Source organism: Curtobacterium sp. NPDC098951 (assembly GCF_044759965.1).
GTDB lineage: Bacteria > Actinomycetota > Actinomycetes > Actinomycetales > Microbacteriaceae > Curtobacterium.
Genome location: NZ_JBIWAG010000007.1, coordinates 70,490 through 124,936, shown reverse-complemented (window position 1 = coordinate 124,936; position 54,447 = coordinate 70,490). Strand labels below are relative to the sequence as shown.

Annotated in this window: 59 protein-coding genes (1 of these 59 running past the window's edge); 27 read left to right on the top strand and 32 right to left on the bottom strand. The window is 73.4% G+C overall.

Going from position 1 to position 54,447, the window contains the following annotated elements; genetic code table 11:
• The 5 genes in view from ACIQUC_RS16835 to ACIQUC_RS16815 are tightly spaced (at most 57 nt apart) and all read right to left on the bottom strand, a layout consistent with a single transcriptional unit that may run on beyond the window.
• Nucleotides 1–636: the 5' portion of a cysteine desulfurase family protein gene (locus ACIQUC_RS16835; protein ID WP_402269191.1), read on the bottom strand. It extends 504 nt beyond the left edge of the window; only the first 636 of its 1,140 coding nucleotides appear in the window; the start codon lies at nucleotides 634–636; its stop codon lies beyond the left edge, outside the window.
• Between the two features lies 1 nt (nucleotide 637).
• Complete coding sequence (nadC, locus tag ACIQUC_RS16830) at nucleotides 638–1,528, bottom strand: carboxylating nicotinate-nucleotide diphosphorylase (RefSeq protein WP_402269189.1); 891 nt, start codon at nucleotides 1,526–1,528, stop codon at nucleotides 638–640.
• Nucleotides 1,525–3,144: an L-aspartate oxidase gene (gene nadB, locus ACIQUC_RS16825; RefSeq protein ID WP_402269187.1), complete on the bottom strand. Its 1,620-nt coding sequence runs from the start codon at nucleotides 3,142–3,144 to the stop codon at nucleotides 1,525–1,527. The genes nadC and nadB overlap by 4 nt, the downstream gene beginning before the upstream one ends.
• Before the next feature lie 57 nt (nucleotides 3,145–3,201).
• A complete protein-coding gene (nadA, locus tag ACIQUC_RS16820; RefSeq protein ID WP_402269185.1) occupies nucleotides 3,202–4,473 on the bottom strand; it encodes a quinolinate synthase NadA in 1,272 nt (423 codons plus the stop codon).
• Nucleotides 4,474–4,489: 16 nt separating this feature from the next.
• Nucleotides 4,490–5,188: an NrtR DNA-binding winged helix domain-containing protein gene (locus tag ACIQUC_RS16815; RefSeq protein WP_402269183.1), complete on the bottom strand. Its 699-nt coding sequence runs from the start codon at nucleotides 5,186–5,188 to the stop codon at nucleotides 4,490–4,492.
• Between the two features lie 122 nt (nucleotides 5,189–5,310).
• Here ACIQUC_RS16815 and ACIQUC_RS16810 point away from each other — a divergent pair, with 122 nt between their 5' ends.
• The 3 genes from ACIQUC_RS16810 to ACIQUC_RS16800 all read left to right on the top strand — a co-directional run bounded on the left by ACIQUC_RS16810 (nucleotide 5,311) and on the right by ACIQUC_RS16800 (nucleotide 8,525).
• Entirely contained in the window at nucleotides 5,311–5,574 is a 264-nt protein-coding gene (locus tag ACIQUC_RS16810; RefSeq protein WP_083858049.1) for an acylphosphatase, read from the top strand.
• Between the two features lie 181 nt (nucleotides 5,575–5,755).
• Nucleotides 5,756–7,234 (top strand): MDR family MFS transporter, encoded by a 1,479-nt coding sequence (locus tag ACIQUC_RS16805; protein WP_402269181.1) that lies wholly within the window; start codon nucleotides 5,756–5,758, stop codon nucleotides 7,232–7,234.
• Between the two features lie 43 nt (nucleotides 7,235–7,277).
• Nucleotides 7,278–8,525, top strand: coding sequence for a D-arabinono-1,4-lactone oxidase (locus ACIQUC_RS16800; protein WP_402269179.1), 1,248 nt, complete (start codon nucleotides 7,278–7,280; stop codon nucleotides 8,523–8,525).
• 79 nt (nucleotides 8,526–8,604) lie between these two features.
• Here ACIQUC_RS16800 and ACIQUC_RS16795 read toward each other — a convergent pair whose 3' ends face one another.
• Entirely contained in the window at nucleotides 8,605–9,096 is a 492-nt protein-coding gene (locus ACIQUC_RS16795; RefSeq protein ID WP_402269178.1) for a 2'-5' RNA ligase family protein, read from the bottom strand.
• Nucleotides 9,097–9,249: 153 nt separating this feature from the next.
• Between ACIQUC_RS16795 and ACIQUC_RS16790 the strand changes: the two genes are divergently transcribed.
• From ACIQUC_RS16790 to ACIQUC_RS16780, 3 genes are read left to right on the top strand one after another with little or no spacing between them, the layout of a single operon-like run.
• The gene (locus ACIQUC_RS16790; RefSeq protein ID WP_402269176.1) at nucleotides 9,250–10,200 is read left to right on the top strand and encodes a MetQ/NlpA family ABC transporter substrate-binding protein; all 951 of its coding nucleotides are present in this window, start codon (nucleotides 9,250–9,252) and stop codon (nucleotides 10,198–10,200) included.
• Nucleotides 10,200–11,240 carry a methionine ABC transporter ATP-binding protein gene (locus tag ACIQUC_RS16785; RefSeq protein ID WP_402269174.1) on the top strand — a complete coding sequence of 347 codons (1,041 nt, stop codon included), beginning with the start codon at nucleotides 10,200–10,202 and terminating at the stop codon, nucleotides 11,238–11,240. The genes ACIQUC_RS16790 and ACIQUC_RS16785 overlap by 1 nt, the downstream gene beginning before the upstream one ends.
• Nucleotides 11,237–11,908: a methionine ABC transporter permease gene (locus ACIQUC_RS16780; RefSeq protein WP_022908266.1), complete on the top strand. Its 672-nt coding sequence runs from the start codon at nucleotides 11,237–11,239 to the stop codon at nucleotides 11,906–11,908. The genes ACIQUC_RS16785 and ACIQUC_RS16780 overlap by 4 nt, the downstream gene beginning before the upstream one ends.
• Nucleotides 11,909–12,128: 220 nt before the next feature.
• Here the strand turns inward: ACIQUC_RS16780 and ACIQUC_RS16775 are convergent, their stop codons facing one another.
• Together ACIQUC_RS16775 and ACIQUC_RS16770 are read right to left on the bottom strand one after the other, a co-directional pair.
• Nucleotides 12,129–12,905, bottom strand: coding sequence for an endonuclease/exonuclease/phosphatase family protein (locus tag ACIQUC_RS16775; protein WP_022908267.1), 777 nt, complete (start codon nucleotides 12,903–12,905; stop codon nucleotides 12,129–12,131).
• A gap of 222 nt (nucleotides 12,906–13,127) precedes the next feature.
• Nucleotides 13,128–14,534: an MFS transporter gene (locus tag ACIQUC_RS16770; protein WP_022908268.1), complete on the bottom strand. Its 1,407-nt coding sequence runs from the start codon at nucleotides 14,532–14,534 to the stop codon at nucleotides 13,128–13,130.
• Between the two features lie 156 nt (nucleotides 14,535–14,690).
• Between ACIQUC_RS16770 and ACIQUC_RS16765 the strand changes: the two genes are divergently transcribed.
• From ACIQUC_RS16765 to ACIQUC_RS16745, 5 genes are read left to right on the top strand one after another with little or no spacing between them, the layout of a single operon-like run.
• Nucleotides 14,691–15,896 carry an alanine racemase gene (locus ACIQUC_RS16765; RefSeq protein WP_402269171.1) on the top strand — a complete coding sequence of 402 codons (1,206 nt, stop codon included), beginning with the start codon at nucleotides 14,691–14,693 and terminating at the stop codon, nucleotides 15,894–15,896.
• Complete coding sequence (locus tag ACIQUC_RS16760; RefSeq protein WP_022908270.1) at nucleotides 15,896–16,738, top strand: IclR family transcriptional regulator; 843 nt, start codon at nucleotides 15,896–15,898, stop codon at nucleotides 16,736–16,738. Before ACIQUC_RS16765 ends, ACIQUC_RS16760 begins: the two co-directional genes overlap by 1 nt.
• A complete protein-coding gene (locus ACIQUC_RS16755; RefSeq protein ID WP_402269169.1) occupies nucleotides 16,735–17,712 on the top strand; it encodes a sugar kinase in 978 nt (325 codons plus the stop codon). Before ACIQUC_RS16760 ends, ACIQUC_RS16755 begins: the two co-directional genes overlap by 4 nt.
• 17 nt (nucleotides 17,713–17,729) lie before the next feature.
• The gene (locus ACIQUC_RS16750; RefSeq protein ID WP_402269167.1) at nucleotides 17,730–18,392 is read left to right on the top strand and encodes a bifunctional 4-hydroxy-2-oxoglutarate aldolase/2-dehydro-3-deoxy-phosphogluconate aldolase; all 663 of its coding nucleotides are present in this window, start codon (nucleotides 17,730–17,732) and stop codon (nucleotides 18,390–18,392) included.
• Nucleotides 18,389–19,999: an amidohydrolase family protein gene (locus ACIQUC_RS16745; protein WP_402269165.1), complete on the top strand. Its 1,611-nt coding sequence runs from the start codon at nucleotides 18,389–18,391 to the stop codon at nucleotides 19,997–19,999. Before ACIQUC_RS16750 ends, ACIQUC_RS16745 begins: the two co-directional genes overlap by 4 nt.
• 25 nt (nucleotides 20,000–20,024) lie before the next feature.
• On the opposite strand, the gene ACIQUC_RS16740 is transcribed toward ACIQUC_RS16745, so the two are convergent.
• A complete protein-coding gene (locus ACIQUC_RS16740) occupies nucleotides 20,025–20,414 on the bottom strand; it encodes a RidA family protein (protein ID WP_402269163.1) in 390 nt (129 codons plus the stop codon).
• Nucleotides 20,415–20,663: 249 nt separating this feature from the next.
• On the opposite strand from ACIQUC_RS16740, the gene ACIQUC_RS16735 reads away from it, so the two are divergent.
• Entirely contained in the window at nucleotides 20,664–21,908 is a 1,245-nt protein-coding gene (locus ACIQUC_RS16735) for a hypothetical protein (protein WP_402269161.1), read from the top strand.
• 91 nt (nucleotides 21,909–21,999) lie between these two features.
• On the opposite strand, the gene ACIQUC_RS16730 is transcribed toward ACIQUC_RS16735, so the two are convergent.
• From ACIQUC_RS16730 to ACIQUC_RS16720, 3 genes are all read right to left on the bottom strand, one after another.
• On the bottom strand, nucleotides 22,000–22,491 hold the full coding sequence (locus ACIQUC_RS16730) for a pyridoxamine 5'-phosphate oxidase family protein (protein WP_402269159.1): 492 nt from the start codon (nucleotides 22,489–22,491) through the stop codon (nucleotides 22,000–22,002).
• A 294-nt stretch (nucleotides 22,492–22,785) separates the two neighbouring features.
• Nucleotides 22,786–23,409, bottom strand: a complete 624-nt coding sequence (locus ACIQUC_RS16725) for a hypothetical protein (protein WP_402269157.1) — start codon at nucleotides 23,407–23,409, stop codon at nucleotides 22,786–22,788.
• Nucleotides 23,410–23,547: 138 nt separating this feature from the next.
• A complete protein-coding gene (locus tag ACIQUC_RS16720; RefSeq protein ID WP_402269155.1) occupies nucleotides 23,548–24,657 on the bottom strand; it encodes an LLM class flavin-dependent oxidoreductase in 1,110 nt (369 codons plus the stop codon).
• 149 nt (nucleotides 24,658–24,806) lie between these two features.
• On the opposite strand from ACIQUC_RS16720, the gene ACIQUC_RS16715 reads away from it, so the two are divergent.
• The gene (locus ACIQUC_RS16715; RefSeq protein WP_402269153.1) at nucleotides 24,807–25,715 is read left to right on the top strand and encodes an SDR family oxidoreductase; all 909 of its coding nucleotides are present in this window, start codon (nucleotides 24,807–24,809) and stop codon (nucleotides 25,713–25,715) included.
• A 157-nt stretch (nucleotides 25,716–25,872) separates the two neighbouring features.
• Here ACIQUC_RS16715 and ACIQUC_RS16710 read toward each other — a convergent pair whose 3' ends face one another.
• The 3 genes from ACIQUC_RS16710 to ACIQUC_RS16700 all read right to left on the bottom strand — a co-directional run bounded on the left by ACIQUC_RS16710 (nucleotide 25,873) and on the right by ACIQUC_RS16700 (nucleotide 28,332).
• On the bottom strand, nucleotides 25,873–26,553 hold the full coding sequence (locus ACIQUC_RS16710) for an SGNH/GDSL hydrolase family protein (protein ID WP_402269151.1): 681 nt from the start codon (nucleotides 26,551–26,553) through the stop codon (nucleotides 25,873–25,875).
• A 146-nt stretch (nucleotides 26,554–26,699) separates the two neighbouring features.
• Nucleotides 26,700–27,410: an SGNH/GDSL hydrolase family protein gene (locus ACIQUC_RS16705; RefSeq protein WP_402269149.1), complete on the bottom strand. Its 711-nt coding sequence runs from the start codon at nucleotides 27,408–27,410 to the stop codon at nucleotides 26,700–26,702.
• Between the two features lie 133 nt (nucleotides 27,411–27,543).
• Nucleotides 27,544–28,332 carry an NRDE family protein gene (locus ACIQUC_RS16700; RefSeq protein ID WP_402269147.1) on the bottom strand — a complete coding sequence of 263 codons (789 nt, stop codon included), beginning with the start codon at nucleotides 28,330–28,332 and terminating at the stop codon, nucleotides 27,544–27,546.
• Between the two features lie 65 nt (nucleotides 28,333–28,397).
• Here ACIQUC_RS16700 and ACIQUC_RS16695 point away from each other — a divergent pair, with 65 nt between their 5' ends.
• The 8 genes from ACIQUC_RS16695 to ACIQUC_RS16660 all read left to right on the top strand — a co-directional run bounded on the left by ACIQUC_RS16695 (nucleotide 28,398) and on the right by ACIQUC_RS16660 (nucleotide 35,271).
• Nucleotides 28,398–29,732, top strand: coding sequence for a bifunctional phosphopantothenoylcysteine decarboxylase/phosphopantothenate synthase (locus tag ACIQUC_RS16695; RefSeq protein WP_402269308.1), 1,335 nt, complete (start codon nucleotides 28,398–28,400; stop codon nucleotides 29,730–29,732).
• Between the two features lie 110 nt (nucleotides 29,733–29,842).
• Nucleotides 29,843–30,241 (top strand): hypothetical protein, encoded by a 399-nt coding sequence (locus ACIQUC_RS16690; protein WP_402269145.1) that lies wholly within the window; start codon nucleotides 29,843–29,845, stop codon nucleotides 30,239–30,241.
• Nucleotides 30,238–31,068, top strand: coding sequence for a YqjF family protein (locus tag ACIQUC_RS16685; protein WP_402269143.1), 831 nt, complete (start codon nucleotides 30,238–30,240; stop codon nucleotides 31,066–31,068). The genes ACIQUC_RS16690 and ACIQUC_RS16685 overlap by 4 nt, the downstream gene beginning before the upstream one ends.
• Nucleotides 31,065–31,499 (top strand): DUF1810 domain-containing protein, encoded by a 435-nt coding sequence (locus ACIQUC_RS16680; protein WP_022907141.1) that lies wholly within the window; start codon nucleotides 31,065–31,067, stop codon nucleotides 31,497–31,499. The genes ACIQUC_RS16685 and ACIQUC_RS16680 overlap by 4 nt, the downstream gene beginning before the upstream one ends.
• 112 nt (nucleotides 31,500–31,611) lie before the next feature.
• The gene (locus ACIQUC_RS16675) at nucleotides 31,612–32,262 is read left to right on the top strand and encodes a GntR family transcriptional regulator (protein ID WP_402269141.1); all 651 of its coding nucleotides are present in this window, start codon (nucleotides 31,612–31,614) and stop codon (nucleotides 32,260–32,262) included.
• Between the two features lie 175 nt (nucleotides 32,263–32,437).
• Entirely contained in the window at nucleotides 32,438–32,899 is a 462-nt protein-coding gene (locus ACIQUC_RS16670; RefSeq protein WP_022907139.1) for a MarR family winged helix-turn-helix transcriptional regulator, read from the top strand.
• Between the two features lie 285 nt (nucleotides 32,900–33,184).
• On the top strand, nucleotides 33,185–34,048 hold the full coding sequence (locus ACIQUC_RS16665) for a hypothetical protein (RefSeq protein WP_022907138.1): 864 nt from the start codon (nucleotides 33,185–33,187) through the stop codon (nucleotides 34,046–34,048).
• 74 nt (nucleotides 34,049–34,122) lie between these two features.
• Nucleotides 34,123–35,271, top strand: a complete 1,149-nt coding sequence (locus ACIQUC_RS16660) for a low temperature requirement protein A (RefSeq protein WP_022907137.1) — start codon at nucleotides 34,123–34,125, stop codon at nucleotides 35,269–35,271.
• Nucleotides 35,272–35,374: 103 nt separating this feature from the next.
• Here ACIQUC_RS16660 and ACIQUC_RS16655 read toward each other — a convergent pair whose 3' ends face one another.
• The 4 genes from ACIQUC_RS16655 to ACIQUC_RS16640 are packed head-to-tail and all read right to left on the bottom strand — an operon-like array spanning nucleotide 35,375 to nucleotide 37,043.
• Nucleotides 35,375–35,683: a hypothetical protein gene (locus ACIQUC_RS16655; protein ID WP_022907136.1), complete on the bottom strand. Its 309-nt coding sequence runs from the start codon at nucleotides 35,681–35,683 to the stop codon at nucleotides 35,375–35,377.
• On the bottom strand, nucleotides 35,680–36,312 hold the full coding sequence (locus ACIQUC_RS16650) for a hypothetical protein (protein ID WP_402269138.1): 633 nt from the start codon (nucleotides 36,310–36,312) through the stop codon (nucleotides 35,680–35,682). Before ACIQUC_RS16650 ends, ACIQUC_RS16655 begins: the two co-directional genes overlap by 4 nt.
• Nucleotides 36,309–36,863 carry an RNA polymerase sigma factor gene (locus ACIQUC_RS16645; protein ID WP_402269136.1) on the bottom strand — a complete coding sequence of 185 codons (555 nt, stop codon included), beginning with the start codon at nucleotides 36,861–36,863 and terminating at the stop codon, nucleotides 36,309–36,311. The genes ACIQUC_RS16650 and ACIQUC_RS16645 overlap by 4 nt, the downstream gene beginning before the upstream one ends.
• Nucleotides 36,864–36,872: 9 nt before the next feature.
• Nucleotides 36,873–37,043, bottom strand: coding sequence for a hypothetical protein (locus tag ACIQUC_RS16640; RefSeq protein WP_187290500.1), 171 nt, complete (start codon nucleotides 37,041–37,043; stop codon nucleotides 36,873–36,875).
• Nucleotides 37,044–37,141: 98 nt separating this feature from the next.
• On the opposite strand from ACIQUC_RS16640, the gene ACIQUC_RS16635 reads away from it, so the two are divergent.
• Nucleotides 37,142–37,807: an MOSC domain-containing protein gene (locus ACIQUC_RS16635; protein ID WP_031262315.1), complete on the top strand. Its 666-nt coding sequence runs from the start codon at nucleotides 37,142–37,144 to the stop codon at nucleotides 37,805–37,807.
• Between the two features lie 15 nt (nucleotides 37,808–37,822).
• Here the strand turns inward: ACIQUC_RS16635 and ACIQUC_RS16630 are convergent, their stop codons facing one another.
• Complete coding sequence (locus ACIQUC_RS16630; RefSeq protein WP_402269133.1) at nucleotides 37,823–38,206, bottom strand: MmcQ/YjbR family DNA-binding protein; 384 nt, start codon at nucleotides 38,204–38,206, stop codon at nucleotides 37,823–37,825.
• Nucleotides 38,207–38,343: 137 nt separating this feature from the next.
• Between ACIQUC_RS16630 and ACIQUC_RS16625 the strand changes: the two genes are divergently transcribed.
• Nucleotides 38,344–38,643 (top strand): excalibur calcium-binding domain-containing protein, encoded by a 300-nt coding sequence (locus ACIQUC_RS16625; RefSeq protein WP_022907130.1) that lies wholly within the window; start codon nucleotides 38,344–38,346, stop codon nucleotides 38,641–38,643.
• Between the two features lie 176 nt (nucleotides 38,644–38,819).
• Here the strand turns inward: ACIQUC_RS16625 and epsC are convergent, their stop codons facing one another.
• The 3 genes from epsC to ACIQUC_RS16610 form a co-directional block, all read right to left on the bottom strand.
• The gene (epsC, locus tag ACIQUC_RS16620; RefSeq protein ID WP_261974923.1) at nucleotides 38,820–39,404 is read right to left on the bottom strand and encodes a serine O-acetyltransferase EpsC; all 585 of its coding nucleotides are present in this window, start codon (nucleotides 39,402–39,404) and stop codon (nucleotides 38,820–38,822) included.
• On the bottom strand, nucleotides 39,401–40,339 hold the full coding sequence (cysK, locus tag ACIQUC_RS16615) for a cysteine synthase A (RefSeq protein WP_022907128.1): 939 nt from the start codon (nucleotides 40,337–40,339) through the stop codon (nucleotides 39,401–39,403). Before cysK ends, epsC begins: the two co-directional genes overlap by 4 nt.
• Before the next feature lie 273 nt (nucleotides 40,340–40,612).
• Nucleotides 40,613–41,650, bottom strand: a complete 1,038-nt coding sequence (locus ACIQUC_RS16610; protein ID WP_402269130.1) for a dipeptidase — start codon at nucleotides 41,648–41,650, stop codon at nucleotides 40,613–40,615.
• A 44-nt stretch (nucleotides 41,651–41,694) separates the two neighbouring features.
• Between ACIQUC_RS16610 and ACIQUC_RS16605 the strand changes: the two genes are divergently transcribed.
• Complete coding sequence (locus tag ACIQUC_RS16605; protein WP_402269128.1) at nucleotides 41,695–42,270, top strand: GNAT family N-acetyltransferase; 576 nt, start codon at nucleotides 41,695–41,697, stop codon at nucleotides 42,268–42,270.
• Entirely contained in the window at nucleotides 42,267–42,737 is a 471-nt protein-coding gene (locus ACIQUC_RS16600) for an SRPBCC family protein (RefSeq protein ID WP_022907125.1), read from the top strand. Before ACIQUC_RS16605 ends, ACIQUC_RS16600 begins: the two co-directional genes overlap by 4 nt.
• A 22-nt stretch (nucleotides 42,738–42,759) precedes the next feature.
• Here the strand turns inward: ACIQUC_RS16600 and ACIQUC_RS16595 are convergent, their stop codons facing one another.
• Nucleotides 42,760–43,479, bottom strand: coding sequence for a VIT1/CCC1 transporter family protein (locus ACIQUC_RS16595; RefSeq protein WP_022907124.1), 720 nt, complete (start codon nucleotides 43,477–43,479; stop codon nucleotides 42,760–42,762).
• Between the two features lie 178 nt (nucleotides 43,480–43,657).
• Here ACIQUC_RS16595 and ACIQUC_RS16590 point away from each other — a divergent pair, with 178 nt between their 5' ends.
• A complete protein-coding gene (locus ACIQUC_RS16590; RefSeq protein ID WP_022907123.1) occupies nucleotides 43,658–44,221 on the top strand; it encodes a VOC family protein in 564 nt (187 codons plus the stop codon).
• Here the strand turns inward: ACIQUC_RS16590 and ACIQUC_RS16585 are convergent.
• From ACIQUC_RS16585 to ACIQUC_RS16550, 8 genes are all read right to left on the bottom strand, one after another.
• Nucleotides 44,112–44,822 carry a GNAT family N-acetyltransferase gene (locus ACIQUC_RS16585; RefSeq protein WP_402269125.1) on the bottom strand — a complete coding sequence of 237 codons (711 nt, stop codon included), beginning with the start codon at nucleotides 44,820–44,822 and terminating at the stop codon, nucleotides 44,112–44,114. The genes ACIQUC_RS16590 and ACIQUC_RS16585 overlap by 110 nt on opposite strands.
• A gap of 4 nt (nucleotides 44,823–44,826) precedes the next feature.
• Nucleotides 44,827–46,230 (bottom strand): LLM class flavin-dependent oxidoreductase, encoded by a 1,404-nt coding sequence (locus ACIQUC_RS16580; RefSeq protein ID WP_402269123.1) that lies wholly within the window; start codon nucleotides 46,228–46,230, stop codon nucleotides 44,827–44,829.
• 125 nt (nucleotides 46,231–46,355) lie between these two features.
• On the bottom strand, nucleotides 46,356–46,805 hold the full coding sequence (sufU, locus tag ACIQUC_RS16575) for a Fe-S cluster assembly sulfur transfer protein SufU (RefSeq protein WP_402269121.1): 450 nt from the start codon (nucleotides 46,803–46,805) through the stop codon (nucleotides 46,356–46,358).
• Complete coding sequence (locus tag ACIQUC_RS16570; protein ID WP_402269306.1) at nucleotides 46,802–48,094, bottom strand: SufS family cysteine desulfurase; 1,293 nt, start codon at nucleotides 48,092–48,094, stop codon at nucleotides 46,802–46,804. The genes sufU and ACIQUC_RS16570 overlap by 4 nt, the downstream gene beginning before the upstream one ends.
• A gap of 167 nt (nucleotides 48,095–48,261) precedes the next feature.
• Nucleotides 48,262–48,474: an antitoxin gene (locus tag ACIQUC_RS16565; RefSeq protein ID WP_402269119.1), complete on the bottom strand. Its 213-nt coding sequence runs from the start codon at nucleotides 48,472–48,474 to the stop codon at nucleotides 48,262–48,264.
• A 97-nt stretch (nucleotides 48,475–48,571) separates the two neighbouring features.
• Nucleotides 48,572–49,864: a chloride channel protein gene (locus ACIQUC_RS16560; protein WP_402269117.1), complete on the bottom strand. Its 1,293-nt coding sequence runs from the start codon at nucleotides 49,862–49,864 to the stop codon at nucleotides 48,572–48,574.
• 78 nt (nucleotides 49,865–49,942) lie between these two features.
• Entirely contained in the window at nucleotides 49,943–52,165 is a 2,223-nt protein-coding gene (locus ACIQUC_RS16555; protein WP_402269115.1) for an alpha-galactosidase, read from the bottom strand.
• Nucleotides 52,166–52,294: 129 nt separating this feature from the next.
• On the bottom strand, nucleotides 52,295–53,278 hold the full coding sequence (locus ACIQUC_RS16550) for a magnesium and cobalt transport protein CorA (RefSeq protein ID WP_402269113.1): 984 nt from the start codon (nucleotides 53,276–53,278) through the stop codon (nucleotides 52,295–52,297).
• A gap of 189 nt (nucleotides 53,279–53,467) precedes the next feature.
• Between ACIQUC_RS16550 and ACIQUC_RS16545 the strand changes: the two genes are divergently transcribed.
• Nucleotides 53,468–54,271 carry a tryptophan-rich sensory protein gene (locus ACIQUC_RS16545; RefSeq protein WP_022905669.1) on the top strand — a complete coding sequence of 268 codons (804 nt, stop codon included), beginning with the start codon at nucleotides 53,468–53,470 and terminating at the stop codon, nucleotides 54,269–54,271.
• Nucleotides 54,272–54,447 lie beyond the last annotated feature (176 nt).

Below are 54,447 nucleotides of genomic sequence, written 5' to 3'. Positions count from 1 at the left end.
GACGGCGAGCACCCCGGTGCCCTTCGGCGCGCCGAGCTTGTGGCCCGAGACGGACACCGCGTCGACGCCGAGCACGTCGAGTCCGACGGGCAGCCACGGCGCCGACTGGACCGCGTCGGTGTGGAACCGCGCCCCGACGCCGTGCGCGACCTCGGCGAGCGCCGGCACGTCCTGCACGGTACCGATCTCGTTGTCGGCGTGCGCGATCGAGACGAGGGTGGTGTCCGGACGGAGCCCCGCCCGGAGGACGTCCGGCGTGACGACGCCCTCGCGGTCCACGGGCAGGACGGTGACGTCGAACCCGTGGAAGCGCTCGAGGTACCGGCAGCTCTCGAGCACCGCCTCGTGCTCGATCGCACTGGTGACGACGTGGCGTCCGCGCGGGTCGGCGAGCGCGATGCCCTTCACCGCGGTGTTCGCGCCCTCGGTGCCCCCGGTGGTGAACACGACGTCGGCCGGGCGGCACCCGAGGACCGCGGCGACCGTCGCCCGGGCGTCGGCGAGGCCACGTGCGGCGGCGTCGCCCACCGCGTGCGTGGACGACGGGTTGCCGAACGTCCCGGTCAGGTACGGCCACATCGCCTCGAGCACCTCGCGGCGGACCGGCGTCGTGGCCGCTCGGTCCAGGTAGAACACCTCAGACGCCGGCGGTCGCGGCGACGGACACGTCGATGTCGAGGCCGAGGTCGAGCGCGCGTGCCGAGTGGGTGAGCGCGCCCACCGAGATGACGTCGACCCCGGTGGCGGCGATGGCGGCGACCGTGTCGAGGGAGACCCCGCCGGAGGCCTCGACGAGGGCGCGCCCGGCGACGACGGCGATCCCGTCCCGGAGCTGGTCGGTCGTGAAGTTGTCGAGCATGATCGTGTCGACGCCGGCCGCGACGACGGGTTCGATCTGGTCGATCCGGTCCACCTCGACCTCGAGGTGGACGGTGTGGCCGAGCCGTTCGCGCGCCGTGGCGATCGCGTCCTGGATGCCGATGCCGCCGGCGAGCAGCACCGCGAGGTGGTTGTCCTTCGCGAGCACCGCGTCGGACAGCGACGTCCGGTGGTTGTGGCCGCCGCCGCACCGTACGGCGTAGCGCTCGAGCGCCCGCAGGCCCGGCGTGGTCTTCCGGGTGTCCACGATCCGGGCGCGAGTGCCGGCGACGGCCGCCACGAAGGTCGCCGTCGCGGTCGCGATGCCGGACATCCGCTGCGCGAGGTTCAGCGCGACGCGCTCGGCCCGGAGGACCGACCGCGCGGGCCCGGTCACCGTCGCGAGGACGTCCCCGGCGGCGAAGCGGCTGCCGTCCGGCGCGTGCAGCACCGCGTCGATCGTGGGGTCGACGGCGTGCATCACCTGGACGAACACGTCACCGCCGCTCAGGACGCCGGGCTCCCGCGCGGCGAGGGTCGCCGTCGCGGTGGCGTCCGCTGGGATGAGCGTCTCGCTCGTGACGTCGCCCCAGGGGGCGTCCTCCTCGAGCGCGGTGTCGATGACGCGCCGGAGGGCGTGCGGCGGGATCGTGCCGGGGTCGACGGTCATGCGGGTACCTCCTGCGGGACGGCTGCGTGCTGGGCGACCCACGCGCGGGACGCGGGGGCTGCGGGGTCGGTGTCGGGGTGGTCGGTGCGGGCGTGGGCGCCGCGGGACTCGGTCCGGGCCTCGGCGGCGACGGTGGTGATGCGGGCGAGGTCGAGGAGCGCCCGGTCCTCGAGGTCACGGACGCCGGTCGGTGCCGGGGCGACGAGGGCGGCCAGGTCCGCTCGCGCGCTCGCGAGACCGGTCGCGTCGCGGAGGAGCCCCACCCGGTCCGTCATGACGGACTGCACCGCCTGCCGGAGGGAGGTGCCGTCGGTCGGACGAGCCGCGCCTCCTGGCCGGGCCGGACGGGAGGCGCGGCTCGCCTCGACCGCACCGGTCACGCTGGTGACGGGGAGCGTCGCGTCGCCGCGGAGGCGGAGTCGGTCTGGTCGCGGGACGGCGAGCGCGTCCGCTGCGCGGACCGCGAAGACGAGGCCCTCGAGCAGGGAGTTCGAGGCGAGACGGTTCGCGCCGTGGACACCCGTGCAGGCGACCTCGCCGATCGCGAACAGGCCCGGCAGGCTCGTCCGTCCCTCGGCGTCGGTGACGATCCCGCCCATCGCGTAGTGGGCGGCGGGGGCGACCGGGACGCCCTCGCGGGTCCAGTCGAACCCGGCCGACCGGGTGGCGCGGGTGAGCCCGGGGAAGCGTCGGACGAGGAACGCGGGGTCGAGGCCGGTCGCGTCGAGGAGCACGGGCTCGCTGCCCTGCTCCCGGAGGGCGGCCGCGATGCCCCGGGCGACGACGTCGCGGGGGGCGAGCTCGGCGTCGGGATGGACGTCCGCCATGAAGCGGCGCCCGCGGGCATCGCGGAGCACGGCCCCCTCGCCGCGGACCGCCTCGGACACGAGCCCGCCGCCCGCGACCGCGAGCCGGGTCGGGTGGAACTGCACGAACTCCAGGTCGGCCAGGACCGCACCGGCACGCCAGGCGGCCGCCTGTCCGTCGCCCGTCGCGACGAGCGGGTTCGTCGTCTCGCGGTAGAGGTGCCCGGCGCCGCCGGAGGCGAGCACGACGGCGTCGGCGTCGATCCGCCGCGGTTCGCCGAGCAGGTCGAGGACGTCGACCCCGACGACCGCGCCGTCGCGGACGACGAGGTCGGCGAGGCAGGTCCGTTCGAGGATCGTGACGTGTCGGCGGTGCAGGGCGCCGACGAGGGTCGCCTCGATGGCCGCGCCGGTCGCGTCGCCGTCGGCGTGCACGACGCGCCACCGACCGTGCGCGGCCTCGCGCCCGCGGGCGAGGTCGTCGCCGTACTTGTCGAGGCTCGCCGGGTCAGCGGTGCGGTCGAACGGCACCCCGAGGGCGAGCAGATCCCGCACCCGCGCGGGACCGTCCGTGCAGAGCACCTCGACCGCTCGGACGTCGGCGCTGCCCGCGGCGGCCACGTGCGTGTCGGCGATGTGGAGCGCGGCGGAGTCGTCGGCGCCGAGCGCCACCGCGACACCGCCCTGGGCGTACGCCGTCGCCCCGTCGGCGAGCGTCCCCTTCGTCACCAGGGTGACGTCGTGGCGGGCGCTCGCACGGATCGCTGCGGTGAGTCCGGCGATGCCGGAGCCGACGATGACGACGTGCACGGGTGCTTCCTCGCTTCTCCAGGCTCGGGGTTCAGGCTCGGGGTTCAGGCTCGGGGTTCAGGCTCGCGGCTTCGCGGCGAGCATGCGCTCGAGGGCGACCTTGGCGTCGGCCTGGACGTCAGCCGGCACGACGATCTCGTTGAGGACCTCGCCGTCGACGAGCGCCTCGAGCACCCACGCCAGGTAGCCCGGGTGGATCCGGTACATCGTCGAGCAGGGGCAGACGACCGGGTCGAGGCAGAAGATCGTGTGCTGCGGGTACTCGGCGGCGAGCCGGTTCACCATGTTGATCTCGGTGCCGATCGCGAAGGTGGTCGGCTCGGTGGCGGCGGCGACGGTCTTCCGGATGAGGTCGGTGCTGCCGGCGTGGTCGGCGGCGTCGACGACGGTCATCGGGCACTCGGGGTGCACGATCACCTGGACGCCCGGGTGCTCGCGGCGCGCCTGGTCGATCTGGTCGACGGTGAAGCGGCGGTGCACCGAGCAGAAGCCGTGCCACAGCACGACCCTGGCGTCCTGCAGGGTCTGGGCGTCGTTACCACCGAGGGGCTTCCGGGGGTTCCACATCGGCATCAGGTCGGTGCTGATGCCCATCGCCTTGGCGGTGTTCCGGCCGAGGTGCTGGTCGGGGAAGAACAGGACGCGCTGCCCGCGCTCGAACGCCCATTCGAGCACGGTGGCCGCGTTCGATGAGGTGCACACGATCCCGCCGTGCCGCCCGCAGAACGCCTTGAGGTCCGCGGCGGAGTTCATGTACGTGACGGGGATGACCGGCACCCGGCCGTCGGCATCGGGCTCGGTGCCGTAGACCTGCTCGAGTTCCGCCCAGGCCGCCTCGACGCTGTCGATGTCGGCCATGTCCGCCATCGAGCATCCCGCGGCGAGGTTCGGCAGGATCACGCGCTGGTCGTCGCGGGCGAGGATGTCCGCCGTCTCGGCCATGAAGTGCACGCCGCAGAACACGATGGCCTCGGCGTCGGGCTTCGTCAGCGCGGCGTTCGCGAGCTGGAACGAGTCACCGAGGAAGTCCGCGTGCCGCACGACCTCGTCGCGCTGGTAGAAGTGCCCGAGCACCACGACCCGGTCGCCGAGGGTCGCCTTCGCGCGCTCGATGCGCTCGTGCAGCTCGTCGACCGGCGCGTTCCGGTACTCGTCCGGGATGACGCCCTGCCGGGGCGCGGAGGTCGGGATGACGTCGGACATCGACGACCCGGGTCCGTACCCGGGTCGGGCGTCGAAGTCCCACGTCGGCATCGCGAGGTCGGGCGTGCAGGTGCTGCCGGCGGCCTGACCGTTGGAGATCAGTTCGATGGTGGTGGCGATGGACACGGGCGTTCCTTCGGTTCTACGGCTTCTTGCCCTGCTGCAGCGGGCCGTTGTCCGCGTAGGCCAGGTCGGGGTTCGAGCGGTACAGCCGAGCCGGACGGTGCCGACCCCCGCTCGTGGTCTCGTCCGTCGGCAGGATCGCGTCGGTCTTCTCGACCTGACGACGGAAGTTCGCGGGGTCGAGCGCACGCCCGAGCACCGCCTCGTACACCCCGCGGAGCTCGGCGAGGGTGAACCGGTCCCCCAGGAACGCCTGCGCGATCCGGGAGTACGACATCTTGTTGCGGAGGCGCCAGAGCGCGTACTCGGCGATGCGGTCGTGGTCGAACGCGAGCGGCGGGTGCTCGTCGGCGAGGAACCACCGCACGTTCCAGTCGTCCGGCACCGTGCTCGCCTCGTCCGGGTGGACGAGGGCCCAGTAGACGATCGACACGACGCGGCTCGGTGAGCGGTCGACGTCGCCGAAGGCGTAGAGCTGCTCGAGGTAGCGCGGCTGGACGTTCGTGGTCTCGCGGAGGCGGGCGGCGGCGGAGTCCTCGAGCCCCTCGTCCGGCCGGACCCACCCGCCGGGGAGCGCCCATGATCCCTCGTACGGCTCGGCCACCCGGCGCACGAGCGGCATCCAGAGCGCCGGGGCCCCGGTGTCCGGGTGCGGGCGCAGCGCGACGATCACGGTCGAGACCGCGACGCGGATGGGGAGCTCGGCAGATAGTGTCATGATGACTCGAAGTGTTCGGGTTGCGATGACACTATCACCGGGTTTCACGAGACGGAAACAGCCACGAAAACTCCTGGTCGGACCGCGCGCCTACATTGAGCCGCATGACTACGGTGACGAGGATGCACGCCGTCGTGTCGGGGACGGTCCAGGGGGTCGGTTTCCGGTACTGGACCGCGCGGAAGGCCGACGGACTCGAACTCGCCGGGTACGCCCGGAACCTGTTCGACGGCACGGTCGAGGTCGAGGCGGAGGGGCCGGCGCCCGCGGTCGACGCGCTGATGACGTTCATCCGGACCGGGCCGCCGTCCGCCGAGGTGACCGACGTGTCCTGCCGCCCGGTGGTGCCGCACGGCGACGTGGAGGGCTTCGCGATCCTGCACTGATCCTCGCGGGACCGCGGCGCGTGGGAGCGGGACCGCGGCGCGTCGGAGCGGGACCGCGGCGCGCGCCCGGCGGCGCGGATGTCGGACGGAAGCGGAATAATCGAATCCACTCAGGCGGTTGCCCTGTCTGCGCTCGTCGCGCCCCCTCGTCCCACCAGTCGTGATCCACCAGGAGCCCCGCATGACCCAGGCCGTCGATTCCGCACCCCGCACCGGGAGCGTCGCGCAGCCCTCCTCCGGCGAGACCCGACTCGTGATCGGGCTGCTGCTGGTCTCGGCGTTCGTCGTGATCCTCAACGAGACGATCATGGGCGTCGCCCTGCCGCGGCTCATGGACGACCTCGACATCAGCGCCGCGACCGGGCAGTGGCTCACCACCGGGTTCCTGCTCACGATGGCGGTCGTCATCCCGATCACCGGGTTCCTGCTGCAGCGCTTCAACACCCGGCCGGTGTTCGTCTGGGCGATGAGCCTGTTCTCCGCCGGCACCCTGATCGCGCTGCTCGCGCCGGGCTTCTCGATGCTGCTCCTCGGCCGCATCGTGCAGGCCAGCGGCACCGCGATCATGATGCCGCTGCTCATGACGACGGTGCTCACGCTCATCGAGCCCGCGCACCGCGGCCGCGTGATGGGCAACATCTCGATCGTCATCTCCGTCGCCCCGGCGATCGGCCCGACGATCTCGGGCCTCATCCTCAACGCCTTCTCGTGGCGGTGGCTCTTCGGCTTCGTGCTGCCGATCGCGCTCGCCGCGCTGGTGCTCGGCATGGTCAAGGTCCGCAACGTCTCGACGCCCCGGAAGGCGCCGCTCGACGTGCTCTCGGTCGTGCTGTCCGCCTTCGCGTTCGGCGGGATCGTCTACGGCCTGTCGAGCATCGGCGAGGCCGGCTCGACCGGTCCGCTCGTGCCGGTCGCGTCGCTCGTGGTCGGTGCCGTCGCCCTCGCCCTGTTCGTCGTCCGGCAGACCCGCCTGCAGCGCGCCGACCGGGCACTGCTCGACCTCCGCACGTTCCGGACGAAGGGCTTCACGATCCCGATCGTCGCGATGGGCCTCAGCTTCATGGCGATGTTCGGCACCCTGATCCTGCTGCCGATCTACCTCGAGCGGGTCCTCGGGCTCGACGTGCTGAACGTCGGCCTGCTCCTGCTGCCCGGCGGGCTCATCATGGGGCTGCTGTCCCCGGTCGTCGGGCGCATCTACGACCGCCGCGGCCCGCGGGTGCTCCTCATCCCGGGCGCGATCATCGTCAGCGCCGTCCTCTGGGGGCTCTCGACGGTGGGCGTGGACACCAGCGTGTGGTTCGTCCTCGGCGCCCACGTCGTCCTGAGCATCGGGCTCGCGCTCACCTTCACGCCGCTGTTCACCGCAGCGCTCGGCGGCCTGCCCCCGAAGCTCTACTCGCACGGCAGCGCGGTCCTCGGCACGGCGCAACAGCTCGCCGGAGCGGCCGGGACGGCCCTGTTCGTCACCCTGCTCACCATCGGCGCCTCGGGTGCCGCGGCGGGCAGCGGCGCCGCCGGCCTCGCCGAGGCGACGGCGTCCGGCGTCCGGACGGCGTTCCTCGTCGGCGCGGTGATCTCGCTGTTCGGGATCGCGATGTGCTCCCTCGTGCGGCGACCGGCCACCCCGGACGGCGCCCCGGCACCGTCGATGCACTGACGGTTCCCGCCTCCGCCAGGCGGCGCGTGGCATCGTGGGCGACATGCGGTCGACGACGAGCGAGCTGAACTGGTCCGGCACGGTCACCTACACGGCCGAACGGGTCCTCCGTCCGTCGTCGATCGACGAGGCCGCCGAGATCGTCGCCCGCTCTCCCCGGGTGCACGGTCTCGGCACCCGGCACTCGTTCAACGACGCGCCGGACGCGCCCGGTGTGCTGCTCGACCTCACCGGCATCCCGGTCGACCTCGAGGTCGACGCGGGGCGGCGGACGGTCACGATGGGTGCCGGGACGCGCTACGGCGTCGTCGCGCCCGAGATCGACCGCGCCGGGTTCGCCCTGCACAACACGGGGTCGCTCCCCCACATCTCGATCGCCGGCGCGATCGCGACCGGCACCCACGGGTCCGGCACCGCCCTCGGCTCGCTCAGCACCGCGGTCCGGTCGTTCGAGGTGCTCGGACCCGACGGCGCGGCACGGACGATCGACCGCGACGACCCGACGTTCGACGGCGCCGTGCTCCACCTCGGCCTGCTCGGTGTCCTCACCCGCGTCACCCTCGACGTCCAGCCGACGTACCGGATGCGCCAGGACACCTACGGCCCGATCCCCTGGGACACCTTCACGGCCCACGTCGCCGAGGTCCACGCCGCCGCGACCTCGGTCTGCTCGTACACGGTGTTCGGCGACGCGGTGACCGAGGTGCTGCTGAAGTCCCGCGTCCCCGACGGCGAGGACGACGTGGCCGTCCCGGACGACCTGTTCGGCGTGCCCCGGCTGCCCGGTTCGCCCGGCGACGGACACCACACCGCCCGGGACGGCTCGGTCGGGCCGTGGTGGGACCGGCTGCCGCACTTCCCGATCGACTCCGTGCCGAGCCACGGCTCCGAGGTGCAGAGCGAGCACTTCGTCCCGCTCCGGTACGCCGGCGCCGCACTCGACGCCGTCCGGACCATGGCCGACCGCATCCAGCCGCACCTGCACGTGTGCGAGATCCGCACGATGGCGGCGGACCCGTTCTGGCTCAGCCCGACCCAGGGCGAGGATGTGCTCTGCATCGCGTTCACCTGGCAGAAGCACCCCGCCGAGGTCGCCCGGCTGCTGCCCGACCTCGAGGCGCTGCTCGCACCGTTCGACGGCCGCCCGCACTGGGGGAAGATGAGCTCGCTCGACGGCGCCGCGATCGCGCCGCTGTACCCGCGCCTGCCGGACTTCCGCGACCTCGTCCGGGCCGCGGACCCCGACCGGACGTTCGCATCCGCGTTCGGCGAGCGGATCCTGGGGACCTGACCCGCGCCTCCAGGCCGTCCGCCGTCCGCGGTCCGCCCTCCGCCGTCCGCCGTCCGCCGTCCGCGGGTGGGTCGCCACCTCACCCGATCGGCGTGACGGTCCTGGACGCGCCGTCCCAGTGCCGGACCCCACCGATCACCAGCTCCTCCGGCAGCGGCGCGTCGCGGAGGGCGGCGACCGCGGCCGCGACGTCGCCGTCCCGGACGCGCCGCGCGAACGTCAGGTGCGGCGACCAGGCGCCGGGTGCGGTGGTGCCCGTGGCGCCGGGAGCGGCCCGGTGGACGGCCTCGTGGAAGGCGGCGAGCGCACCATCGACGACGACCGCCCGCGCGAGCACGCTCCGGCCCGTGCCTGCGGGGAAGAGCAGGACCCCACCGAGGCGGAGCCGCGACGGCACCGGCACGTCGAACGCGTCGGGGACCGCCAGTTCGTCGCCGGCGGCCAGCGTCACGTGCGGGCTGTTCGTGTCCGAGCGACCGAGGCTCGGCAGGTCCGCGTCGACGAGCGCCTGCCACGCCGCACGCACGGCGGCGTCCGACGACGGTCCGAGGACGAGTTCGAGGCTGCGCACCCTCCGAGTGAACCAGCGAGCCGTGTGACACGGATGTAACACGGCGGAACGCAACTCGCACCCGCTGGACCGGCCCGTCACACTCGACTGCACGCCGCGGACCACCGCGGCGTCCCCACAGCACTGCCAGCACCGCCCACGAGGAGCCCCGCCATGTCCGCAGCACCCGCACTCCCCGAGAAGCCGAAGGGCAAGCGCCCGATCGGCTGGATCGTCGCCGCCGCGGTGGTCGTCGTCGCGATCGTCGTCGCCCTCATCGTCGGGGCCGTCCGCTCCGGTGGCTCCGACAGCGGCGCCGCGGCCGGTGGATCGCCGAAGACCGTCACGATCGGCGTCGCGGACAAGTCGCTCTCGTACTGGGACACCTACACGAAGCTCGCGAAGTCGAAGCTCAACGTGACGGTCAAGCTGACGAACTTCTCGGACTACTCGCTGCCGAACCCGGCGCTCAAGGACGAGCAGCTGGACATCAACCAGTTCCAGCACATCCAGTACCTCGCCGACTACAACGTCACCTCGGACGACGACCTGCAGCCGATCGGCTCGACGGCCGTCTACCCGCTGCCGCTCTACGCGACGAAGTACGACGACGTCGCCGCGCTGCCGTCGGACGCCAAGGTCGCGATCCCGGACGACGCGATCAACCAGGCGCGGGCGCTCCTCATCCTGCAGTCCGCGAAGCTCGTCACCCTGAAGGACGGCGGCTCGCCCTTCTCGACCACCACCGACATCGAGTCGTCGAAGGTCGACGTCCAGCCGCTGAACGCCTCGCAGACCGCGAACGCCCTGCAGCAGGGCTCGGTCGCGGCCGCCGTGGTGAACAACAACTACGCCACCGCCGCCGGCCTGCCGATCTCCGACGCGATCTACCAGGACGACCCGTCGAGCGCGAGTGCGGCGCCGTACGTCAACGTCTTCGCGGTGCGGAACGCCGACAAGGACAACCAGACCTACCTCGATCTCGCGAAGCTCTTCCAGGACGAGTCGGTGCAGAAGGTCTTCAAGAAGGACCTGCCCGAGGCCGTCAGCCGCGACGAGAGCGCCGCGAGCCTGCAGGCCGAGCTCGCGAAGGTCGAGCAGGACGCGAAGGCGGCCAAGCAGTAGTGCCGGTCCTCGTCGAACTCCGCGGCGTCTCGAAGCACTACCGCCGCGCCGACACCGGCGAGACCGTGGTGGCCGTCGAGGACGTCTCCCTGGACGTGCACCAGGGAGAGGTCCTCGGCGTCATCGGGTACTCCGGTGCCGGCAAGTCCACCCTGGTCCGGCTGGTGAACGCGCTCGAACTGCCGTCGTCGGGCTCCGTCACGGTCGCCGGGCAGGAGCTCACCGCCCTGCCGGAGCGTGACCGCCGACAGGCCCGCCGGAAGATCGGCATGATCTTCCAGCAGTTCAACCTGTTCCGGTCCCGCACCATCGCCGGCAACGTCGCCTACCCGCTCAAGGTCGCGGGTGTCGCGAAGGAGGAGCGGAACCGCCGGGTCGCCGAGCTCCTCGACTTCGTCGGGCTCCTCGACCGCGCGTACGCCTACCCCGAGCAGCTCTCCGGCGGACAGAAGCAGCGCGTCGGGATCGCCCGGGCGCTCGCGGCCTCCCCCGATCTGCTGCTCGCCGACGAGGCGACCAGCGCGCTCGACCCCGAGACCACGTCCGAGGTGCTCGGGCTGCTCCGCCGGGTGAACCGGGAGCTCGGCGTCACCATCATCGTCATCACGCACGAGATGGACGCCGTCCGACAGATCGCCGACCGGGTCGCCGTCATGGAGCAGGGTCGCGTCGTCGAGGTCGGTGACGTGTACGACGTGTTCGCGGACCCGCAGACCGGAGCGGCCCAGCGGTTCGTCCGCACCGCCCTGCACGACCGGCCCTCCGCCGAGACGATCACGCGGCTGCGCGAGCGTCACCCCGGTCGGCTCGTCACGGTGCAGATCACCGACGAGGCCGGGCTGCAGAACCGCATCGACCAGGTCTTCCGGTCCGCCGGTGTGACCGCCGAGCTCGTCTACGGCGGGGTCGGAGAGATCCGGGAGCGCCGGATCGGGTCGCTGACCTACGAGTTGAGCGCGGCCGGTCCTGGTGCGGTCGACGAGGCCGTCGCAGCCCTGCGCTCCGCGGGCATCACCACCGACGAGGAGGGCGCAGCGTGAACAACTCCTTCCAGAGCGTGATCGACACGTTCGACGTCTTCGTCGCGTCGATCCGCGACACGATCGTGATGTCCCTGGTGTCGCTCGTCATCGCGGGCGTCATTGGCCTCGCGCTCGGGCTCGCCCTGTACGCCACCCGCCCGGGCAACCTGCTCGGCAGCCGGACGGCGTACACGATCCTCAACGTGGTCGTGAACCTCGTCCGTCCGATCCCGTTCGTCATCTTCCTCGCCGCGATCGCCCCGCTGTCACGCGTCGTCGTGCAGACCACGATCGGCGTCCCCGCGGTGACGTTCGCGATCTCGCTCGCGGCGTCGTTCGCGGTGTCCCGGATCGTCGAGCAGAACCTGCTCGCGGTCGACCCCGGCGTCGTCGAGGCGGCGCGGGCCTCCGGCGCGCACCCGCTGTCGATCCTGCTGACGGTGCTCATCCCCGAGGGGCTCGGCCCGCTCATCCTCGGCTACACGTTCATCTACATCGGCATCGTCGACATGACGGCGCAGGGTGCGTTGATCGGCGGGGGTGGTCTCGGCGAGTACGCGATCACGTACGGGTCGCAGCGGTACGACTGGTGGATCGTGTACGTGTCGGTGGCGGCGATCGTCGTCATCGTCCAGCTCGGCCAGTTCATCGGCAACCGGCTGGCGCGGGCGACGCTGCGCCGCTGACGCGCGCAGGGCGCCCGGAAGGCGACCGCCTGGAGGCGCGGTGCCGGTCCACGAGACCGGCACCGCGCCTCCTGTGCGTGCGTGCGTCGTGGACGCCGGCCGAGGTCGCACGTTCTGCCCCCTCCGCGTCGCGCGCGCGGCAGTCCGTGCGACGTCGGCACTCCACGCACGGCGTGGTGTGCGACCTCGGCAACCCGCGCGCGGCGCGGCGCCCGCTGGGTCAGGCGGCCGGGGACTCCACGGTCGCGACGGTGCCGGTCGCGCCCGGGTGCTCGTAGTGCGCACGCACGAGGATCGGCCGGTGGTCGGAGATGCCCGCGGGCAGGGTCTCGACGCCGGCGATGTGCAGCCCGACGCTCGTGGCGAAGTCGAAGTGTCCCGTGAACTTGCGGTAGCGCAGGTACGTCGGCTGGTCCGAGAGGGACAGCGCGAAGCCGTGCTGCTCGATCTTCCGGCGCAGGTTCGTCTGGAACCACGGGTAGTTGAAGTCGCCGACCATGATCGCCGGAGCGTCGTCCGACAGGTCGCGGACGAACTGGTGCGCGGCCTCGATCTGCTTGCGGCGCAGGGAGTTCGTCGCCGTCAGGGGCGAGGCGTGGAAGGACGCGACGATGACCTCGGCGTCGACCTCCTTGTCGCGCAGGTGCATCGCGATGAGCCGCTCGTGCGCGGGCGCGAGGACCCGGTCGTGCAGCGACTTCTGCAGGGAGTGGATGCTGAAGTCCTCGACCTCGAACCGGTCGTCGCGCTTGTAGATCGCGAGGCCGAGCCGGTTCGCCTTGGTCGACGCGGCGAGGGAGAGCCCGGCGATCGACGGGGCGAGGTCGTTGCTGTCGCACTCCTGCACGCAGATGACGTCGGCCTGGGACGCCTCGGCCAGGGAGGCGAGTTCGCCGTTGGCGGTGTGCTCGCGGAGGTTGTAGCTGACGACGCGCAACCCGGTCGGTTCCACTGCCGTCTCGGCGGTGATCGTTCCCTGCTGCTCTGGCGCGGCCATGCTGCCTTCCTGTTCCGGGCGGTTCGGGGCGCCCTGCCGCGGCAACCGTACTCGGCCATCGCGGACTGTTGCTGAGACTGTAGCGCGGCCCCGGTTTCGTGCGTGTGACCGCGGGGAAAACGGACGATGCGTCGTCGGCTCGTCGGCTCGTCGGCTCGTCGGCTCGTCGGCTCGTCGGCTCCTCGGCTCGTCGGTCGACGCCGGATGCGCGGGTCCCGGCCGTCAGACCCGCACCCGGCGAGCGGGTCGGACGGTCTCGCCGGCCGTCCGGCTCATCACCACGCCCTCGAGGCAGGCCACGGCGAGCAGCGCGGCGATGACCCAGAACGCGGCGTCGTAAGGCCCGGACCCGCCGAGGCCCGACGCGGCCCGGATGACCACGGCACCGACGGCGACCCCGAACCCGGCGGCGGTCTGCTGCAGCGTCGACGAGAGCGTGTTCGCCGGGGTCATGTCCGCCTGCTCGACGTCGGCGAACGCGATGGTGTTGTAGGCCGTGAAGCCGACCGACCGCGCCGCGCCGCTCACGACGAGCAGCGCCGCGAGGAGCCAGAACGGGGTGTCCTCGGTCATGAACACCATCGCGACGACGCTCAGCGCCGCCACCGCGCTCGACACGACGATGACCGGCCGGTACCCGAACCAGCGGAGGAACGGCGTCGTCATGGGCTTGATGCCGAGGTTCCCGACGAAGACCCAGAGCACGGCGGACCCGGCGAGCACGGCGCTCCACCCCCAGGCGTCCTGGAACAGCAGCGGGAGCACGAACGGCACGGCGGAGACGGCCAGGCGGAACAGGCTGCCACCGGCGTGCGACACCCGGAAGGTCTCGAGCCGGAACGAGTCGAGTCCCATGATCGGGTGCGGCGCCCGGCGGAAGTGCCGGACCGCCAGCCAGCAGCACGCCGCCCCGACGACGCCCGACACGACGACCGCGAGCACCGGCACGCGGTCGAGCGCGAGCAGGGACGCCATCACGACGAGCGAGCCGAGCCCGAAGCAGGCGAGCAACGACCCGAGCCAGTCGAACGGGACGCGCTCGGACGCCCGCTCCTGCGGGACGAGCACGAGTGCGGCGACGAACGCGACGACCCCGAGCGGGATGTTGATGAGGAAGATCCAGTGCCACGTCAGGGTGTCGACGAGCACCCCGCCCACGAACGGCGCGATGATCGGCGCGGCGAGGGCGGGCCAGGTCAGGATCGCGATGGCCGTCACGAGCTGTTCGCGGCCGGCGCTCCGCAGGACGACGAGCCGTCCGACGGGGACCATGAGCGCACCGCCGAGGCCCTGCACGATGCGCCAGATCGTCAGGTCGACGAGTCCGGTGGAGAGGGCGCACAGGCCCGAGGCCACGGTGAACAGGACGATCGCCCCGGCGAACACCGTCCGCGAGCCGATCCGGTCGGTCAACCAGCCGCTCACCGGGATGAACACCGCGAGGGTGACGAGGTACGCCGTGATCGCGACGCCGACGGCGGCGGAGTCGACACCGAGGTCCCGTCCCATCGCCGGCGCGGCGGTCGCGAGGATCGTGCCGTCCAGGAGCTCCATGAAGAAGGTCCCGGCGACGAGCACGGCCACGGCCGTGCTCCCCCGTCGTCGTGTCGTCATCGTCGTCGTCGTCATGGCACGTCAAAGGCTATGCCCGATCGGTTTCCCCGACGTGCTCGGACGGCCCTGACGGACAGGCGTTCTGCAACGCAGAATGAGCAGGACGAGCGCGTTGCCACCCACACCCGGCACACGGGAGCGTGGAGGCACCGCAGACGCACAGGAGGATCGATGACGACCACACCCGGCACCGTCACCACGAAGGGCGCTCCCGACCCGGCCGCCCCGACGGACCGGCACGTCCTCGACCACGCGCACCTGCCGGTGATGACGCTCCGCGAGTCGGCCCTGGCGAACAACACCCGGGTGATGCAGGCGTACGTCGAGCGCCACGGCCTGTCCTTCGCGCCGCACATGAAGACGCACATGGCACCGGCCCTCGCCGCCCGCCAGGTCGCCGCCGGCGCCTGGGGTGTCACGGTCGCGTCGGTCCAGCAGGCGATGGTCGCGTGGGAGCACGGGTTCCACCGGATCCTCGTCGCGAACGAGGTCCTCGACCCCGCCGGACTCGCCTGGCTCGCCTCCCGCCGCGCCGAGGACCCCGCCGCCGACGTCCTCTGCTGGGTCGACTCCCCCGCCGGCGTCGACGCCGGTCGCGCCGCGCAGGACGCGGTCGACGGCGAGCTGCACGTCGTGGTCGAGGTCGGGTTCCCCGGGGGTCGTACCGGGGTCCGCACCGCAGGACAGGCACGCGACCTCGCGCAGCACGTGCACGAGGTCGGACTGACGCTGCGCGGGGTCGCCGGGTACGAGGGCGGCCTGCCGGACGAGCACGCCGCCCACGCCTACGTCGACGGCGTGCTCGAGGTCGCTGCGGCCGTTCGCCCGCTGGTCGACGCTCCGCGTGCGCTGCTCAGCATGGGCGGCAGCGCCTGGTTCGACGGCGTGGTGGACGCGGTCGCGGACCGCCCGGACGACCTGGACGTCGTGCTCCGCTCCGGTGCGTCGCTGACCCACGACGACGGCTTCTACGCCGAACGCACACCGTTCCACCGGCACCCGGACGAGGGCTCGCTGCTCCCGGCGATCGAGGTGTGGGGCCGGGTGACGTCGTGCCCCGAACCCGGGCTCGCGCTGGTCGCGGTCGGCAAGCGGGACATCTCCTTCGACGAGGGGCTGCCGGTGGTCCGGTCCGTCCGTCCAGGAGGCGCGGCTGGCGTCCGTCCCGTCACCCCGGCCCCCGGGGCGGTCACCGTCACCCGCCTCGACGACCAGCACTGCTACCTCGCGCTGGCGGACGGGGCACCCGGGCTGACGCCCGGCGACGTCGTCGTGTTCGGCGTCTCCCACCCGTGCACCGTGTTCGACAAGTGGCGCCGGGTGGTCGTCATCGACGACGACGAGACCGTGCTCGAGACGATCGAGACGTGGTTCTGATGCGCGCCACGACCCCGGTCGCGCCGCTCGGCGACGACGCGCCGGCCCGCAACGCCGCCCTGTCCCTCCGCCGTGGTCTCCGGCTGCTCGACTGCATCGCCGACCGCACCCGGAACGGCGAGCCCTCGGTGTCACTGACGGTGCTCGCCGCCGAACTCGGCACCTCGAAGTCGACCGTGCTGCGGCTGACCGCGCCGATGCTCGAGAACGACCTGCTGCGCCGCACCCCGGACGCCGGCTTCACGCTGGGACTCGGCGCGCTGCTGCTCGGGCAGAGCTACCTCGAGGGCATCGACCTCCGCGCCGCCGCGGCACCGTTCCTCCGGCGCACCGCCGAGCGCACGGGGCTCACCTGCCACCTCGTCGTGCCGGACGGCACCGACATCGTCTACGTCGACAAGGTCGAGACCCGGGGCACGGTCCGGATGGGGTCGCGCATCGGCAACCGGCTGCCGATGCGGAACACGGCCTCCGGCAAGGCGATCGTGGCGTTCGGCGAGCCGGAGCTGCTCGAACGGGTGCTCGCGGAACCGGCCACCGCGATGACCGAGCACTCGATCGTCGACGACGACCGCTGGCGGGCCGAGATCGACCGGACGCACGGCCGCGGCTACGGCATCGACGACCGCGAGAACGAGCCCGACATCCGCTGCGTCGCCGCGCCGGTGCTCGACCACGCGAACCAGGTCGTCGGCGCGATGAGCATCTCGGGGCTCGCGTCCCGGTTCCCCGCCGCCGCGGTCCGCGAACTGGGCGACGGTGTCGTCCGGACCGCACGCGAGATCTCGGTCGCACTCGGCTCCTCCTCGGCGCAGCTCGCCCTGGCGAAGGGGACACGGTGACCGGCCGCGTGGTGACCTTCGGGGAGACGATGCTGCTCCTGACCGGCCCGGGCACCGGTGCGGTCCCCGACCTCGACCACATGCGGGTCGACACCGGCGGCGCCGAGAGCAACGTCGCGATCGGCCTCGTGCGCGCCGGCGTCCCGACGACGTGGATCGGCCGCGTCGGCACCGACCCCGCCGGGGACCGCGTCGCCCGGGACGTCCGGAGCGAGGGCGTCGACGTCGTGGCCGTGCCGGACCCGGACCGGTCGACGGGGATCATGATGAAGGAGCGTCTGACCGACGGGCGGACGCGGGTGACCTACCACCGCCGGGGTTCGGCGGGATCGGCACTGCGGGCGACCGACCTGCCCGAGAGCGTCGTGGAACGTGCGGCGCTCGTGCACGTCACGGGCATCACCCTCGCGCTCTCGGACGACGCCCGGTCCACCGTCGAGGCCGCACTCGACCGCGCCGACGCCGCCGGGGTGCCGGTGTCGTTCGACGTGAACCACCGGCCGAAGCTCATCGACCCCGTGACCGCCCGTGCCCGCTACCGAGCGGTCGCCGAGCGGTCCGCGATCGTGTTCGCCGGGGACGACGAAGCCCGGCTCGTGCTCGGGCTCGCCGACGACGAGGGTGACGACGAGACGCTCGCACACGAACTCGCCGCCCTCGGCCGGGGCCGCGCGGTCGTGAAGCTCGGCTCGCGCGGAGCGGTGGCCTCCGTCGACGGCGTGTTCCTCAGGCGCCCGGCGACCCCGGTGCGCGTGGTCGACCCGGTCGGCGCCGGGGACGCCTTCGTCGCGGGGTGGCTCGCCGCGACCCTCGGTGGCGCCACGTCGACCGAGGCGCTCGACCGAGCCGCCGACGCCGGAGCGCTCGCCTGCACGATCGAGAGCGACTGGCGTCGCCCGGACCCGGCAGCACTGCACGACCCGACCACCCCCACGGACGTCGACCACGCCGTCCACGACCGCGTCGACCGCTGAGGCGAGGAACGAAGACCATGACGAACACCACCAGCACCGACCCGGCGACCGAGCCCCGCGTCCGGCACCGCCACGCCGCCGGGCCCGCGATCGCGATCCTCCGGGGTGGCACCGGCGACCACGTCGAGGACGTCATCGCGACCCTCGTCGACGCCGGCGTGCGGGCGATCGAGCTCACCACGAACACGCCCCGTTGGCGCGAGGGCATCGCCTGGGCGGCCGACCGCTACGGCACGGCGGCGTCGATCGGCGTCGGGACCGTGCTCGAACCGAGCCAGCTCGATGAGGCCGCTGCGGCGGGTGCCGTCTTCGCGGTGAGCCCACACCTCGACGCCGACATCGGGGAGCGGGCACACGAGCGCGGGCTGGGTTGGTACCCGGGGGCCGCGACCCCGACCGAGATCGTCCGCGCCTGGCGACTCGGAGCGCGCGCGGTCAAGGTGTTCCCGGCCGCGCCGCTCGGCGGGCCCGCCTTCCTCAAGCAGGTGCTCGCGCCGCTCGACTTCGTCGACGTCATCCCGACGGGCGGCATCGGCGTCGACGACGCGTCCGACTACCTCGCGGCCGGTGCGGTCGCCGTCGGCCTCGGGTCCCCGCTCGTCGGGGACGCCCTGACGACCGGCGACCTCGACGGCCTCCGCACCCGCGCCGAGCAGCTCGTCGCGGGACTCAGCCGGTGACGGCCGCGGTCCTGCTCACCGGCGGCGCCGTCGTCGACACCGACGGGTCGGCGCGTCGGACGGACGTCCTCGTCCGTGACGGGGTGGTCACGGAGCGGGGGGACGCCGGCCGGATCACCGCCGACGCCGACGCCACCGTGGTCGACTGCACCGGCCGCCTCGTCCTGCCCGGTCTCGTCGACGCGCACTCGCACGCGGGGTCCCTCGTGTTCGACGAGACCGTCCAGCTCGCGCTCCTCCGACAGGGCGTCACCACCATCATCACGGGGCAGGACGGCGTCGGACCGGCACCGGGCGACGGCTCGTACGCCGCGCGGTACTTCGCGGCCATCGACGGCTCCCACCCGACGTACCGCGGCGACGGCCTCGCGGGACTCCTGGCGACCTACGACGGCACGACCGCGCTGAACGTGGCGACCCTGGTTCCCGCCGGCACCGTCCGGCACGAGGTCATGGGTGACGACCCCGCCCCGGCGGACCCCGAGCAGCTCGATGCGATGCGCGCCCTCGTCCGGCAGGGCATGGCGGACGGTGCGGTGGGGCTCGCGACCGGACTCGACTACGTCCCCGGACTGCACGCGGACACCGAGGAGATCGCCGCCCTCGCCGCCGAGTCGGCCGCCGCCGACGGTGTCTACGTCACGCACATGCGCGGCGGCTACGAGGCGAACGCCGGCGCCGGCATCCAGGAGATCGTCCGGATCGTGCGCGCCGGCGGTGGGCCGGCCCATGTCTCCCACCTGCACGCCCCCGTCGACCTCGCCCTGGCCGAGCTCGCCCGGGCCGAGGCCGCCGGCGCGCCGCTGTCGTTCGACGCGTACCCGTACTCGCGCGGCTGCACCATCCTGTCGATGCTGCTCCTCCCGGCGGGCCTCGCGCGGCCGGGCACCGACGACCTCGCCAGGGCCCTCACGGCGGACGACGGTCGTGCCGAGGTCCGGGCCGCCGTCCTCGATCGGGTCCTCGGGCGCGCGGACCTCGGACCGGGGTGGGCCGAGCAGATCACGCTGTCGCACGTCCCCGCGCCTGAGTTCCACGCGCTGCAGGGTCGCACGCTCGCCGACGCCGCCGCGGCCACCGGAACGGACCCCGTGGACCTGGCGCTCGACGTGCTGGTCGACTCCGACCTGCAGGTCACCGTCGTGATGCGCGTCCCGCACCCGCGGACACCCGAGCAGCTGGCGGAGCTGTTCCGGTCCGGCGGGCACACCGGGGGGTCCGACGGCATCTTCGTGGGGACGCACCCACACCCCCGGGCGTACGGCACGTTCGCCCGGTACCTCGGCGACTACGCCCGACCCGGACTGCTGTCGTGGTGGGACGTCCAGCAGCACCTGTCGACCGTTCCCGCCGAGCGGTTCGGCCTCGGGCTGCGCGGGGCCGTCGCGCCCGGGTGGATCGCCGACCTGGTCGTCGTCGATCCCGAGCGGGTCCGTGCACGGTCCTCGTACGCCGAGCCGATGCTGCTCGCCGAGGGCATCGACGACGTCCTCGTCGCCGGGGTCCCCGTGCTGACCGCCGGTGCCCTGACGCACGCGACCCCCGGTGCAGGCATCCGTCGGACGACGTGGAGTCGTCCGGCGACTGCGAGCGCCGGGGGTCGATGAGGCTTCGCTCAGCGAGCCGGGCGGGTCACTCCGCCGAGGGCAGCACCGCCACCACGTCGATCTCGACGAGGATGTTCGCCAGGTGCGACTGCACCGTGGTGCGGACCGGGTACGGCTGCGAGAAGTGCTTCGCGTACTCCTCGTTGAAGGCGGCGAAGTCGCGGTCGGAGTGCTCGAGGTGCACGGTCGACTTCACGACGTCGTCGAGCGTGGCACCGTGCTCGGCCAGGACGGCGGCGACGTTCGCGAGCACCTGGGCGGTCTGGCCGGCCACGTCGTCGGCGATCGCGCCGGTCGCCGGGTCCTGCGGGCCGAAGCCGGCGGTGTAGATGAAGCCGTTCGCGATGATGCCCTGGCTGTAGGGGCCGGCGGGCTTCGGCGCGGCGTCGGTCACGATGGCGGTCTTGTTCGGCACGGTGCTCCTCGGTGTCGATCGGGATCGTTCGGACGTCGCCCCGACGGACCGGCCGCGCCGTCGCGGCCGGAGGACGACGCGACCAGGCTAGGCGAGCGCCCCGCGCCGCACCCGACCCACCACCGGACGCGTTCCGTTCTGCACAACGCGAGTCGCGCCTCCCGGGCACGCCGTGAGGAACACCCAAGCATCGTCCGTCTACGCTCGTACCGTGCCCTCTGCCCTGCCCGAACGCCGCGGAGCGCCGCGGTGAGTCGACTGGACGGGACCCTGACGGAGTCGATCGCGAGCGGACGCCGCCGGGTCATCGACCTCGCGACCGCGCTGCCGGCGTGGGCCGCGGTGCTCCTGGTCTGGACCGGAGGCCGCATCGTCTCGACGTTCTGGCTGGCCCTCGCCTACCCGCTCATCGGTCGCGCGCTGCCCGAGAACGCGATCTGGGGCAACGGCCACGGCTTCCTCAACTTCCTGACCGCCTGGGACGGGCAGTACTACGAGCAGATCTCGGTGCACGGGTACCCGACGAGCCTGCCGCTCGACGCCGCCGGCAACGTCGCACAGAACGCGTGGGCCTTCCTGCCGGCGTTCCCCTTCACGATCCGGATGCTGACCGCGTCGACGGGGGTGCCGTTCGACGTCGGCGCCCCCGTGATCGCGCTGCTCGCCGGGCTCCTCGCCACGTACCTGCTGCACCGTCTCGTCCGCGACCGCGCGGGGTCGTCCGCCGCGATGTGGGCGGTGTTCTTCTTCACGTGCGGGCCGCTGTCGTTCCTGCTGCAGGTCGGCTACGCCGAGAGCATGTTCCTGGCGCTCGTCTTCGGGGCGCTGATCGCCCTGGAGCGTCGGCGGTACGGGCTGCTCACGGTCCTCGGCGTCGTCGCGTCGTTCACCCGGCCCGGGGCCCTCGCGATCCCGCTCGTCCTCGGGGTCGTCGCGCTGGTGCGGTGGATCCGTGCCCGGCGGACCGAGGGGGTCCGCTCGCTCGACGTCTTCCCCGTGGCGGAGCGGGTCCGGGTCGTCGCCGCCGGCCTCGTGATGGCGCTGGCCGGGTTCGCGTGGCCGGTCATCGCCGCGCACGTGACCGGGTCGCCGAACGCCTACCTCGAGACCGAGATGTCCTGGTGGGTGAACTTCATCGGCCGGGTGGACTTCCTGCCGCTCACGCCGTGGTTCCTCATCGCCGGCCGGTGGCTGGGCGTCGGCGGCATCCTCATCGTGGTGTTCCTGCTCGTGTCCTACCCGGTCTGGCTGCTCCGTCGGTCGACCCGTCGCCTCGGGTTCACGACCGTGGTGTTCTCGGCCGCGTACGCGCTCTACATCTTCGCGGTGTCGCTCCCGATGGCGTCGACCCCCCGGCTGCTCATGCCGCTCGCGCCGTTGTTCGGATCGCCGGAGCTCGTGGCGAAGCCGTGGATGCGGTGGACCCTCGTGGTGTGCGCGGTGCTCGGGCAGCCGGTGCTCGTCGCCGTCCTCTGGCTGCTCGGCCCGCCCTGACGCGGCACACCCGGCGCCCGCGGTGTGCGGGGCCGGGTGCGTGCGGTCGGACGGGTCCGGCTGGCCGGGATCCGGTGCGTCGGTCGCCCGACTAGAGCTCGACCGTCCCGTGGTCGCCGGTGTCCGGCTGGCTCTGCTTGCCGATCGCGGCCTTGAGCGTCTGCACGAGGCTGCCGACCGGGCCGGTGTCCTGCGTCCAGTACTCGACCGAGTCGCCCTCGACGGTGAGGAGCCGGATAGAGGGGTCCTGACGGCCCTCCGGGAACCAGGCCTCGGCGAACGGGGACCACAGCTCGTCGATGACGGTGTCGTCCTGGGTGACCCTGGCCGTGCCGGCGATGGACAGGTACCCGCCCTGCGACTCGATCGCCACGTTGACGTGCGGGTTGCGGGCGATGTCCTCGACCTTCTCGCTCCCGTCCTGCACGAGGAACCGGAGGGTGCCGTGGAACGCCTTGTCCTGCACGGCGAGGGGCCGGGCGTGCAGTCCGCCGTCCTCGCTCACGGTCGTCAGCAGTGCCGTTCGGGCTCCGTGGACGATGTCCGAGATGGCTGCGCGCTGGTCTGCCTCTGTGTCGGTCATGGTGCTCCTCTCGCGTCGTGCGCCCCGTTGTGCTCGACGTTCGGCCGGCCCTCGGGCGCTGTCCGTTCCGGCCAGTCTGCTCTGCGACGCTGAGCGCGTCCGGCGGACAGGGCTGCGGAGCCGTGCGGGCGCTGTCGCGTGCGGGAGTGTGCGACAACACCGATGTCGTACGACCTCGACGATGTCGCCGCCGCGCGCGTGCAACTGTTGCTCCCGCAAGGAGCGACTTCGCGGACGTCGTACGACGGCGACGATGTCGTTCCGGGTCGCCCCGCCCGCCCGGAGGCCCCGGCGTCAGACGCGCTCGCGGATCGTGGTCTCGACGTCGACGACCTGCGGGATGCGCGGCATCGACGCGAACCCGAACGCCACCGGCGGGTCGAGCGGCGCGAGCTCCCCGAGGGGCTCCCCCGCCCAGGTCCCCCGCACGCCCGTGACGTCGTGCGCCCCGGTCACGCCGTAGTACTCGCGCCGCCCGTTGCCCGCCGAGCCCGCGGTGCCCGATCCGGGCGCGACGAGCCGCGCGACCGGGTCGATCGCGGCGAGCCACCGGGGGTCACGGGCGACCGGCTTCGGGACGATGCGCAGGATGCGCCCGAGCGGCGAGATGCCACCGACGTCGATCGAGGCCTCGAGGGCACCGGCGGCGAGCTCGAGGCCCCTCGCGGTCCGACGTGCCGAGACGTCGACGACCGAGACGGTGTCGAAGCGGTAGGTGCCGGAGACGTAGGCGGCCACGATCTCGTCGGGCGCGAGCAGCACCGACGAGCCGTCGGGGAGCTCGAGGAAGACGTCCGTGAAGGCACCGAACGGCGAGCGTTCCCACATGCCGACCACGATGCGGACCCCGGAGGTCGTCCCGACGCCCATGATCCGACCACGGAACCGACGTTCGAGGGCAGCGGGGCGTGACGTCATGCCCTGGACCGTACCCGGCGACCCCGTGAGGGGCGCGGATGCGGCGAGCCGCGCCTCCCGGCCACCGCAGACGCAGCCGAGCGCACCACCGGAGCACGGCCGGCTGCACCGCCGACCCGGGGCCGGCGACGCCGCGCGCTATGCGACCGGAACCGGCTCCGCGAGCAGCTCCCGCACCCGCGGCGCGACCTTCGTGCCGTACAGCTCGATCGACCGCATCATGTCGTCGTGCGGCAGGCGACCCGTCGCGTACCGCATGTCGAACCGCGAGACGCCGAGGATCCGCATGTTCCGCGCGATCTTCCGGGCGACCGTCTCCGGCGACCCGACGTAGAGCGAGCCCCCGGCCGAGAGCCCGGCCCGGTAGCCGGCGACGTCGAGGGGCGGCCAGCCGCGCTCCCGGCCGAGCTGGTCGGTGACGGCCTTGTGGTAGGGCCAGTAGCGCTCGGCGGCCTCCTCGTCGGTGGCGGCGATGAACCCGGGCGAGTGCATGGCGATCGGCTGCTGCGGCAGGTCGAGCTGCGCGAGCGCCTGGCGGTAGAGGCGCGAGAACGGGGCGAACTGCGCGGGCTGCCCACCGATGATCGCGAGGAACAGCGGCAGGCCGTACGACGCCGCACGGATGACGGACTGCGGGGAGCCGCCCACGCCGACCCAGGTCGGGATGGGGCCGTGCTCGAGCTTCGGGAAGACGTCCTGGTCGGTGAGCGATGCGCGCTTCGTGCCGGACCACGTGACCTTGTCGCCGCCGCGCAGGGCGGCCCAGAGCTGGAGCTTCTCCTCGAAGAGGACCTCGTAGTCACGCAGCTCGTAGCCGAACAGCGGGAAGGACTCGGTGAAGGAGCCGCGGCCGAGGATGACCTCGGCACGGCCGTCCGAGATCGCGTCGACGGTGGCGAAGCGCTCGTAGACCCGGACCGGGTCGTCGCTCGACAGCACTGTCACGGCCGAGCCGAGCCGGATCGTGCGGGTCGACGCGGCGATCGCGGCGAGGACGACCTCGGGCGCGCTCACGATGAAGTCGGCGCGGTGGTGCTCGCCCACGCCGATGAAGTCGATGCCGACCTGGTCGGCGAGGACAGCCTGCGCGACGACGTCGCGGATGCTCTGCGCGTCGGACTTGACGCTGCCGTCGGGGAGTTCGGTGACGTCGCCGAACGTGTCGAGGCCGAGCTGCACGGGGCCGATCCGCTCGGGTGCGGGCGGCGGCACGTCCGAGGGACGGTCGGTGCCGAATGCGTTGCTCATGCTGTCCTCCTGATCACGACCGACCGTGGGCGGCCGGCGATGGACCGCGACCGACCGGTGGTGACCGGCTGGTCGGCATTTCCATGCGTTTGTATGAATCTACCACGCGCGCACCGGATCCGCACCTCCCGGCGAGTACGGTCGCGGGCATGCCCCAGATCCCCGACCAGACCGGCCGCCGCATCGTCGTCACCGGCGCGAACAGCGGAACCGGCAACGAGACCGCCACGCGCCTCGCCGCAGCCGGGGCCTCGGTCGTCCTGGCCGTCCGCTCGACGGAGAAGGGTGACCGTGCCGCGGCCGACATCCGCGCCGCACACCCCGGCGCCGACGTCGAGGTGCGCGAGCTCGACCTCGCCGACCTCGCGAGCGTCCGACGCTTCGCCGCGGGCATCGTGGCGGACGAGCGGGCCCTCGACGTCCTCGTGAACAACGCCGGCGTGATGGCCCCGCCGAAGCGGTTCGAGACGGTGGACGGCTTCGAGCTGCAGTTCGGCACGAACTTCCTCGGCCCGTTCGCCCTGACGAACCTGCTGCTGCCCTCGATGCTCCGGTCCCCCGACGCCCGTGTCGCGACGATGTCGAGCCTCGCCGCGATCCCCGGCCGGATCCGGTTCGACGACCTGCAGTGGGAGCGCGGGTACAACGGCTGGCGTGCCTACTCGCAGTCGAAGCTCGCCGACCTGCTGCTGGCGCTGCACCTGCACCGGATCTCGGTCGAGCTGGACTGGCCGCTCGTGAGCACCGCCGCGCACCCCGGGTACACCCGGACGAACCTGCAGTCGGCCGGTCGTTCCCTCGGCCGCTCGAAGCCCGTCCGTTCCAGCGACCGCGCGCTGCCCTTCACGCAGGGCGTCGAGCAGGGCTCCGAACCGCTGCTGTACGCCGCGGTCGGGCCGAACGCGGTCGGCGGCGCCTACTACGGACCGTCCGGTCCCTTCGGCCTGGTCGGCCCGACGACCACCGCGTCGATCCCCGGATCGGCGCGGAGCGCGGACCTCGCCCGGTCACTCTGGGCGGTCGCCGAGGACCTCACCGGCACGACGCCGCCGGTCTGACCGGCTCGACGCCGTCGGTTCGACCGGCTCGACGCCGTCGGTTCGACCGGCTCGACGCCGTCGGTCTGACCGGCGGATCGGGCGGGCATGGCGACACCGCGCACGTCCCGCCCGTCGGGTGGGCCCGGAGGCGCGGCGCACCCCCGCCCGTCGGGCGTCACAACCGCACGTGGTCGCGTCCGAGGGCGGCGGTCACCGCCGCCGCGATCGCGCGCTGGCCGCGTGCGGTCGGGTGCACGTCGTCCGACTGCATCCAGTCGGCGTGCCCCCGGAGCGGCTGGCCGACGTCGACGAAGGTGCCGCCCGTCCGCCGCACCGCGGACCCGAGTGCCGCGGACACCGCCGCGAGCTGTGCCGGTGGCGCCTCGTCCGACCAGATCGCGCTGAGACCGACGATGCGCGCTCGGGGCATCGTCCGGTGCGCGTCCGCGACGAGCTGTGCGGTGGCCCCGTCGAGCACGTCGTCGTCCTGCCCGAGGTCGTTCGAGCTCGCCTGCAGCACGACGGCGACGGGGTCCAGCGCGGCCGCCCGGTCGAGGAGCTCGTCGTACGTCGCGGCGCACTGGTCGTCCCCCTCGACGAGCACTCCGGCGCCGTCGCACCCGAGGTCGGTGAGCCGCAGGTGGTCCCGCGTCGCGATGAGCTCCGGCCACGCCAGGCCCGCCGCCAGCCCGTGCCCGCGGGTGATCGAGTCCCCGATGACCACGACGCGTGACGGGACGCCGGCCGTGCCGGCGAGCGCCACCATCGTCGTGACGTCCGGCGAGCAGGCGGTCAGCACCAGCGCCGCCACGACGGCCGTCCCCGCGGCGAGGACGCGTCGGACGATCGGGGGCACGCTGCGACGGTAGGACCGTCGGCTGTGGCGCACCCGTCACCCGGGTGCGCGTCCGGACAGCTTCCGCCCGACGCCCGACGCCCGACGCCGGACGCCTGACGCCCGACGACCGCGGCCCAGCCCCGGCCCTGCCGGGCCCAGCGGCCTCAGAAGCGCACGTGGTCCCGTGCGAACGCGGCCGTCACCGCCGCGGCGATGGCCTGCTGTCCCCGCGCGGTCGGGTGGACGTCGTCGGACTGCATCCACGTCGGGTGTCCGCGAAGCGGCTCGCCGATGTCGACGTAGGTGCCGCCGTCCCGGTCGAGCGCGTGCCGGAGCGCCCCCGAGATCGACGCGAGCTGGGCGGGCGGGGCGTCCTGGTCCCAGATCGCGCTGAGCCCGATGAGCCGCGCGTGCGGGAGTCGGCGGTGCACGTCCTCGACGACCCGGTCGGTCGCGCTCCGGACCTCGGCGGTGTCGAGCCCGAGGTCGTTCGAGCTGGCCTGCAGGACGACGACCTCGGGCCGGAGGTCGACGGCGCGCTTCACGAGCGTCGCGTACGCGCTCGCGCAGTCGTCGTCGTCCCCGATCGCGGCGACGCCGGCGCCGTCGCAGGACAGGTTCGTGAGCGACCACCCCTGCCGGTCGGCGACGAGTGCCGGCCACGCCTCGGCCGTCGTCAGCCCGTGGCCGCCGGTGATCGAGTCGCCGATGACCACGACGCCGGTCCCCGCCGCGTCGTCCCACGGGGTGCTGGACGCCTCGGACGGTGCGGTTGCGCCGACCGCGCTCGACGGGCTGGCGGCACACGCGCCGAGCGCGAGCACGACGACGGTGGCGGCGAGCACGGCGAGCACGGTCCGGGTTCCGGTGGTCACGAACGGTGACGGTACGCGCACGGACCAAGGCCGGTGGCGCGATCGCGCTGCGGGTGCGCTCAGGCGCGGTGCGCTCCGGAGGGACGAACCGAGCGCTCAGGCGCGGTGCGCTCCGGAGGGACGGGCCGAGCGCTCAGGCGCGGTGGAGCTCGACCGAACCGTCGAGACGCCCCGGCTCGGTGAGCCGGGCGTGCTGCAGCACCGTGTGCGCGGGTCCGACGGCCGCCGCGACGATCGACAGCGTCGCGACGTGTCCGTCGTGCTCGTGCGCGTCCCGGAGGATCGCGTCCGGATCGTCCGCGGGCAGCGCGGCCGACTCGGCGAGCAGGCCGAACCAGCCGCTCCACCCGTCACCGGCATCGACCCCGGCGTCGGCCGTCCGCAGTTCGTCGAAGGGGCCGAGCACCGGCGGTCCGACCGGCGCGTCCACGGCGCGGAAGGCCTCGAGCCAGCGCTCGATGCGCGGCGCCCGGGGGTCGTCCGGCTCGCCGTGGGTGACCATGTGCACGCCGGGGCCGAGCACGGTCGTCCGGACCTCGGTGCCGTCCCACGTCGTGACCTCGGCGCCGTTCGCCGTCGCACGGACGAGGTTGAAGGCCCGGGTCGTCGGCACCGCGCCGTCGTGTCCCGGCAGCACCCCGGCGACGGCGTCGAGCGGGACGACCCCGCGGGTGGTCCAGGTACCGTCGGCGCTCTCGACCGGTTCACCGCGGTTGAGCACCACGGCCAGCCCGGCCGCGTCGGAGGCCGCGAGCCACGCGCCGCCGGCCGAACGGTCGCGGACGCCGCGGATCGACGGGTCGCGGTCGGGCCACCAGGCGGCGGGCGGGTCCCACGGTCGCTCGGGCGACTCGTCGCGCAGGGCGAGCATGGTGACGGGCCACGCGGACCCGGGCTCGACGCGGACGACGACGGTGCACATGGGATCGATCCTCGCACGACGCCCCGGGTAGCGTGACCGGTGTGAACGCAGCAGCAGAGCGCCGTCTGACCGTCGTCGTCGGGATCACCGGGGGCATCGCCGCGTACAAGGCCGTCGGGGTGGTCCGCGACCTGGTCAAGCGGGGCCACGACGTGCACGTCGTCCCGACCGAGGGGGCCCTGCGGTTCGTGGGGCTCCCCACCCTCGAGGCGCTGAGCCGCAACCCGGTGACCACGAGCGTCTTCGACGACGTCGCCGAGGTGCGCCACGTCGCGCTCGGCCGCCGGGCGGACCTCGTGGTGGTCGCCCCGGCCACCGCCGACGCCCTCGCCCGGATGGCCGCGGGGCTCGCCGGGGACCTGCTCGGCACGACGCTGCTCGCGACCGAGGCTCCCGTCGTGGTCGCACCCGCGATGCACCCGCAGATGTGGGAGCACCCGGCGACCCGGGCGAACGTGGCGACACTGCGCGACCGTGGCGTCCACCTCGTCGGCCCGGTCGTCGGGGCGCTGACCGGCGACGACGCGGGGATCGGCCGGATGGCGGAGCCCGAGGACATCGTCACCGAGGCGCTCGCGGTGCTCGACGACCGCGCGGGCACCGACCGAGCGGGCACCGAGCGGGTGGGCACCGACCGCGCAGGCGCCGAGCGGGCGGGCACCGACCGCGCAGGCGCCGAGCGGGCGGGCGCCACCGGGGTCGCCGGGACCGGAGCCCGTGGCGAGCTCGGTGACCTCGCGGGCGTCCGCGTCGTCGTCAGCGCAGGCGGCACCCGCGAGCCGTTCGACCCGGTCCGGTTCGTCGGCAACCGGTCGAGCGGTCGGCAGGGCATCGCGATCGCGGCCGACGCGGCCCGGCGCGGCGCCGAGGTGACGCTGGTGAGCGCGAACGTCGAGGCGTCGCTCACCGCCGGGCTCGACGTGCGGGTCGTCGCCGTCGGGTCCGCGCTGGAACTCGCGGACGCGGTGCACGCGGCAGCCGCGGAGGCCGACGTCGTCGTGATGACGGCGGCGGTCGCCGACTACCGTCCCCGCGAGGTGCGCGCCGAGAAGCTCAAGAAGGAGGCGCAGGGCGAGACCATGACGCTCGAGCTGGTGAAGAACCCCGACGTGCTGGCGGACCTTGTCGCGGCCCGCCGTACCGGGCAGATCATCGTCGGGTTCGCCGCCGAGACCGAACCGGACCGTGACGCCCGCATCGCGCTCGGACGGGCGAAGATCGCCCGCAAGCCGGCGGACCTGCTCGTGGTGAACCACGTCGGCTGGTCGTCGGGGTTCGAACGCGAGGAGAACGCCGTCGAGGTGCTCGTCCCCGGCGGCGACGTGGTGCGCGAGGCGTCCGGCAGCAAGGCCGAGGTGGCCGCGGTCGTCCTCGACCTCGTCGCGACCGCACTGACCTGAGCCCCGCACGCACCCGAGCCCCGCACGCACCTGTGCCCCGCACCGTCCCACACCGCGCCACCTGAGCGATCTCCGTGCGTGCCGGGCGACGCACGGGGCAGCATGGACCCATGCGACGACGCGAGCGCGCACGACGCGCCACCCGGACCGCCACCCTCCTCGCCGTCGTGCTGGGCGGGGCCGGCGTCACCCACTTCCTGCGACCGCGGGGCTACGACCGGATCGTCCCGGACGCCCTCCCGCCCCGGTTGACCACGCTGGCCTCCGGTGCCGCCGAGCTCGGGATCGCCGCCGGCCTGGTGGTCCCGGCCACCCGCCGCGCCGCGGGGTGGGCTGCGGCGGCACTGTTCCTGGCGGTCTTCCCCGCGAACGTGAAGATGGCGAACGACCTGCTGGACAGCCCGCGGTCGACGCGGGCGATGCGGCTCGTCTCGGTGCTCCGCCTGCCGCTGCAGGCTCCGCTCGTCGCCTGGGCCGTGCGCGTCGGCCGGCACGCGCCGCGGCGGTGACCGGGGCTGCGGCGGACCGCGCCGCCGTCCCGCTGCTGCACCGGCCGGTGACGGTGCACGCGTGGGAGGACGTCGTCTTCGCGCACTGGCGCCACGACCCCGCGTCGCTCGAGCGCCTGGTGCCGCGCGGGACCCGTCCCGACGTCGTGGACGGGAGCGCGTGGGTGGGCCTGACGGCGTACGTCTTCCGCGAGACCCGGGTGCCGCCGTTCCCGCCGTCGGGTCGGCTCGGCACGATGACCGAGGTGACGGTCGAGGTGCTCACCGTCGACGACCTCGGCCGCCACGGCGTCGCGTACCGGACGGTCGACACCGCGAACGTGCCGGCCATCGTCGCCGCACACGCGCTGCTCGGTGTGCCGTACACGTTCGCGCACGCACGGGCACGACGACGCGGCGACACCCTGTCGTACCGCTCGGTGCGGCACCCGGCGCGGTCCCTGCACCCCGTCCGGTGGCTGCGGGCACGGCACGGCACGACGGGCGGGGACGGTGCGGTGCGCTCGGGGGACGCGGTGCGACCGGGAGGCGCGGTGCGGCCCCGGCACGACGCCACCGTCCGGGTCGTGGCCGGCGAGGTCGTCGACGACCGGCTCGCGACGGAGCTCACGACGCGTCAGGGCATCCATGCCCGACACCTCGCGCAGACGATCTTCTGGCAGCGACAGCACCCGCCCCTGACGATCCGGTCGGCGCGGCTCGAGCGCCTCGCCGGCGACCTGCCGGACGCGGTCGGGGTGCCGGGGCTGCTCGGCCGCGATCCGGACTCGCTCCTCGTCGTGGACGGCACCACCGTCCGCTACGCGTGGGGCGACGTGGTGCGGTGAGCGAGGACCCGCACGACCTCGAGCGGTTCGTCCGCGCCCAGCAGGGGGTGTTCGACACCGCCGTCGCCGAGCTCGGCCACGGCCGGAAGTCCTCGCACTGGATGTGGTTCGTGTTCCCGCAGCTCACCGGCCTCGGCCGCTCGCCCACCGCCCAGCAGTACGCGCTCGACGACCTCGGTGAAGCCCGGGCGTACCTCGCCCACCCCGTCCTCGGCCCCCGGCTGCTCGAGGCGTCCGCCGCTGCCCTGGCAGCACCGGCACGGTCGGTCGACGAGCTGTTCGGCGGTGTCGACGCGATGAAACTCCGGTCGTCGATGACCCTCTTCGCCGAGGCCGCGACGGACCCCCGGCCGTTCCGGGCGGTCCTCGACCGGTGGTTCGGCGGGACCGCGGACCCGGTGACGCTCCGGCTGCTCCGACCCCACGACTGACCCGCTCCGGGCCGGGCGGGACACCGTTCACATATCAGGTACGGTGAACGGTGCGCCCGCACCCACCGGTGCCGAGCAACCGACCCGATGCCCCGATCCCGGAGGAACCCGCATGCCGGTCCCCAGCAGTGCACCCACCGAGCACCAGCTGCTCCGCGACACCGTCCGGCTGAAGATCCACGCCGCGATCATGGACGGCACGCTGGAGCCCGGCGAGCGACTGAACGACGACGAGCTCATCGCCTGGCTCGGCGTCTCCCGCACCCCGATCCGCGAGGCCCTGAGCCAGCTCGCCCGCGCCGGCCTCATCGAGATGGCACCGAACCGGTACACCCGCGTCACCACCCCGAACCCGGCCGAGGTGGTCGAGGCGCTGCAGACCCTCGGCGTCCTGTTCGGCGGGGTCGTCCGACTCGCTGTCCCGCGGCTCGGTGCGGGCGCGAAGAAGAAGATCCTCGCGCAGCTCGACGCCACGATCGCGGACTACGAGGCGCACGACGTCGCCGCGGTGAACCGTGACGCCCTCGCCGTGTTCGCCCGCTACGTCGAGGAGTGCGGCAACGAGAACCTCCAGCGCGTCTGCCGGGACACCATGGACGGTCTTGCGTTCCGCCTGCGTCTGCCGAACCTCGACGAACTCGTCGACTGGGACCGGATGACGGCGGACTTCCGACGACTGCGCGAGGCCACGGCGTCCGGCGACAACATCGAGGCCGAGCTCGCGACCGAGGCCATCCACCTGCTGCCGGGCGAGAAGCGCTGACCTCGCCTGAGTCCCCGTACAGGAACATGCCCGTCCCGCACTCGCGAGGCGGGCGTGACCCGTTCCGGACGGTCCGCGCCGGAGCCTCGCCCAGCCGCTCGTCGCTCCCAGTCACACGGTCCGGCGAGCCGGTAGCATCGCCCCGACCACCCCGTCGACCGCCACGGAGCACCGCATGAGCCACCGTCAGCCGGACCGCACCGAGATCGCCTCGCGCCTCGCCGCCGCGGTCGGCCGGATCAACCGACGGGCCCGGTCCGACTCGGCCGCGCTCGGGTACGGCATCGTGTCCGCGCTCGCGACGATCCAACGCGAGGGACCCCTGCGCCCCGGCGACCTGTCGCGGATCGAGGTCGTCACGAAGCCGACCATGACCCGCATCCTCACCGAGCTGGAGCAGCGCGGGTTCATCGAGCGCGAGGCCGACCCGCGGGACGGTCGCGCCTTCATGGTGACGGCCACACCAGAGGGTGCCGCGGCGGTCGAACAGGCGCGGTCCACGCGCACCGGCATCGTCGCCGAGCTCATCGCCGACCTCCCCGAGGCGGACGTCGACGCCATCGCCGCCGCACTCGACGCACTCGAGCGCGTGGCCCAGGGCGAGCGCACCCAGGAAGCTCACACCTCCGCTCCGTGATCGGGTCGTTACCGAACCGTTACCAACGGGTGGACGGACGGTTCTGCCAGCCAAACTGGACGCTGTGCCCAGCAACACCGGTCATCGTGGCGGCTTCGCCCAGCGGCGGCCACCCCCACGGCCGCACGTCGGCGGACGGACGGGCCCCACACCACCGTCCGGTCCTCCCCCGGCTCGCGAGCCCCTGACGACGGACGTGGACCCGTCCACCCCTGCGCGCTCCCCCATCCCCCGCACGCAGCGTCACGCGGCACGCACCCCAGAGTCGGCCGACCACCGGAACCGATGACAGGACGCAACACCGACCTCCCGACCACCACGGCCTCGACCAGACGTGAGGCCCTGAACTCCCCCACTCGGCGACTCCGTCGTGCGCTCCGCCGCCCCACCACGCTCATCGTGGGCGGAGCCGCCGTCCTCGCCGTCGCCGGAGGCATCGCCACCGTCGGCACGCAGCCCGCGATCGGCGAGGCCCTCGGCATGCCGACCGCCAGCGCCACCGCGGCACCGGCCCTCGCCGGCACCGCCCTCGACCGGGCGCAGGCCGCAGCGACCATCGCCACGGCCGAGACGGTCGTCGACGCGGCGAACGACAAGACGGACACCGCGACGCTCGAGCGCCGGATCGACGCACTCGACGACTACCGGTCGCTCTCCGGCGCCGCGCTCACCTCGCGGATCTCCTCGACGGTCGACGCCACCACCGAGGTCGCGGACGCCAGCGCCGTGCAGGACAAGCGCGACGCCGACGCGAAGACCGCCGCGGCCGCCGCCGCGAAGCGCGCCGCAGCCGAACGTGCCGCCGCAGCCGAGGCCGCTCGCAAGCAGGCGGCCGCGAACACGGTCGCCGGTGCGAAGGCGACCGCGAGCTCGATGGCCTCGTCGAAGTACGGCTGGGGTGCCGACCAGTTCCAGTGCCTCGACAACCTCTGGACCAAGGAGTCCGGCTGGAACTACCAGGCCGTGAACGCGAACGGCGGGGCGACCGGCATCCCGCAGGCGCTCCCCGGCTCGAAGATGGCGACGATCGCCTCGGACTGGCAGACGAACGCGACCACCCAGATCACCTGGGGGCTGCAGTACATCAACGACGCGTACGGCACGCCCTGCGCCGCGTGGGCGCACTCGCAGGCGTCGAACTTCTACTGAGTCGACGCGCTGCACCGACGATGAACGACCCCGGGTCCTGCACCCGGGGTCGTTCGTCGTGTAGGCATGCGCACGTGACCACCATCGGACTCCGCCGCATGGCGCCGCGCGACCCCACCGAGGACCACCGCGCCGCCAGTCCCCTCGAGCTCCTCTTCGACCTCGTCTTCGTGGTCGCGGTCGGGTTCGCCGCGACGAACCTGCACGAGATCGAGGTCGAGGGGCACGTCTCGTCCGCCGTCCTCGCGTACGCGTTCGTCTTCTTCGCCATCTGGTGGGCGTGGATCAACTTCACCTGGTTCGCGACCTCGTTCGACACCGACGACTGGCTCTACCGGGTGATGACGTTCGTGCAGATGGCGGGGGTGCTCGTGCTCGCCGCCGGGGTGCACGCCGTGATGGTCGAGGGGTCGACCACGATCGTGGTGCTCGGGTACGTCGTCATGCGGCTCGCGCTGGTCGGGCAGTGGCTCCGGGTCGCCGTCTCGTCGCCGCGGTTCCGGCGGACGGCGCTCCGGTACGCGGCGGGGATCGTCGTGGTCCAGGTGCTCTGGGTGCTCGCCCTCCTCCTGCCCGACGACGTCGCGCTCGGCGTGGTCCCGGTGCTCGTCCTGCTCGAGGTCCTCGTCCCGCCGTTCGCCGAGGCCGGCGCGCAGACGACCCCGTGGCACACCCGGCACATCGCCGAGCGGTACTCGCTGTTCACGCTCATCGTCCTCGGCGAGGGGCTCGTCGCGTCGGCGAACGCGGTCATCGACGGCATCGCGCACGCCGACCACCTCGGCTCGCTGCTGGTCCTGGCCGCGTGCGGGCTCGTGATCGTCGCCGGACTGTGGTGGATCTACTTCTCCCGCGAGCAGCACGACCGCATCCGCTCCCTGCCGACCGCGCTCGTGTTCGGCTACGGCCACTACCTCGTCTTCGCCGCGGCCGGAGCGCTCCCCGCGGGCATCGAGGTCGCGGTGAGCGCGGACGCGGGCGAGGCCGACCTGTCGCACGCGACCGTCGCCGCGACGATCGCGGTGCCGGTCGCCCTGTTCGTGCTGTCGATCTGGGCGTTGGCGCTCCGCCCGTCGCTCAGCCTCCGGTGGAACGTCGTCGTCGTGGTCCTCGCCGTCGCGGTGCTCGCGAGCATCGCCGTCCCGGCGGCGTCCCTCGTGACGACGGCCGTGCTCGTCGCCGCGGTGGTCGTCGTCCTCGAGGTGGCCGACCGTCGGCCGTGACCCGACGCCGGACCCGCGGGTCCGTGCCGTGGACGGCACCCACTGCAGGACGGGAGGCGCGGTGCGGGCCCGCACCGCGCCTCCCGTCCCTCAGGAGGGAACTTCAGCCGACGCGCGCGATCCGCACGTCGACGCGGCTGAGCGGCAGGCCGTGCGCGGTCGCGGCGTCGAGCGCCGCGAGGTGCGCCGCACGCGCGGTCTCCGGGGCCGGCACGGAACCGTCGGTGCCGATCACGACGCGGAGCACGTCGTCGTCGAGGACCACGTGCGCGACCGAGGCGCGGGACGCGAGGCGCTTCGCCGCGTCGACCGCGCTGCCGAGCGTCGGGCGTGCGCGGTACAGCTCGGCGACCCCGGGGACGGCGAGGACGGCGGCCTCGATCTCGGCGAAGGTCTCGTCCTGGGTGCTCATGCTCGGTCCTCCTCGGCGTCGTCGTCCGGCTCGTCGGTCGAGGGTGGCAGGAGGTCCCGCACCACGACGTCCACGGACGCCACGACGAGGTCCGTCTCGGTCGCGAGGACCTCGGCGACGGTCTCGCGGATGTCCGACGCCACCCGCTGGATCGTCGACCCGGCGCGGACCGCGATCTCGACGACGACCCGGACCGGCGCGCCGAGCTCGGTGACGTCCCCCTCGAGCGTGCAGCGTGCGATGAGGGCGTCGGGCACCGCGTCGCCGGCGGTGCGCACGAGGGAGCGGATGGCCCCCTCGGTCATCACGGGACGCTCGGTGGGCGCCACCGGACGGAGCGGGACGTCGCGCCCGGCGCGGGCCTCGAGCGAGATGTTGGCGAGCACGCCGCTGATCCACGACTCGTCGGCCGGGGCCTCCTGTTCGGCCGCGGCCTCGAGCGAGCCGAGCGACGACTGCCGGAGCCGCACGATGGCCGCGAGGGCGTTCTGGCACGCGGCGGAGTGGTCGATGCTCGGGTCGGCCGGCTGCATCCCGGCGTCGAGGTAGTCGGTCAGCTCGTCGATCGTGTGGCCGTCGAGGTCGTCGGGTTCGAGGGAGTCGAGTCGGACGGGATCGGATTCGGTCATCGCCATCCCTCCATGAGACGGATCATGTTCTTGCGCGCCCGGGACAGCAGGCCGCGGACGGTCGAGGGCGGGAGGTCCAGTTCCTCCGCGATCGCTTCGTACGAGTACTCGAGCACTTCCTTCATCAGCCACGTCCGCCGTTGCGCCTCGGGGAGTTCCGCGAGCGCGGTCTCGACCGCTTCCTCGCGGGAACGGGCCTCGGCCACGCGGTCCGGAGCGTCGTCCGACGGCGCCTCGACCTCGAGCTCGGTCACGTCGTCGTGGAAACGACGGGCCCGGATGCGGTCGATGCACTTCCGGCTGAGGATGCGCATGAGCCACGCCTTGACCCGGGCGCCGTCCTGCAGCGTGTCGAGCTGGTTCCAGGCGGTGATGAACGTCTCCTGCACGACGTCGTCGAGTTCGTCGGTCGACCCGAGGGTCCGTCGCGCGTAGGCGCGGAGCAGCGGCGTGTGCCGTCGGATGAGGACCTCGAACGCCCGGACGTCGCCGTCGGCCGATCGACCGGCGAGGACGCCGTCGTCGAGGTCGGTGAGGGGCTGGTGGGGCACGGTCTCCTTCTACCGGTGCGGGGTCGGGGATTCCTGTGTGTGCAGGACCTTCATCGGTCCGACGGGTCGCGCCGCCAGCGATCGGATGCGGACCTGCGCCAGGACGTGCTCGTCCCCGACACGGACGGGTGCCGGACGCACGGGGTGCGCCGGGTGGGCAGCAGGTGCGGTTCGGGTCATGGTGGGTTCCTCCATCGGTGTCGTCCACCGATGGGACGGAGCGGACACCCGGATCGTCACACTTCTCCGCACACGAGAACTGCGGCAGGCTTGTGGGCATGTCCCTCGTCACCGCCGTCTGCCGCGTCGACCGCCTGCTGCCGGACTCCGGGACCATCGGCGTGACCGCGATCGACAAGCGTCCCGTCGACGGCCCCGTCCGGATCCGCCCGCTCGGGTTGTACGCCGACGTGCAGGCGGACCGGAAGCACCACGGCGGCGCGGACCAGGCGGTGTACGCCTACGCGGACGAGGACGCGGCGTACTTCGCCGATCTCCTCGACCGCGACGTCCCGCCGGGGCTGTTCGGTGAGAACCTGCGCACCTCGGGCATCGACGTCACCGGCGCCGTCACCGGTGAGCGCTGGCGGATCGGCGAGACCCTCGAGCTCGAGGTCACGATCCCGCGCATCCCCTGCGGCACCTTCGCGCGCCGGATGCGCGTGGACAAGTGGGTGAAGCGGTTCACGGAGGAGGGCCGACCGGGCGCGTACCTCCGCGTGGTGCGGTCCGGACCGGTGTCCGCCGGTGACCCCGTCGTCGTCACCCGCCGGCCCGACCACGGCGTCACGATCGGCCAGCTCTTCCGGGGGCTGACGCCCGAGCAGGCCGAGGCGGTGCTGGCGTCCGGGCACGGTCCGGGGCCCGGCGGCCCGGGGACGGGTGGGCTCGCGCCGAAGGTCGTCCGCGAGGCGTCGAAGGTCCTCGCGCGGACGACCGCCTGAGCGGAGCGCCGACCGTCAGCCCTGCTGCGCGCGGCGCACAGGGTCGATCGGGCGCTTCGCCGCGGGGAGCTTCGCCACGACGAGGTCGTACGCGTTGCCGACGAGGTCCTCGACGAGGGTCTCGTCGAGGCCGTCGCCCGGCGAGAGCGTGATCCAGTGCTGCTTGTTCATGTGCCACCCGGGGGTGATCTCGGCGTGGTCGCGCACCAGGGCGGCGCCGTGCGGTGGCGCGCACTTGAGGTTGACGATCGGGACGTCCCGGAGGACGGACGTCATCACGAACATCTTCCCGACGACCTTGTAGACGAAGGCCCCCTCGCCGAAGGGCTGGGTCTCCACCACCGCGGGCAGACCCATCGCGGTGCGGATCGCGACTTCGTGCAGCATCTCGCCGTCCATGCGCCCCAGCATGCCCCGGACCGCCGACGGCGCGCCTCGGACCGGTCTCGCCGTCGGCGCACCTCGGACCGGTCTCGCCGTCGACGCGCCTCGGATTGGGGTACCCGGTGCCGCCATCCTCGAACTATCCTCAGTCCGTGCACATCACCCGAACCCTGAGCATCGCCGCCGCCACCGCCGTCCTCGCCGCCACCGCCGTCGTCGGCGGCACCTCGACCGCCGAGGCCGCCCCCACCGTCTACAAGAACTGCACCGCGGTGCAGAAGGTCTACTCGGGCGGGATCGCCAAGAAGTCCGTCACGAAGAACCGGGTGACCTCGGCCGGCAAGGTGACGTACCGCGCGCTCAAGGGCACCGTGAAGAAGGACGACGCGCTGTACGCGGCGAACAAGAAGCTCGACCGCGACGCCGACGGGATCGCCTGCGAGAAGAGCTGACGCAGCGCGGTCGCGCCGCCGCGGCCGCGCTCCCCGCGCGGCGCGGCCCGCGACGCCGAGACTCGGCCCCGCGGACACTTTCGCGGTCCCAGTGCCGCGAAAGTGTCCGCCACGGCGAGTCTCGGGCTCGGCGCGGGCCCGCGCCGGCGCGGGCGCGGCGCGCGGCGCGGCGCGGGTCAGAGGGGCGGGACGCCCTCGTGTCCGGAGCGTGGGCGGGCGGTCCCGGCGACCCCGGTGACCACCGACCCCGGCGGGACGTCCTTCGTCACCACGGTGTTGGCCCCGACGACGGAGTCGGCACCGACCGTGATCGCCCCGATCAGGGACGACCCGGCACCGAGGACCACGCGGTCCCCCACCGCCGGGTGCCGACGGGCGCCCGGTCCGTGCTCACCTCCGCGGCCGCCGAGGGTCACCCCGTGGAAGAGCACGACGTCGTCGCCGATCACCGCGGTCTCCCCGACGACGACACCCATGCCGTGGTCGATGAAGAACCGTCGCCCGATGCGCGCACCGGGATGGATCTCGATGCCCGTCGCCGACCGGGCGATCTGCGCGATGACCCGGGCCGCGAAGCGTGATCCCGGCAGGCCCTTCGCGAGCCAGAGCCGGTGCGTGATCCGGTAGGTCCAGATCGCGTGCAGGCCGGAGTACACCACGGCGTTCTCGAGGTCCCCGCGCGCTGCGGGATCACCGCGGCGTGCTGCGGCCAGGTCCTCACGGACGGTCCGCAGCACGCCACGACGTCGGGCTGACGTCACGCAGTGAGCCCCTCGAAGAGCACCGTCGACAGGTAGCGCTCACCGGTGTCGCAGACGATCGCGACGACGCGCTTGCCGACGTTCTCGGGACGCGCGGCGATCTCGATGGCGGCGTGGATGATCGCGCCGGAGGAGATGCCGGAGAGGATCCCCTCCTCGGTGCCGAGGGCGCGGGCGACCCGGAGCGCGTCGTCGAGCTCGACGTCGAAGACCTCGTCGATGACGCTCTGGTCGAGGACCTCGGGGATGAAGTTCGCGCCGATGCCCTGGATCTTGTGCGGGCCGGCCTTGCCCTCGGTCAGCAGCGGCGAGTCCTTCGGCTCGACCGCGACGATCTGCACGCCGGGGACCCGCTCCTTGAGGACCTGTCCGACGCCGGTGATCGTGCCACCGGTCCCGACGCCCGCCACGAACACGTCGACGTGCCCCTCGGTGTCGCGGAGGATCTCCTCCGCCGTGGTCTTCCGGTGGATCGCCGCGTTCGCGGGCGTCTCGAACTGGTGGGCGAGGATCGCACCGGGTGTCTCGGCGACGATCTGCTCCGCCTTCGAGACGGCGCCCTTCATGCCCTCGGACCCCGGGGTGAGGACGATCTCGGCACCGTAGGCGCGGATGAGCGCGCGGCGCTCGACGCTCATGGTCTCGGGCATCGTGATGACGACCCGGTACCCGCGGGCGGCGCCGACCAGGGCGAGCGCGATGCCGGTGTTGCCGGACGACCCCTCGACGATGGTCCCACCCGCCTGCAGCTCGCCGGACGCCTCCGCCGCGTCGACGATCGCGACACCGAGCCGGTCCTTCACGCTCGCACCCGGGTTGTAGAACTCGAGCTTCGCCAGGATCTCGGCGCCGCCCTCCTTCGGGAGGCGGTTCAGCCGCACCAGCGGCGTGTTCCCGAACGCCTGCGAGATGTCATCGTGGATCGTGCCGCTCATCGGTACCGTCCTCATCGGGTCAGGTCGCGTGCCTCCGCCCTGGAGGCACGGCGTGCGCTGCGATCCTAGCGATCGGACCCCGGGTGGTGCTGCCTGTGTGACGCGCGCTGCGCGCCCGGCGCGCACCGCGCCTCCCGACCAACGCCCTGGTCCGCCCGCAACCGTTCGCGCTCACCGACACTTCTCGCGTCCCCGATCGCGAAATGTGTCGCTGCGCGCGAAATCCTGCGCGCTGGACCCGCGCACGGCGCACCGCGCCCGCGCCCCCGTCCGTCAGCGCACGTGCGCCGTCCGCGCGAACCGCTCGTCCGTCGCCTCGAGCACCCGCAGCACGTTGCCACCGGCGAGCGCCCGGAGGTCGTCGGCACCCCACCCACGCCGCTGCAGTTCCGCCGCCAGCACCGGGTAGCGCGACACGTCGCGGAGGTCCGGCGGGAGCACGGGCGTGCCGTCGTAGTCGCCACCGAGCCCGATGTGCGCCGCGCCGGCGACGTCCCGCGCGTGCTCGACGTGGTCCGCCACGTCCGACACCGTCACGAGCGGGGGCTCCCCGACCGATCCGGCGTCCTCCCAGTCGGCCCACGCGCGGGACACGAACTTCGGCACGAAGGTGATCATCACGACGCCGCCGTTGTCCCCGAGGCGGGCGAGGACGTCGTCCGGCACGTTCCGGGGGTGGTCGTTCACGGCGATCGTCGACGAGTGGCTGAACACGACGGGCTGCGTGGCGACGTCGAGGGCGTCGCGCATCGTCTCCGGCGACGTGTGCGACAGGTCGACGAGCATCCCGATCCGCTCCATCTCGGCCACCACCTCGCGCCCACGGTCGGTCAGGCCGCCGTGCGGGTGGGAGCCGGTGGCCGAGTCGGCCCAGGGCGTGTCGTCGTTGTGCGTGAGGGTCATGTACCGCACCCCGAGGCGGGCGAGGTCGCGGAGCACCGCCAGGTCGTCGCCGATCGAGTGACCGCCCTCGGCACCGAGCAGCGACGCGGTGCGGCCGGAGTCGATCGCGGCGCGGACCTCGGCGGCGGTGCGGGCGAGGGCGAGGGCGTCCGGCCAGCGCTCGATGATCCGGTGCGCGAGGTCGACCTGCTGCAGCGTCGCCCGGACGGGGTCGGGGACGTCCGTCGGGACGAAGACCGACCAGAACTGGCCGACGACGCCCCCGGCCCGGAGCTTCGGCAGGTCGGTGTGCAGCGATCCCTGCTCGGAGTCGATGCCCTCGACGCCGGAGTCGTGGGTCTCCCGCCGTTCCCACGGCAGGTCGTTGTGTCCGTCGATGACCGGGAACGGGAGCGCGTCGAACGTCATGCCCTCGACGCTACCGCGGCCCGGCCGCTCGCTAGGCTCGCCCCATGGACCCCGTCACGCTCCGGACCGAGCGGCTGGTCCTCTCGGTCCCCGAGCTCTCCGATGCCGACGACGTCGTCGCGTACGCGACCGATCCCGACGTCGTGGCGTTCATCCCGATGCCGGAACCGTACGGCCACGCCGAGGCGCACCACTGGCTCACGGCCGTGGTGCAGGAGGGCTGGGCCTCGGACGTCCGCTACGAGTTCGCCATCCGACGGTCCGACGACCCCCGGCTGCTCGGGACGGTCGGGCTGTTCGGCTTCGCCGCCGGCGGTGCCGAGATCGGGTACGCCACCCACCCCGACGCCCGCGGGCAGGGCTTCGTGACCGAGGCGGCGGACCGGGTGCTCCGGTGGGCGTTCGCGCCGGCACCCGAGGGGCTCGGACTGGTCCGCGTCCAGTGGCGCGCGATGGCGGAGAACCGCGGCTCGATCGCGGTCGCCCAGCGCCTGGGGCTGCGGTACGAGGGCCGACAGCGGTCCGCGGTGCTCCAGCACGGCGTGCGGCACGACCAGCTGCTCGCCGCCGTCCTGCGTGACGACGACCGGTCGGTCCGCACCGCCTGGCCGGTCCCGTGACCGTCGCGTTCCGGGTCGTCACCGACCTCGCCGCCCCGCCGGAGCGCGTGTTCCGGCTGTCGCTCGACATCGGCGCGCACGAGCGCTCCATGGCCGCGAGCGGCGAGCGGGCCGTCGACGGCACCACCACCGGGACGATCGGGCTCGGTGAGTCCGTCACGTGGCGCGCTCGGCACTTCGGGATCGTGTGGCGGATGACGAGTCGGATCACGGCACTGGAGGCGCCGCACCGGTTCGTCGACGAACAGGTGCGTGGACCGTTCGCCCGGTTCCGGCACGAGCACCGGTTCGAGGCGACGGCCGACGGGACGCGCATGGTCGACGAGATCGCGTTCCGCGCACCGCTCGGTGTGCTCGGACTCGCCGCGGAACGCCTCGCACTGGCCCGCTACCTGCCGCGGCTCATCCGGGAGCGCAACGCCTCGCTGGCGGCCGAGCTCGCCGCCGGCGGTCCGGCCGCACCGTAGCGGAGCGGAGCCGGTCGACGCCTCAGAGCGCGTGCGCCCCGAGGATCGCCCCGGCGGCGTACGTCGCGGCGAGTGCCAGTGCGCCCCCGGTGACGACGCGGATCGTCGCCCGCGTGCGCGGGGCACCGCCGAGCGCCGCGCCGGTTGTCCCGGTGGCGGCCAGCGCCACGAGCACCGCGACCACCGTCACGGCGACGCGCGCGGACTCCGGGCTGAGGAGCATCGCGAGGAAGGGCAGGGCGGCGCCGGTCGTGAAGGTCGCCGCCGACACCCAGGCGGCACGCCACGGGCTGACGACCTCGTCCTCGGCGTCGCGGAGCGCTGCGGCGGCGCGTCGGCTGCGGACCTCGGGGCGCACGAGCTCGTCGGCGACGGCGCTCGCCACCGAGGGGTCGACCCCGAGCGCGCGGTAGTGCGCGGCGATCGTGCCGGCGTCCTCCGACTCCGCCTCGAGCTGCGCCTGCTGCGCGGCCTGGCCGGTGCGCTGCGCGTCGCGGGCCCCGCTGACCGACACGTACTCGCCGAGGGCCATCGACACGGCCCCGCCGACGAGCGCAGCGGTCCCGGCCGCGATGACCGGTCCGGTCCCGGCCCCGGCACCGGCGACCCCGACGAGGACCGCCGCGACCGAGACGATGCCGTCGTTGGCGCCGAGGAGGCCGGCGCGCAGCCAGTTCAGCTTGGCGGCGCTGGCGGTGTCGTGGTCGGTGGTGGGGAGGACGAGGTCGGTTGCGGTCGACATGGACGTCAGGATGCCACGCCGTCGCGAGCGGCGCCAGCATGGTGAGGCTACCCTGATCAGGGGTTTTCTGGTGAGGACAGCCTCACCTCACCTCGTGCGGAGTGCGGGAAGCCGCATCGGGACCGCACCCTCGGCCACCGGCCGGAACGTCCGGTCGCCGAGCTGTCACGATCGTCGTATGAGCAGGGGAATCAGGATCGACCACGTGGGCGTCACGGTGCCGGACATCGACGCAGCCACGGCGTTCTTCGAGGCGGCGTTCGACGCCGTCGTCCTGTACGACATGCGGTGCCGCTCGGAGGAGCCGAACGGCACCCCCGAGGCGCACCGCTACCTCGGGATCCCGTCGACGATGGCGCAGGGCGCGATGCGCATGCTCGCACTCCCGGAGGGGCCGGGGCTGGAGCTCTTCGAGTACCTCGGACCGGACCAGCGCGGCGCGGTGCACCCCGCGGACATCGGTTGGCAGCACCTCGCGATCCACACCGACGACCTCGACGACACGCTCGCCCGCATCGAGGCCGCCGGGGGCACCCGCAACTCGGACCCGCGAGACCTGCGCGGGCTCGAGGCCGGCGAGGGGAACCGGTTCGTCTACACGAGGACCCCGTGGGGATCGACGCTCGAACTCGTCAGCTACCCGACGCCCCAGCCGTACCTGCTCGTGGCGCCCCGGGCGAAGTGGGCCCCGTGGCCGAGTGCGGTGGACGCGCTGCAGTCGCCCCTGCCCGAACCCGCGTAGCCGGAGCCGTCCGGGCGCCGTCCGCGACCCACGCACGGGTGGGCCGGCCGCTCAGCGCGTGCGGGAAGGGCTCGCCGACGGGTTCGAACCCCGCGCCGCGGTACAGCCGGAGCGCCGGCGCGTTGTCGTCGAGGGCGTGCAGCAGGGTCCGGGCGTACCCGGCGGCACCGGCCTCGGCGACGGCGCGCTGCAGCAGGGACCGACCGAGTCCGTGGCCCTGCGCGCGCGGATCGACGGCGAGCAGCGAGAGGTACGCCGCGTCGTCCGGGTCGCCCGGCAGTCCCGTCCCCGGCTCGGTGACAAGCGCAAAGCCGGCGAGCACGGAGCCCGCCGACACAGAGCCGGCGGGCGCGGGGCTGGCGGGCGCGGAGCCGGCGAGCGCGGAGCCGGCGAGCGCGGAGCCGGCGAGCGCGGCCGACGACGGCGACGACGCCACGACGAGTGCGACACGGGCGGCCGCGAACTTCGACCGGGCACGGTCCCGCACCGCCGCCGACCGGGGCACACCGTCCCGCGCCGCGACCGCCGCCGTCCACAGCTCGATGCAGGCCGCGGCCTCGTCCCGGGCGGCGGCCCGCACGACGAACGACGACCCGGTCACCCGTTCAGCGTACGACCGCCTGCTCCCCGACCCGGAACGACGCCCCGCGGTGCTCCGCCGGCAGCCGGTCGCCGCGGCCGTGCAGCTTGTGCCGCAGGGAGCCGGGCTCGTACCCGTCGGGGTAGACCCCGCGGGCGCGGAGCTCCGGCACGACGAACTCGATGACGTCCTCCCACGTGCCGGGTGTCACCGCGTAGGCGAGGTTGAAGCCGTCCACGTCGGTCTGCTCCTGGATCTCGACGAGCCGGTCGGCGATGGTCGCACCGCCACCGACCGCGACGGGGCCGAGGCCGCCGATCGCGGTGTGCCGGGCGAGGTCCCGGATCGTCCACTTCGACCCGTCGGACCCGGTGGCCGCCGCGATGTTCGCCGCCGCCGACTGGATCGCGTTCGACTCGACGTCCCCGAGGGGCTCGTCGAGGTCCCACTGCGACAGGTCGACACCCATCCAGCCGGAGTTCAGCACGAGCGCGCCGAGCTCCGACGCGTAGGACAGGTAGTCCTCGTACTTCGCCTGGGCGAGCTCGTCGGTGGCGTCGGTGATCACGGTCAGCAGCGTGTAGACGCGGGCGGCGTACCGGTCCCGGCCGGCGGCCTCCAGGGCGTCGCGGACCTTCCCGACCGTCACGGCGAGCTGCTCGACGGTCGGCGCGCCGACGAACACCGCCTCGGCGTTCTCGGCCGCGAAGCGGATGCCGCGCGGCGAGGCCCCGGCCTGGTAGATCACGGGCGAGCGCTGCACGGACGGTTCGGAGAGGTGGATCCCGGGGACGTCGAAGTGCGTGCCGTGGTGCTCGATCGGGTGCACCTTGGCGGGGTCGGTGAAGACGCCGGTCTCGCGGTCCTCGACCACGGCGTCGTCCTCCCACGAGCCCTCCCACAGCTTGTAGAGGACCTCGAGGTACTCGTCGGCGACGTCGTAGCGGTCGTCGTGCGAGAGCTGGTCGGTCTGGCCCATGTTCCGCGCGGCGCTCGGCAGGTAGCCCGTCACCACGTTCCAGCCGACGCGGCCCTTCGTGAGGTGGTCGAGCGTCGACATGCGCCGGGCGAACGGGTACGGGTGCTCGTAGGCGGTCCCGGCGGTGATCCCGAAGCCGAGGTGCTCGGTCACCGACGCCATCGCGGAGACGAGCAGGATCGGATCGTTCACGGGGACCTGCGACCCGGTGCGGAGCGCGGCCTCGTTCGAGTCGCCGTACACGTCGTAGGTGCCGAGGACGTCGGCGATGAAGATGCCGTCGAAGTTCCCGCGTTCGAGGAGCTGCGCGAGGCCGGTCCAGTAGGACAGGTCGTTGTAGTGACGGGACCGGTCGCGCGGGTGGCGCCAGAGCCCGGAGGACTGGTGCGCCACGCAGTTCATGTCGAAGGCGTTGAACCGGATCTGGCGGTGCTCGCTGTTCGTGCTCACGGCCGTGACGCTACGGCTCGTTCCCCCGTGCGTCACGCATGGTGACGAACCGTGACGCGCGGACTGCGGTCCAGGAGGGACGGTGCGGGCCCGACCCGCGCCTCCCGGACCGCAGACCGGTCGCGTCAGGAGCGCGTGGTCGCCTCGCGCGCGGCGGCCTCGGCCGCCACCCACGCGAGCATCCCGCACTTGACCCGCATGACGAACTTCGAGACTCCGTGGAAGGCGATGAGGTCCTCGAGCACGTCCTCGTCCGGCTCGCCGGCAGCCCGGGACCGCATCATGGTGCGGAACTCCTCGGTGAGGGCGAGGAGCTCGGGCACCGTGCGGCCGACCGCCATGTCCGTGAGGACCGACGCCGAGGCCATCGAGATCGAGCAGCCGTCCCCCTGCCACGCGAGTGCGGCGATGCGCTCGGTCCCCGGCTCGAGCCGGACGCGCACGGTGATCTCGTCGCCGCAGGTGGGGTTGCGCTCGAAGTGCTCGGCGTCGGCGTCGGGCAGCTCGCCGTCGCCGTGCCGGGCCTTCGCGTGGTCGAGGATGACCTGCTGGTAGAGCGAGTCGAGGGCGTTCACGCGGTGGCTCCGAAGTAGTGGCGGACCTCGCCGACGGCGGTGAGGAACCGGTCGACGTCCTGCTCGGTCGTGTAGACGTACGTGCTCGCCCGGCTCGTGGCGACGAGGCCGAGGCGGCGGTGCAGCGGCTGGGCGCAGTGGTGGCCGGAGCGCACGGCGATGCCCTGGGCGTCGAGGTACTGGGAGACGTCGTGGGCGTGCACGCCGTCGACGTCGAACGACACGAGTCCTGAGCGCGGCACACCGGCCGGCGGACCGACGGCCCGGATCCCCGGCACGGCGGCGAGTCCGGTCAGCATGCGTTCCGCGAGGTGTTCCTCGTGCGCGCGGATCCGCTCCGTGCCGATGCCCTGCAGGTACCGCACGGCCTCGGCGAGGGCGACGGCCTGCGAGACGGGCTGCGTGCCGGCCTCGAACCGCTCGGGCGCCGGCATGTACTCGGAGCCCTCCATCGTCACCGTGGTGATCATCGAACCACCGGTGCGGAACGGCGGCAGGGCGTCGAGCAGCTCGTGGCGGCCCCAGAGCACGCCGATGCCGTTCGGCCCGAGCATCTTGTGGCCGGAGAACGCCGCGAAGTCGACGCCGAGCTCCTGCACGTCGAGCGGTCGGTGCGGGGCCGACTGGCACGCGTCGAGCACCACGAGCGCACCGTGTGCGTGGGCGGCGGCGACGACGGCCGACACCGGGGCGATCATGCCGGTCACGTTCGAGACGTGGGCGAAGGCGACGACCTTCGTCCGGTCGGAGACCAGTGCGGCTGCGGCCTCGGCCGTCCAGGTGCCGTCGTCGGCGACCGGGACCCAGCGGAGGGTCGCGCCGGTCAGCGCGGCGAGCTCCTGCCACGGCACGAGGTTCGCGTGGTGCTCGGCCTCGGTGACGAGGATCTCGTCCCCGGCTGCCAGCCGGAACCGCTCGGCGTCGACGCCGCCGCGACCACGGCTGGCGTTCGCCATGCCGTAGGCGACCAGGTTCAGGGCGTCGGTGGCGTTCGCGGTCCAGACGACCTCGGACGGCGTCGCGGCACCGATGAACCCGGCGACCGTGGCACGGGCGTCCTCGTACGCGTCGGTGCTCAGGGCGGCGAGGGTGTGCGCACCGCGGTGGACGGCGGCGTTGTCGTGCTCGAGGAACCGGCGTTCGGCGTCGAGGACCTGCCGGGGTCGTTCGGCGGTGGCCCCGGAGTCGAGGTAGGCGAGCGGGAACCCGTTGACCTCCTGCTGGAGGATCGGGAAGTCCTGCTTGATCGCCTCGACCTCGGACTCGGTGAGCGGTTGGTGCGGCGCCACGACAGTCACCCGTCAATCGTGGTCTGCTCGCGGCCAGGAGTCCAGTCGGACGGGCACCGCTGACGGCGAACGGCCCCGGACACGTGGTCCGGGGCCGTTCGCACGGTGCGCGGGAAGCGCGTCACTCGTCGCGCGGGAAGCGCGTCACTCGTCGCGCGGGAAGCGCGTCACTCGTTGCCGACCTGCTTGTCCGCGGCGTCGCGGGCGCCGTCGATCTTGTCGTCGAACTTGCCGCCGGTCGCCTTCTTCACGGCGTCGGCGACACCGTCGAGCACCTTGTCGCTGATCCCCTCGGCCTTCTCGCTCTTCAGGGCGTCCTGGACCTTGCCGTCCTTCAGGAACTCCTGGGCCTTCTTGGTGATGTCGTCGAACCCCGCCATCGGTCACTCCTCGTCTCGGGGACGGAACCGGACGCCCCGTCGTGCGGCCGATCGTAGGCGCGCCGGACGAGCCGCGCACCGGATCGTGACGAACTGTTCAGACCATCTGCGCGCTGCGACGACGGGCGAGCACGTAGCCGACCGCGACCGAGCCCGAGACCGCCAGGAGCGACGGGATGAGGATGTCGGTGCCCTGCTGGGTGAACTCGACGACGAGCACGAGCGCGGTGAAGGGCGCCCGCATGGTGGTTGCGAGGAACGCCGCCGCGCCGATGAACGCGAACGCGGTGAGGCTCGGTCCGTCGGTCGGCCAGAGCAGGAGCCACAGGCCGCCGAGGCCGCCGCCGACGGCCGAACCGATCGCGATGGACGGGGTGAGCGTGCCGCCGACCGCACCCGCCCCGATGGTCGCCGAGGTCGTGATGGTCCGGACGACACCGAGCGCGAGCAGGAACAGGATCGGGGACAGCCCCGCGACCGATCCGTCGTCGAGCGAGGTGTTCATCGCGAGGACGCCGAGCGCCCGGCCGTTGCCGAGGATCTCCGGGAAGGGGACGGCGATGAGGCCGACCATCGCGAACACGACCGGCAGCACCACGAGCAGCCGCCACCCCTTCGGTGCGATCCCCTGCAACCGGTTCGTGAGCTTCACGAAGCCGACGCCGGCGAACCCGAGCACCGGTCCGACGAGCACGGCCCAGACGAGCAGGGACGACGAGAGGTGCATGGAGGGCACGTGGTAGAGCACCTCGTCCGGGATCACGAGACGCGCCACGAAGGCCGCGATCGCGCTCGTCGCGAAGGCCGGCAGGGCGGTCGCGAACGTGAGCTCGCCGAGCAGCACCTCGACCGCGAACAGGGCACCGCCGAGCGGGACGTCGTACACCGCCGCCAGGCCGGCAGCGGCGCCGCACGCGACGAGGATCTTGGTCTCGCGGGCGGTCAGCCCGGCCCGGGCGGTGACGAGCTGGGACAGCCACGCCCCGATCTCGCGCGGCGCCACCTCTTTTCCGATCGACGCTCCGAGCCCCACGGCGAGGATCTGGACGCCGGCGTTGGCCACCGTCGCGAGGGCGGGCATCCGCTTCCCGCCGACGGCAGCGGGCACCGAGACCACCGGACGGCCCCAGCGTCGGAGTGCCCACCAGGCGACACCGGTCAGGACGCCGGCGGCGAGGAGCGCCAGGAAGCGGTTCAGCGCGCTCGGGGCGTCCGCCGCCTCGAGGTGGCCGCCGAACGGGTAGCCGAACGCGACGAACTGGATGAGCTGCAGCGCGAGCCACACCGAGACGCCGGCGATCCCGCCGGCCACCCCGACGAGTCCCGTGACGACCGCGAGCTTCAGGGCCCAGACCGGCGTGGCACGTGTCGCGTGTCCGGGGTGCGGCATGACCGGAAGCCTACCGGGCGCGCCACGCGGCCGAGGCGACCCGCAGCGCCCGGCCGCGCCGCGCCTCCTGGCCGCTGCTCAGACGGCCGTGAGCCGGAACGGCACCACGCAGTCCGCCGGGACCAGCGGTGGCTGCACGCCCACGGTCTCGAGCGTGCGGCCGCGGAAGACCCGGTCCCCCGACCACCACGGCGGTGCGACGACGCCGAACCCCGCGCCGACGACGACCGGGTCGACCCGGTACGAGGTGTCCGGGTCGAGCCCGCGGAACGTCAGGCGCCCGGAGCCGGACACCTCGGACCGGCCGACGCTCGCGAGGAAGAAGACCGCGCGCTGCCGGTCCGGGGCGACGGTGCCGTACACGAGCCGGGAGTCGTCGACCTCGTCCATCCGCACGAGGTCCCCGCCGTGCAGCAGCGGGCGCCACTCGCGGTGGAGGGCGATCCACTCGGCGAGCGCCGACTCCTCCTCCGGGGTGGCCTCGACGAGGTCCCACTCGATGCCGAAGTGGCCCGTGATCGCGGTGCCGGCGCGGAACGCCAGGTCGTGCACGCGGCCGGTGGAGTGGTTCCGCCCGCTGGCGACGTGCGCGCCGAGCAGCTCCGGCGGCAGGAGCTGCTGGGTCCACCGGTGCATCTGCTGTCGTTCGAGCGGGTCGATGTCGTCGGACACCCACACCCGGTCGGTGTGCTCGATCACGCCGAGGTCGACGCGCCCGCCGCCCGACGCGCAGGACTCGATCTCGAGCGTCGGGAACCGTTCCTTGAGCGTCGCCATGAGCCGGTAGGCGGCCAGCGTCTGCTCGTGCACGGCCGCGCCCCCGCCCGCGTGCCCGGCCTCGACGAGGTCCCGGTTGTGGTCCCACTTGACGTACTCGATGCCGTACTCGCCGATGATCGCGGTCATCCGTTCGAGCACGTACGCGAAGGCCTCGGGGACCGCGAGGTCGAGGACCTGCTGGTCGCGGGCACGCACGGGCAGCCGCCCGTCGGCCTGCAGGATCCACTCCGGGTGCGCCCGGGCGAGGTCGCTGTCCTCGTTGACCATCTCGGGTTCGAACCAGAGGCCGAACTGCATGCCGAGCGCCCGCACGCGGTCGACGATCGGGCCGAGCCCGTCCGGCCACACCGCGTCGTCGACGTACCAGTCGCCGAGGCCGGCGTGGTCGTCACGGCGGCCCCGGAACCAGCCGTCGTCGAGCACGTACCGCTCCACCCCGATCCGGGCGGCACGCTCGGCGAGGTCGGTCAGGCGGGCGAGGTCGTGGTCGAAGTAGACGGCCTCCCAGACGTTGAGGGTGGTCGGGCGCGGGGTCGTCGGGTGCTGCGGACGGCTCCGGAGCCAGCGGTGGAAGCGGGCGGCCTGGTCGTCGAGGCCGTCCCCGTACGCGGCGTAGACCCAGGGGCCCTCGTACGTCTCGTCACGCCCGAGCCGGACCTCGCCGGGCAGCAGCAGCTCACCGCCGCCGAGGACCTGCCGTCCGGTGGCCAGGCGCTCGGCCGCGTGCCGGTGGTTGCCGCTCCAGGCCGTGTGGACGCCCCAGACCTCGCCGCGGGCGAAGCCGAACCCGGGGACGCCGACGCTCAGGACGGTCGCGGCGTCGTGGCCGGTGCGCCCCTTGCGGCTCTCGCGTTCGTGCGTGCCCACGACGAGTTCGCGGCGCTGCGGTGTGCGCTCCTTGCCCCAGCGCCCGGCGAAGTCGAGGACCTCGCGGGCACGGGACGGGACCGGCAGTGCGACGGTGAGGTCGTCGAGCGTGTACACGCCGTCCGCGGTGTTCGTGACGGCGGCACGCGTGCGGACGAGTCCGGACGCGAGCATCTCGATCGTCAGGCGCAGGCGGAGCCCGGCGGTGGTGTCCTCGGCGTCGGCGACGACGCTGGCGGCGGGGCCGGCCGGGGCCTCGGCGTCCGTACCGACCCGGGCCGCGGGGCGGGCCGGGTCCGACGCGCCGGTCGTGTCCCGGGCGGCGGAGCCGGCCGGGTCCGCCGTCGTGTCGGTCACCTCGAGCGCGGTGACGGTGAACGCCGGTGACCAGTCCCGGCCGTCCCGGTGCCCGGTGAGGCCCGGCCGTCCCGTCCAGCCGCGGTGCGGCTCCGGCAGGACGGCCACGCGGACGGGGTGGTCCGGCTCGCTGCCCGCGAGCGGCAGGACGTCGGCGTCCGCGAGGGCCGCGAGCTCGGTAGCGTCGAGCGGCCCGAGCGCGGCGCCCCAGTGCACGACGGCCGGCAGCGCGTGGTCACGGCAGTCGAGGACGAGCGAGACGCCCCCGGCAGAGAGGTGGACGAGGTCGTTCGGCATGTGGGCTCCAGTCGGCGACGGTGACGGCTCCAGCAGTCTCGCGCTCTGGGAGCGCTCCCAGCAACACGACGCGCGCAGATGCCCCGGGGGCGCACACGAACTGGAGCAGGGATCGCACACGGATGCGCGTCAGAACCAGCGCTTCACCTTGAACGCGACGTAGAGGGCCGCCGCGAACACGACCATCGCCACGATCGCCAGCGGGTACCCCCACCGCCACTGCAGCTCGGGCATGTGCGTGAAGTTCATGCCGTAGATCGCCGCGATGAGCGTCGGGGCGAACAGGATCGCCGCCCAGCCCGAGATCTTCTTCGTGTCGTCGTTCTGCTTCTGCGCCGCGAGGGTCGAGTCGACCGTCAACGCGTTCTGCAGCAGCTGCCGGAAGGTGTCCAGCCGCTCGACCGTGCGGATGGCGTGGTCGAGGACGTCGCGGAACCGACGCTGCATCTCCACCGGTAGGTGGTACTTCTCGGCCCCGCGGTGCAGGTTCTCGATGATGTGGATGAGCGGTCGGGCCGCGCGCTGGAAGTCCACCACCTCGCCGAACAGCTCGTAGATGCGGCGCGAGACCCCGGCCTCGCCCGCGAACAGCTGGTCCTCGATCTGGTTGATGTCCTCCTCGAGGCCGTCGATCACCGGCAGGTAGCCGTCGACGATCGAGTCCATCAGCGCCCAGAGCTGCGCCTGCGGCCCCACGGTCACGAGCCCCGGCTTGCCACTCATCCGCTGCAGTGCCCGCGGGACGGTCTGCCTGCCGCGCGGATCGGCCTTCACGACCACCAGGAAGAACTCCTCGCCGACGAAGGCGTGCACCTCGCCGAACGCGACCTCCTCCTGCTGGTCGTTGTACAGGGCGGGCTTCAGGACGGCGAACAGCGTCGAGCCGTAGCGCTCGAGCTTCGGGCGCTGGTGCCCCTCGGCGGAGTCCTCGACCGCGAGTTCGTGCAGGCCGAGGGCCACCGCGACGTCGCCGAGCTCCTGGGCGTCGGGCTGGTGCAGCACGATGCACGCGCTGGCGCCCTGGTCCTCGAGCATCCGGAAGGTGTCGTCGAGCGACGGACTCGCGATCGGGGCGATCCGGTCGACGTAGACGGTGTTCAGCTCGACAGACACGACACCACCGTACGCAGGGTGAGCGCGCGGCGGTCGGACGCGACCGACGTGCGGGCCAGGAGGCGCGGGTCGGGCCCGCACCGCGCCTCCAGTCCGGTCCGTCCCCCGCCGGCTGGACGTGCGCTGCCCGCCGGTCTCGGCCACGCGCCTACGGTGCAGGTCATCAGCATGCTGACGAAAGGGACTGTCATGAAGAGGATCTGGAAGCGGATCGCGGTCGCGGTGAGCGCGGTCGTCGCGGTGGTCGGCGCGTTCGTCGGCTCGGGAGCCGCTGGCGGGACGCCCATCCAGGACGCTGCCGGCGGAGCACTGTCGGCCTCGTCGACGGCGATCGCGCCGGACGGGCCGGCGTTCTCGATCTGGAGCGTCATCTACGTCGGGCTGCTCGCCTACGCCGTCCGGCAGTGCTTCCGCACCGCCGACGACGAGCGTCACGCCCGACTGACCGTGCCGGCGGTGCTGTCGCTGCTGCTCAACGCCGCGTGGATCCTGTCGGTGCAGTTCGGGTTCCTGTGGCTGAGCGAACCGATCATCGTCGCGCTGCTCGCCGTGCTCGTCTGGACGTTCGTGCTGCTGCGTCGCTCGCGGCCGTCCGGCATCGTCGAGGCGATCGTCACCGACGGCACGTTCGGGCTCTACCTCGGGTGGGTGTGCGTCGCCACGGCGGCGAACACGGCCGCGGTGCTGACCGCCGCGGGCTTCCGGGGCTTCGGGCTGTCGCAGGACGTGTGGGGCGTGGTGGTCGCACTCGTGGCCGGGCTGGTCGGGGTGCTCCTCGCCGTGTGGGGTCGCGGGCGCCTGGCTCCGACGGCGTCGCTCGCGTGGGGGCTGGCGTGGGTCGCGGTGGCGCGGCTCGACGGGCCGCTGGTGTCGACGCCGACCGCCGTCGCGGCGGTGGTGGCGGCGGCTGCGGCCGTCGTCGTGACGCTCGTGGTGCGGGCCCGTGCCGGGTGGCGCGGCGCGGCTGCGCCGGCGCGCGTCGCGGCCGCCTGACGCGGCGGCCGGCGGCCGGCGGCCGGCCAGCCGGCCTGCTGCCGCCACCCGCTGACGGTTTCGCGCTGAGCGACAGTTCACGGCCCGCAGGCCGCGGGGACGGGGGCGCCGCCCGGAACGACCGCGCCGCCCCCCCCGCGGGCGGGCCGCCGCGCCCCCCGCGCCCGGCCCGCCAC

Excerpts from the sequence above, each read along its gene's own strand:
- ACIQUC_RS16730 (WP_402269159.1), bottom strand. The coding sequence starts at position 22,491 with ATGACCGACACAGAGGCAGACCAGCGCGCAGCCATCTCGGACATCGTC.
- ACIQUC_RS16750 (WP_402269167.1), top strand. The coding sequence starts at position 17,730 with ATGACGAACACCACCAGCACCGACCCGGCGACCGAGCCCCGCGTCCGG.
- ACIQUC_RS16665 (WP_022907138.1), top strand. The coding sequence starts at position 33,185 with ATGACAGGACGCAACACCGACCTCCCGACCACCACGGCCTCGACCAGA.
- ACIQUC_RS16720 (WP_402269155.1), bottom strand. The coding sequence starts at position 24,657 with ATGAGCAACGCATTCGGCACCGACCGTCCCTCGGACGTGCCGCCGCCC.
- ACIQUC_RS16560 (WP_402269117.1), bottom strand. The coding sequence starts at position 49,864 with ATGCCGCACCCCGGACACGCGACACGTGCCACGCCGGTCTGGGCCCTG.
- ACIQUC_RS16700 (WP_402269147.1), bottom strand. The coding sequence starts at position 28,332 with ATGTGCACCGTCGTCGTCCGCGTCGAGCCCGGGTCCGCGTGGCCCGTC.
- ACIQUC_RS16815 (WP_402269183.1), bottom strand. The coding sequence starts at position 5,188 with ATGACACTATCTGCCGAGCTCCCCATCCGCGTCGCGGTCTCGACCGTG.
- ACIQUC_RS16805 (WP_402269181.1), top strand. The coding sequence starts at position 5,756 with ATGACCCAGGCCGTCGATTCCGCACCCCGCACCGGGAGCGTCGCGCAG.
- ACIQUC_RS16590 (WP_022907123.1), top strand. The coding sequence starts at position 43,658 with ATGAGCAGGGGAATCAGGATCGACCACGTGGGCGTCACGGTGCCGGAC.
- ACIQUC_RS16595 (WP_022907124.1), bottom strand. The coding sequence starts at position 43,479 with ATGTCGACCGCAACCGACCTCGTCCTCCCCACCACCGACCACGACACC.
- ACIQUC_RS16790 (WP_402269176.1), top strand. The coding sequence starts at position 9,250 with ATGTCCGCAGCACCCGCACTCCCCGAGAAGCCGAAGGGCAAGCGCCCG.
- ACIQUC_RS16765 (WP_402269171.1), top strand. The coding sequence starts at position 14,691 with ATGACGACCACACCCGGCACCGTCACCACGAAGGGCGCTCCCGACCCG.
- ACIQUC_RS16545 (WP_022905669.1), top strand. The coding sequence starts at position 53,468 with ATGAAGAGGATCTGGAAGCGGATCGCGGTCGCGGTGAGCGCGGTCGTC.
- ACIQUC_RS16725 (WP_402269157.1), bottom strand. The coding sequence starts at position 23,409 with ATGACGTCACGCCCCGCTGCCCTCGAACGTCGGTTCCGTGGTCGGATC.
- ACIQUC_RS16650 (WP_402269138.1), bottom strand. The coding sequence starts at position 36,312 with ATGACCGAATCCGATCCCGTCCGACTCGACTCCCTCGAACCCGACGAC.
- nadC (WP_402269189.1), bottom strand. The coding sequence starts at position 1,528 with ATGACCGTCGACCCCGGCACGATCCCGCCGCACGCCCTCCGGCGCGTC.
- ACIQUC_RS16800 (WP_402269179.1), top strand. The coding sequence starts at position 7,278 with ATGCGGTCGACGACGAGCGAGCTGAACTGGTCCGGCACGGTCACCTAC.
- ACIQUC_RS16655 (WP_022907136.1), bottom strand. The coding sequence starts at position 35,683 with ATGAGCACCCAGGACGAGACCTTCGCCGAGATCGAGGCCGCCGTCCTC.
- ACIQUC_RS16760 (WP_022908270.1), top strand. The coding sequence starts at position 15,896 with ATGCGCGCCACGACCCCGGTCGCGCCGCTCGGCGACGACGCGCCGGCC.
- ACIQUC_RS16640 (WP_187290500.1), bottom strand. The coding sequence starts at position 37,043 with ATGACCCGAACCGCACCTGCTGCCCACCCGGCGCACCCCGTGCGTCCG.
- ACIQUC_RS16810 (WP_083858049.1), top strand. The coding sequence starts at position 5,311 with ATGCACGCCGTCGTGTCGGGGACGGTCCAGGGGGTCGGTTTCCGGTAC.
- ACIQUC_RS16555 (WP_402269115.1), bottom strand. The coding sequence starts at position 52,165 with ATGCCGAACGACCTCGTCCACCTCTCTGCCGGGGGCGTCTCGCTCGTC.
- ACIQUC_RS16630 (WP_402269133.1), bottom strand. The coding sequence starts at position 38,206 with ATGGACGGCGAGATGCTGCACGAAGTCGCGATCCGCACCGCGATGGGT.
- ACIQUC_RS16565 (WP_402269119.1), bottom strand. The coding sequence starts at position 48,474 with ATGGCGGGGTTCGACGACATCACCAAGAAGGCCCAGGAGTTCCTGAAG.
- ACIQUC_RS16605 (WP_402269128.1), top strand. The coding sequence starts at position 41,695 with ATGGACCCCGTCACGCTCCGGACCGAGCGGCTGGTCCTCTCGGTCCCC.
- ACIQUC_RS16670 (WP_022907139.1), top strand. The coding sequence starts at position 32,438 with ATGAGCCACCGTCAGCCGGACCGCACCGAGATCGCCTCGCGCCTCGCC.
- ACIQUC_RS16610 (WP_402269130.1), bottom strand. The coding sequence starts at position 41,650 with ATGACGTTCGACGCGCTCCCGTTCCCGGTCATCGACGGACACAACGAC.
- ACIQUC_RS16675 (WP_402269141.1), top strand. The coding sequence starts at position 31,612 with ATGCCGGTCCCCAGCAGTGCACCCACCGAGCACCAGCTGCTCCGCGAC.
- ACIQUC_RS16635 (WP_031262315.1), top strand. The coding sequence starts at position 37,142 with ATGTCCCTCGTCACCGCCGTCTGCCGCGTCGACCGCCTGCTGCCGGAC.
- ACIQUC_RS16770 (WP_022908268.1), bottom strand. The coding sequence starts at position 14,534 with ATGACGACGACGACGATGACGACACGACGACGGGGGAGCACGGCCGTG.
- cysK (WP_022907128.1), bottom strand. The coding sequence starts at position 40,339 with ATGAGCGGCACGATCCACGATGACATCTCGCAGGCGTTCGGGAACACG.
- ACIQUC_RS16715 (WP_402269153.1), top strand. The coding sequence starts at position 24,807 with ATGCCCCAGATCCCCGACCAGACCGGCCGCCGCATCGTCGTCACCGGC.
- ACIQUC_RS16775 (WP_022908267.1), bottom strand. The coding sequence starts at position 12,905 with ATGGCCGCGCCAGAGCAGCAGGGAACGATCACCGCCGAGACGGCAGTG.
- ACIQUC_RS16690 (WP_402269145.1), top strand. The coding sequence starts at position 29,843 with ATGCGACGACGCGAGCGCGCACGACGCGCCACCCGGACCGCCACCCTC.